This is a genomic window from Segatella copri (assembly GCF_026015465.1).
GTDB lineage: Bacteria > Bacteroidota > Bacteroidia > Bacteroidales > Bacteroidaceae > Prevotella > Prevotella copri_E.
On record NZ_JAPDUQ010000005.1, the window covers coordinates 115,343 to 173,013 of the forward strand.

The following is a 57,671-nucleotide window of genomic DNA, read 5'->3' on the forward strand; positions in this document are numbered from 1 at the left end:
GTGGCAGGCTTCTAAGGCTTCTACTGGGAAGTCCTGGTTAATACGTGTGGCACTGCAATGTACCACGATCAAATCGATTTTTCTTTGATTCTTCATTGGATTCTATGGATTTTAAAGGGTTAATGATTGTCTCCCACAGATTACACAGATATTCACAGATTTTAGACCAGTTCGGTCTTTTTGTTATGGCTTATGACAGATTATGATATTACATATAAGATTAGAGGTGCCATTTATAAGGTTTATAATTCCTTGGGACCAGGCCTCTTAGAGTCGGTCTATGAGGCTGCTCTTTGCTATCAGTTGCGAAAAGAGGGCTTAACTGTAGAAAACCAAGTCAAGTTAGATGTCGTATATGATGGTGTTGTCTTGCCAGTGGATTATAGGCTCGACATTATTGTAGAACGTTCTGTCATCATTGAGTTGAAATCTGTTGAGGAATTAAAGCCTGTACATCATAAGCAACTTATGACTTATCTGCGTATAGCCAAGAAACATACTGGTATTCTTGTCAATTTTAATACAGACGATATAGCTAGCCAAATATTCCGTAAGGTTAATGGCTATTAGCCGCATCTGTGTAAATCTGTGAGATCTGTGGGAGAACTAAAATATCACTTGCAGCTCTGCACACAGAAGGAGCTGAGGACGGCAGTGAGGACGGTGATGACGAAGTTGATGACTTTCTGGATTGTTTCCTTTTTCATTGTTGTTAGTGATTAATGTTTAATTTTCCCACAGATTACACAGATTTTCACAGATTATAGACTCCTTCGGAGTTTTTTGCAGTGAGACCTGATGAGTATAAGACCGTTGCTTGCAACAAAGAATTATCTGTGTAAATCTGTGAGATCTGTGGGAGACCAAGAAGGAAGCGGGCAGGATGAGCAAGTATCCGTTCAGGGCGATGATTTGACAATGTTGAATGGTGAGTGATGAACTCATTCCTGATGGGGCCCTCGGATTACTCCGGACTGCATCCTGCCGATGCGCTTTCTCTTGTTTCAGATGCGAGGCGGGTAGGACTACTCTAAGCCGTCGCCTCCTCCTTCTCCAGTGGTTCCGCTACCGCCCTGGTCGGTGTTTTCACCACCAGGGGTATCCTTTCCGGTATCCGGGGTGGTATCCGGGGTGGTGCCATCACCTAACAGAGCAGAGGCCTTCTTCAGCGTAGCTTCGAGGTTGATGGTCTTGGCGCTGAACTCACCGGTGCCACGAGCACGGAGACGGAAACCTTCGATGTTCTTGGCGATGGTGAACTCCTTCTCTGAGGCGGCTCCCTCCTTGTTGCGGATGCCGATGGAGAAGATGGCGAGGTCGTCAATCTTCACAGCGAAACCTTGCAAGGTGAGTTCCTTGATGCACGATACCATATCGGTAATCATGCCCTTGATGGCTCCCTTAGAGAAAGGAGTGTTGTGGCTAGCCATGTGTTCGGCCAGGCCGTCGATGTCTACCGTCTGAGTGATGACTGGATAGGCGTAATACTTGCCGTATGCCTCTGGCATCTTGGCGTTCTGATTTAGTTTTAGTACGTAAAGCAACATAAGTTTTAAGTGTTTAAATGGTTAATGGTTAATGTTGAGTGGGCGCTGCGCAGTGCCTGATTTTTGAACACGAATCTCTCGAATCTCACGAATTTTTCTCCTCGTGGAGGTTTTGTTTTCCCACAGATTACACAGATTTTCACAGATTTTTGACTCCTCGCGGAGTCTTTGCTGTGAGCCTTAGTGAGTACCGTTGCTTGCAACGAAGAGAATCTGTGCAAATCTGTGAGATCTGTGGGAGACTCTTTCTGAATCACATTGCAAAGATACAACATTTCATTTTCCCAACTCACCGATGCTCACTGTTGCTCACCGATACTCACCGATTATCACTGATAAATATCAGGGTTCTCCCAAATGGAAGAAAATATAGGATACTTGCAGGGGATTGAACTCCTTGCAGCTCTTGTTGTATCCACTCTTCTGCAACTGCTCGTAGAGCTGGGTGCATCTTACTATCCATCTCATCAGATGGGCTCTTGCCACGTCCGGGTCGGAATCCGGAAAATAGAGCAGGGCTAACTCCTGCTTGGTGTAACTTCGTAAATCCATTTTCTTATAATATTGAATTTTCCCACAGATCTCACAGATTTTCACAGATTTCGACTCCTTCGGAGTTATTTGCTATGAGGCATAGTGAGTACCTGTTGCTTGCAACAAGATTATCTGTGTAAATCTGTGAGATCTGTGGGAGACTAAAAAATAATATTGAATGTTGAATTTTTCCCACAGATTACACAGATTATCACAGATCTGCTTTACTGTGAGAGTTGATGTGTATAAGACCGTTGCTTGCAACGAGAGTATCTGTGTAAATCTGTGAGATCTGTGGGAGACTAAGATACCACCCGTAAGTATGATACTTAGCCATCGTAAATATGATACTTAGCGGTCGTAACCAAGATACTTAATCCTCCACGGTATCGTTAGGATCGATGAAGGCATCGTTGTTGATTTCGCTACCTTCCTTCTCTATCACAGCCCAGCCGTTGCCGTTCTTCTTGTGAATCTTCTTGAATCCAAGACGCTTCATCACGTTACCGATGTTCTGGTTGTTCAGGTTCTGGCGAAGGGCAGGGTTCACACCTATCCTCTCCAGTATCTCAGCACTGTAGCGGAACTTGATAAACTGTATCGGCGTATCTGGCTCCGGCACCCGGTAGTAACGGAGTATCTGCTCCTCGGCATAGTTGGCAACCATGAAGAGGCGGTTGTGACTGCGCATCAGTTCGATGTCATCCCTCGTCAACCAGTATGTCCACTCCAGGGGCTCGCCCTTAGGATGGCTCATCACCTCCTGGCCCAGTGCCACTGCCTCGGCAAACACGTGGTCGTAGTCTATCGGGTGCTCTATCGGACTCTCGATGCTCTTTACCAGCCACGGACAGTAGCGGCGGTTCTCCTCGTCGGTGATGAACTGCTGGTTGTTGGTGGTGCCGCAGAGCGATCCACGGTGGGGCATCTCCGAACGGTACTTGTCGTAAGGTCGGCGTATGGAGAATGTCACCTTGGTCATGTTGCTCTTGAAGGCGCTCAGGTTCTTGCCGAATACCATCTCAAACTCGTCGAGACAGAGCAGAGCCTTGCTGCTGAAAGCCTCCATGAAGTCCTTGTCGGTATAGGCGCCCGTCGAGTCGTTGAGGAAGTACTGGCGCAACTGTGGGGGCAACAGCATATGGAAGAAAGTGGTCTTGAAGATGCCGCCCTTGCCCACGAAGATGAGTATCATCTGGTTCACCACCTTCAGCGTTACCCACGCCACCACCATCGCTACCAGCCACTTCTTGAAGAAATAGCGGAAGAGGCTCTGCGTATGCTCGTTGTCGGGCAGGTTCTCTACCTCGATGCGGTCGGCAAGCTGGTCGATGTAGTCGGGATCCTCTCCCTTCTTCCATTTCGACAGACTGCGCAGGTAATCGTCCAAGGGGTCGAAGGGCTCGCTGAAGTCGCTGTTGATGATGTTGTGCAAGGTCTTCTCTGAGAGATGCAGTCCCGACTCGTCCATTTCGCTCCAGATGGAGTTCTCGATATTGTCGTCGATGCGTACCCAGTCAGGATACTTGCCGTCTAAAACGAAGCGGCTCTCCACCTCGTAAAATCCCGTCAGCACGTTTCGGCGGAACAGATAGTGGGTGAGTAGCCACTGCTTGATGCCCCTTACCGATGGCTTGGCGCTGCGCCCCTCGCCATGGCGATAGAAATGCCAGATACCAAACTTGTTCAGATGCTTGTAGCGAGACTTGATGACAGAAGCCGTATCTTCGTAGCTGGTGCCAAACTCACGGTCGGCGTAGGTAAGAACTTCTTCCTGCGGGATGCCATAGTAGATGCAGATGTCGGCAAAGTGCCATACGTACTCGTTGTGATGCTCAGGCTCGAACCGATAGCCCCACAGGTCGAGCAGTTCCTTGATATGGGAAGCCGCCTCTTCGATGGTAGGCGCACCCTTGTCGCTTGACTTTGCCTCCTCTTTCACCTTGCTGCTTCGCTTTCCTCCCTTGGCGTTTCGCCTGGCAGAATACTTCGCCTGCAGTGCCTTCTTCGTGTAGAGGGGGTTCAGGTCCTTCGGTCCCAAGGCAAAAGGCTCAGCATCCCAACGGAAATAGGCATCCGGGTCGTAGGCAAGACCGGCGCATCGGGTGATGTCTACACACTGCTTGTCGGGAGCGATACCCAGGAGCTGGGTGTAGTAAGCCATCGCCTTCTGCAGCACGGCATCGAAGAGTTCGAGCACGCTGATGTCGTCGTCATCCACAGGACGGTAGGCACAGAATACTCTGAATCCCCTGCCGCTTACGGTGATATACTCTACCATCGTATGACTGTCGCCTCTCACCAGTTGGATAAGCTGCTCCATATCCTCCTTCTTCACATGGTCGAAGTCGAGCTGTAACATGTAGGTAGGTTTGAGGAAGTCGGCAAGTTGTCTGCCGTAGCCGTTCATGAGTGCCGAAACCGTGATGGCAGGCATCTCAGGCTTGTACTGGTCGGCAAACTGCTTGCTGATGGCGAGGCGCTTGCGGTAAGTCTCAGTCATCATTCGTAACTCAGGGCTAGAGGTAATCACGCTCTTGAGATACAACCAGTCGGCGAGTGGATGGCTCTCCGAAGATTTGATACAAGGGAAGTACGATGGCATCGTAGCTGCCTCATACATACAGTTGGTGTTTGATTCTTTTTCCATATCGTTTTAAAATTGTTGTTGTTATATACTATTCAGTCGTTTCCAACGTTCTCTAAGTAAGAGTGTGGGTGAACACTTGGCGATGAAGTCGGTGAAGGGTGAACCCTGATGCCAACCTTTAGCGTTAATAATGTGTTAAAAACACTATATAACCCATTATAATAGAGAGTAAGCGTCCAAAAACGGATTTGGTGATTTGAGAAAGATGATGTAACTTTGTCGCCAGTAATTTTAAACGTAAGTATAATGTACAGCGACAAAGACTTTCAGACATTCTGGTTCCGCTACAAGACGGAAGGGGAGCCACATGGAATTTCAATTAATTCCTTTTGTATTAACCAAGGTGTTCCATACAAGCAATTCTATGCGTGGTTCAAGAAGCATGCCAAGGATACTGTTATCCCTGTTGAAATAGAGGGAGCACCTACAGATGAAGAGACAGATGATGTTGAAGTCCCACCTCAGCCAGCATCCAAGCCAAAAGCAAAGAAGTCGAAGGGTGGCATACTCATTACCATCCAAACGACGGATGGTTTGTTTGTCAAGAAGGGTGGGCTTGACTATGCCGGCATGAAGGACTTAGTGTCTAGATTGGAGGGATTATGCTAAGGCTCTCAGGTCTTGACAACTTCTACTACTTACCCATGCTTCATGATATGAGGTACAAGGGGCCTCGTCTCTCTGAGATCATACGTAATATATATCATCGTGACCCTCTCAATGGTGACATCTATATCTATATGTCTCGTGATCGACGAACGATAAGGTTGTTTCAATATAAGCATCATGTCTATGCCCTTCACGAACGTACTTTCAGCAATGAATATCGATTTAAGAAAGTTGTACTTCGAGAAGGAGTTCCTACCTATAAGATGGATTGGAAAACCGTGATGATAGTATTGGAATCGCCTGTTATAAAGCAGATTAGAGTGTAATTCGTATTTAAGTATAATTAACTAATAATCAGATGGTTATGTGTTTTATAAATTTGCATAATTCAAATATTTTTTGTATCTTTGTACTGAAATACAAAGGTTATGGAATTAGACGAATTAGGCATAGATATAGAGGCACAAAACTGTCTCAATCAAATTCAGCAGGAGTCTTGGACTTCTGCTGACTATGACCCGTCCCAAGGTATGACAGGAGAAGAACTACATAACTTTTGTAAATTCTTGTATTCGCAGATTCAGTCCAAGGATGAAGAGATAAGCCGCCTTACTGCCAATATTAAAGAGTTGACGGATGAGGTTCGATTGTCTCGTCTTCAACAGCAAACATACAATGATGAAAACAAGGCGGTAAGTGCCAGCCATTCTCAAAAGTTGGATGTTGTGCTTCAGCAATTACAAGAAACCAGGCAAGAGCTTACTGATACAAAGAGAAAGCTGAAAACTGCTGAGACCCTGTTGGCAGATGCCAAAGAGAAGAATCGTCAGTTGGAAGCTGAACGAGAGAAGGATGCCAAGGAGCGTAAGGACTTGGAGAATGACATCGCTCTCCTTCGTTCTGATCTTTACAGTGGAACAAAGAGCCAGCAGTCAGGTCGTTCTGCGGAAGAGGTAGGAGCTAATGATGGCAGGGATGATTTCGATGGTACGGATGCATCTTTACCAGAGGCGAATCGTAAGGATGAAGTGTCCTCAGAGGCAAACTCTGATGGCGAGAAATCAGAGAAATCTCAATCCGGAGAGCCTAATAACTCTTCGGAAGACAGAGACTCTAGTAAAGGAACTCCGGGAACACCAACTCCTAAGACAATATATCATGGTCCTTCTCGTAAGGGTCGTACTTATAATAAGTATACAGTTGGTACGCCGATTATCCATAAGTGCGATTTGAGTCACTTGCCTGAAGGCGTAACTTATCATATCAAGAAGAATCCGAAGAAGGTACTTCATACAATAACTAAAGTAGAGGAACATTGGTTCGAGGAAGTTGTCTTGACTTATCCTGATGGTCATAAGGAAACGTATTTTATGCCTCAGGAGAATGATAAGAATGGCTACCTCTATGACGAGATTGTGCCTGGTACTCATGTAACATCAGACTTCTTGACGGAAGAAACATCGAATATGTATGACATGGCCTGTCCTGCTTATCGTGAGGTGAAAAACAGACTGTCCGAGATGGGATTGAAGACTCATCGCCAGAATCTGGCCAACTATGCGGATAAGGGCTATGAGATATTGAAGCTAGTGCTTCCGGCATTGAAGGACCGAGCCTTGGCTCCTGGTTCCAACGTAAACGTAGATGAGACATGGGAGCGATTCCAGACCCACTTCGGTCATCGTAAGACCTATATGTGGTGTTTGGTAAATCGCAAGGCCAACATCGTGATATTCTTCTATGAGGATACGGTAGACAAGTATGGCAATCAGAAGAGTGGTGGCCGTAACCGTGCTGTTTTGAAGGACTTCTTGGGTGACGCCAAGTTGAAGTCTCTTCAGAGTGATGGTTATATCTGCTACATGTATCTCGACGATGACTTGATAGACATAGAGCATCTATGTTGTCTTGCCCACGTTCGTGCCAAGCTAGAACGTGCGGAACGTATGGGTTGCAAAGAAGCTTCTTCACCTATGAGTAAGATTCGCAAACTTTATAAGCGTGAGGACTTGTATGTAGAAAAAGGTTATGATGCCGAAAAAATCAAGGAGATGCGCAATGATGAGTATACTCGAGGTATCGTAGATGAACTTCAGAATGAGATGTTCGACTTGATGGCGAACAAGATGGATAAGTTGCCTAAACTGATGCAGCAAGCACTTAACTATCTCCATAAGTTTTGGAAGCAAGTCTTTGCCTATCGAAATGATGGTGAATATTCCATAGATAACCTGGCAGCAGAACGAGCGATACGTCCCCAGACCATACAGCGCAAGGGCTCGTTGTTCTTTGGTAGTGTTCAGGGTGCATTGAGATCGGCAATGTACAATACCTTTATCCAGACTTGCAAGCAAGTTGGAGTCTCGTTCAGGCAATATTTCAAGGCTTTGCTCAAGGCCGTGAAATCTGGTAGAACGGACTACGAGAACCTGCTTCCAATGACAATCTGCTTGGATTAATGAATTTTTTAGTGAAAGAAAATTAAAAATGAGATTTGCGGACTTTGCAAAAAGCCCGCAAATAGGGGCGTTGTGACATTTTTGGACGCTTACTAATAGAGACTCTTATATTTCTAGCATGCGCTGTATATACAAAGTTCTTTTTACTAGGGTTCACCCCTGAGCCGAAAAGGTGAATGCTTGGGGCAAGTGTTCACCCCGCTGTTCACCAATCGGTAACTTAAGATTGCTTCAGCCCTCGTTCTTGAAAGCTGCTGCGAATTTAAGAAAAAAGGTTGAGACCGCCAAGAATCCTGTACCTACATATATAGGTACAAAAAGGCGATGATTTTATATTAGCTTAACAAAAGATATTCAAATTTTTTAAATATATTAAGAAATGACACGATTTACAAAAACCAAAAAGGCACTGCGCGCTTTGACGGATACCATTCTCGGCGGCAGTAGCAATGTGGTACGCACCTTAAAGGTGGCTGGCCACATGAATGAGAATTCAGTCAAGCATGTCTAAGAGGGTTATGCCAGTCATACCCAGTCCTACTGTCTGCTTCGTTCTTCGCTGAAGAAGCATCACTGCACCAAAGACCAGGTGATGCAGATAATGGACTATCTTGACAACATGGAAGAGGAATATCACAAGTCCTATCCCGACGATCCCTGCCCGATGGACGGCGGCTATAAGGCGAGCTTCGAAAGGTTTGTGATAGAATCCTTGAGAGCAGAGTGAGGAATGTTGAATTTTCCCACACTGATCTCACTGATCTCACGGATTTTTACTCCTTCGGAGTTTTTACTGAGAGACAAAATGAGAATCCCTCGTTGCTTGCAACGAAGAAGAATCCGTGAGATCCGTGAGATCCGTGTGCGACTTAAAACATAATGTTGGTAAATCACCATTAGCCCGTATGGCGGTACCTATATAATATATTACCTTTGCATCCGTAATCAAAACAGTTTGATAATGGAAACAAGGGAATATTTCGAAAAAGTGATGCAGGATTACAACCAAAATCGTAAAGGTCGTAGCTTGCGCAAGTATTGTAAGGATGAGGCAGTGGATTATGACTGGCTCATTGAGTTTAAGAAATCATATCGTTCAAATAAGCTTCAACCAGATGAAAACAAGAAGCTAGGCGAAGGTGAGTTTATCGCTTTGACAGTTGAGGAGAATTTTGTTCCCGAGCAACAAACTCCTGCAGGTTGGCAAGTTGAGAGACTGATATTGAAGTCTCCGACAGGTGATGAGATGGAAATCAAGTGTACTAACCTGTTTGCAGTTGCAGAACTGCTGCGTAAAATGTCATAGCCATGCTGAACTTCACTTCTCGAACAACTTATTATTTGAGTTCCACGCCAACTGATATGCGCAATGGTCGTGAGGGCTTGGCAGGAATCATCCGTGAAAAAATGCAGCATGATCCTTATAGTTATGATGAAGCCTTCATCTTCTATTCCAAGGATTACCGCAAGGTTAAAATATTACATTATGATATCAATGGTTTTGTCTTATACCAGAAGTGGTTTGATGATGGTAAGTTTCTCAAGCCTCGTTTCTTGGAGGCAGCTCGCTGTCATAAGATAAGCCGTGAGACATTGATACTGTTGCTATCAACATCCGTACAAACGGAAATCATATTATGAATACTGATATTAAGAGTTTGATACCATCCATGCATGCAGAACTGAAGCGTATGCAGTCTCGTGTTGCAGAGCTTCAAGTCTCATTACAGCAAGGTTCATCTGATGAAAAGGCGATTCGAGAGGAAATTTCTCGAATGAATCTGCGTCAGGTTGAAATCATGGATGTGATGGTAGAGATACAAGAGTATATTTTGGGCAAGCAGGAAGCTCTGCTTGCTCTATTGAGAGAGCGCAAATCTCTTCTGACAGCAAAAGAAACTTTGGAAAAGAAAAACAAGGAATACGAGGAAAAGTTGTTTCTGAAATCTTATAAGCTTCTGAAAAACAAGTAGTTGTATAACTTTTCTTAACAAGAAATAGTTGTATATGTCGCAGAAATTTAGTACCTTTGTAAACATGATAAATAACAAGAGTAATATAGAGATGCAGCTTGCTACGTATAAGTCAATGTTGACTAAAGCTAGCAATGACCTTGCCAAGTCCAAACAGCTTGTTGGCTTGCTCAAACAGCAGATTGAGCAAGGTAATACAGAGTTGTCGGAGGAACTTGACAAGGCAAACGAGCGTATCTCTATGTTAAGCGAAGATTTATCAGATGCAAATGCTCGTATCTATGTGTTGGAGGTGGCTTTGACCCAAGCGGAATCTGATAACTCGGAATTACGAGCAGAGGTATCTCGACTTCATTCCAAGGCAGATGATTATGAAAAGGCAAATGCCTTGTTGGATATAGCAGACAAGGCTCAGGTTGATTATAAAACTATCATCGAGGTTCTCCTTCATAGAAAGTTTGCTCATAACTCAGATATGACCAATCTCTTGAATGGTGTGTTGGATACATCCGACGCAGAGGTCAATGAGTTGGGACTTGATGGATTGAAAAAGAAAATCAGTGATGCTGCTGACGAGGCGTTGGATGAAAAGCATAAGGATGAAGAGTCTAAGGCATCTTCAGCCCCAGAGCAACCAGCTGTAAAACTGCCTAAGAAAACAGAAAAAGAAAAGCAGAAATCAGATAGTCAACTCCCTCGCAAGCGTTATACTACAACAGCTAGAGTTTTGAAGTCCTTCGGCATAGATAAATCTGATCTTCCTGAGAATGCAAAGGTTATCATACGTAAGGGTAAGAAGGACATGTGGGTAGTCCGTCTGTTCTTCTATCAGAAACAAGAGGTTTATTGTAAGGAATACAAGATAGCGCGCTTTAATGTACCTGGCTCTGATCCTCAGAGCAGCAAGTATCCTCAGAGTATCATCAAGGGTAATCCTTTGATGCCATCCTTCTGTAGGTTCTATCTGGAGTCGAAGTTTGCCTATCATCTCTCCGAAAACCGCTTGTTGGATATGTTGTCACAGATGGGTATGAAGGTAGCTCAGTCAACCTTGAACGGTTGGATGCAGCAAATCATGACTTATCTTCGTGAACGCTTGGGGCCTGTGATGCTTGAGCGTATCCGTCAGTGTGTCTATACCCAGAATGACGAGTCAAGAATCGTGGTTCGCAGTCGTGAGAGTAAGGAAGATAAGTTTAAGTACAATGTGGAGTACATCCATGCTGCCCTCTCCATGGAAGCCAAGCTTTGTGTGATGGAATATAAGGAGGGTAGCCGTAGTCACAGTGTGCAGGAAGATGCCATCTTCAAGGACTCTTGCATAAGGGTGTTTACTGCAGACAGAGCAGTCTTGTATGAGACAATTGAGAAGGATTTGGAGGAAATGGGACTGGTGCGTACAGCTTGCTGGTTCCATGCCCGCCATCGCTTCGTGGATGCTTATATCTCTGACCATCGTGTGCGTGTAATCATCTTGATGATGAACTACCTCTTCCAGATAGAGCGAGAGTCGAAGATACGCAAGCATACTGCAAAGCAGCGACGCCGATTTAGACTTAAGTACAGTGCATCGATCGTTGGCAAGTTGATGAAGTTGTTGAAGAAGATGAAGCTTGATTCTTCTTATGGTGCAATGGTTCAGCGAGCAGTCAACTATGTACTTGATGACGAGAAGGCCTTCAAGGTGTTCTTGCAGGATGGCCGTGTCGAGATGCATAACAATGCGGTCGAACGAATGTTCCGCCACTTGGCTATGGGTAGGCGAAACTGGATGCATACCGGTAGCCATTTAGGTGCGGAAAACATAGCTTTTATGTTCTCACTTTTTGAGAGCTGCAAGTTGAATGACATTAATTTTGGCGATTATATAGAAGATATACTCACCCGACTGATGGAGGGGGAGCAAGACTTCATGTCCCTAATCCCATGTAATTATAACTCGAACAAAAAGGTGAATGTTAAGGCTGCCTAATAGGTAGCTTTGGCAATACCAATTAATAATATGCTTTTTTTGAAAAATGTTGGATGTGCTAACTGCTGAAAATCAGTAGTTACGTTCTAACGGTTATTTACATAATGTTGAGTGTTGAATTTTCCCACACAGATCTCACAGATCTCACAGATCTTTTACTCCTTCGGATTTTTTACAGAGAGGCAAAATGAGAATCCCCGTTGCCTGCAACGAAGAAGAATCCGTGTTAATCTGTGAGATCTGTGGGAGCTTAAGAAAATATTCAAAAAATCGCTTGGCGTTTTCGAAAGAAAGTCGTATATTTGCAGGCGTAAAGATATAAGTTATCGTTATGAGTCGTGTTAAGTTAAACATAGATAAATCCATTCTTGCTTGGGCTATAGAACGCTCAGGTAAGGATTGCTGTGCGTATCTGGAGCAGCATCCTAAGGTAAAAGAGTGGGTGGATGGTTTGGATAGACCGACTCTTAAGCAGTTAGAGCGGTTTGCCAAGGAACTTTTTGTGCCAATGGGATATCTGTTCTTGCCAACTCCTCCTGTCGAGACGATGCCTATACCTTTGTTCCGCCGAATCAATGACAAGCTCGACATCAATGTCTATGATACGGTCAATGAGTTGCAGGAACGTCAGGAGTGGTTGAGTGGTTATCTTCATCAACGTGATTTTTCCAAAGTTCCTTTTGTGGGAATTCATCGTGTGGAAGATGGCATAGATAAGGTATGTTCTTCTATGCGCCGAATTCTAGGCTTGCCTGTCAACTGGATGATGGAATATAGCAAGGTGGATGATGCTTTGAGATTCCTGACAGAGACGATAGAAAACCTGGGTGTAGTCATAAGCTATAATAGCGTAGTCGGTTTTAATAATAAGCGACCTATAGCTGTAGAAGAGTGTCGTGGCTTCGCTTTGGTAGATGATTATGCTCCGTTTATCTTTGTCAATAGTAGGGATGCCAAGTATGCCCAGATGTTTACTTTGGTACATGAATTTGCGCATATATTGACAGGATATAGTGCCGGATTAGGTAATAGCGACATTTCCAGCACGGATATTACGGAACAATTCTGCGATGCAGTGGCTGCTGCATACCTTGTGCCGGAAAACTTGCTGAAAGAAGTCTGGACAGAGGTGGGTGAAAACTATGAGATCTTGTCAAAGAAACTCAAGGTGAGTCGCTTTGTTATAGCTCGATGTGCAAAGGATTATGGCTTGATTACGAAAGAGCATTTCTTTGCTTTATATAAGAAATGGATGGCAGAGCCTCTTGTCCGCAAAGAAATAAAAGGTAGCGGCGGTGATTTCCGTCGTACAGCCATCAAGAGAGTGAGCCGTTTGTTCCTGATACATGTAAGCAATGCAGTAGAGAACAATGCGCTGCTCTATATGGATGCATTCCGTTTGACGGGACTAAAGGGTGATACTTTCCGTAAAGTTGTTGGTAAGCAGTCACTTTAGGCCGTCTTGCGTACGTTAATAAAAATATATACCTTTGCCCCGAATTTTAAATTTGGGACAAAATGAATATAAACGAAGAAGGCAAGTACTATGCCTCAATGGTTCGTAAGTTTCGAACCGAGTACAAGAGCAAGAACTTCATGGGTTCTGTAAAGAGCAAATTGATAGACTTACTCGCTCAGTAAGCATCCAACCCCTATTTTGGCGGTTTGACAGATAAGTGTTACCTTTGCGCCATGTTTCATTTAAAACTTGAATAATATGGCAGTAAGTAGCAAAGATCTTGAGAGCTTGTGGCAGCGCTACACAGTTGAAGCTGTACCAGCAGGTATCTCGGTAAATCAGTTTTTTGAGTCCAATGGAGTACCTTACCATGTATTTGAGAAGTGGTACAAGAAAAAGTACCAGTCTCCCAATGTTGTTGAGTGTGTGGTCAAGGGGGCACCTGAGGCACCCAACGTGAATCAGGCAAATGCTAAACAAGTTACATCAACTGCAAGTGTATCTCCAGTCGAGGATGCGGTTGTCGTCAAGTATGTCAATATTGGACTTAGCAATGGTATGAAGATAGAGCATCATAATTTGAGTTATTCTAGTCTTCAAAGTTTCATCTCCAAACTTCAAGCCTTATGTTTAGCTTAAATGGTGCCGTAAAATATAAGTATATTCCCAACTATCAGGATATGCGTGGAGGTTATGACAAGTTATGTGGTGTTGTTCGCTCACTGGGAGAGGATCCTGATGATGGTACAGCCTACGTCTTTACGTCCAAAAATCAGAAGATAGTCAAGATAATCCGACATGAGCACAATGAGTGCCAAATGTATTTTCAGAAGTTCGACAAGAACATGAGCTTTGTTCGCTTGGAGTTTGAGGGCGTTGCTCCTATATATGTGCTGGAGTGGAAATATCTTGTGGCTATGCTGTCGTGCCCAGTCATCAAGAAGATTGGTCCGATAGAAATGAAATGTTATCAAGAAGTAGCATGACATACATCTTACAGTTAAATATACTAAATTTAGTGTATGGGATTTTAACTGTTTGTTTTATTTAATTTGTTGTGTATCAGTTATTTATAAGGTATTACAAGATGCGTTTTAGCATTGATGTGGCAGCCTGTGCAGGACTTAAAAAAGACTCACATAGGGTGGTATTACTAATCATGCCAAATGCGGTTTAATACTCTAAATTACTGAATATCAGATTGTTAAATTAGATTTATGAATTTTGTTATGTCTTATAATATGGGTACTTTTGCATCAGCAAATCGTTTCATATTATGGCAGAAATACATACAGACATAGATCGCATGATAATGCAAGCTCAGTATCTGTTGGCGATGAACCAATCGCCAGTGGATACTGACATGACAGATATGGAACGTAAGCAATATCAAGACCAGATAAAGGAACTCATTCAGACAGTCAAGACGCTTTTGGATGCCAATGTTACCTTGGGTGAAAAGCAAAAGGAGGCAGAGGCGAAAGCCCAGAAGTCTGATGCGAGAATTGCAGAGTTGCAAGCCCAAGTGGATAAACTCAACGGCGAGCTACAGGCTCGCCGCCGCAAGATACATGGCAAGAACAGCGAGAAGAAGTCTGGCGCAAAGTCTGGGGACAAAGGTAAAACCAAGGATGAGGCTGAGGATGACTATATAAATAATGGGTGTCAGCAGTCTAAGGAGTCTGAGGAATCTTCGGACGAAGAGTCTGATGAATCCTCGGAGGCAACCAATCCCAAGGGAGATTTGAGTAAGCGCCCAGACCACTATAACACCATGCAAGCTGAGACTTGTGTGGTTCATGAGTGTGACTTGGAAAAGGTCAAGGCAATGGGTTTGACCTTCTTGCGCTATACTCGCCCTGTGGACCAGTTTGACCGTATCAGCATGATTCGCCAAGACCGTTACCGCTATGTGTGGGTTCGTGATAAGGAGGGTAAGGAGTTCGCTTTCTTTATCCCTATGGATAAGGATGTAGAGCAACGCTCCTGCAAGTTTGTCGATGAGTCGAAGTATGACATGCCTACAGTCGTCCCTCATACGAGTGGTACAAGTTCCATGGTATCCGACTTGGTTGTCAATCGCTTTCAGTATGCGATAACGAGCGGACGTGAGATGTACCGCATGATTAATGAGAAGATGAAGATGTCAAAGATGTCTATCTTCAATTGGTTGCGTCATGGTGCAGAGTTTTTGGAGAATTGCTTGGAAACAATAAAAACATGGCTTCTAAAACCTGGTACCACAATCTATTGTGATGAGTCTTGGGTTGACACCAAGGTGACGGAAGCCAATGGCGAGGTTCATTACAGACGACGGTATATGTGGGTCATAGTCAATTTGACCACGAAGGTTTGTTATTATTTGTATGGTAGCAGGCGACAAGAGGTTATCAAAGAGTTTCTTGGCGACTTCAAGGGTACATTGATGACCGATGCCTATGCGGCTTACCTTTACTTCAATAAGTTGAAGGACTGCACTCATGTATGTTGCTGGTCGCACGTTAGAAGACTGTTTGTCTCAGCGAGTCGTGACTACAAGGATACCTTGGCACAGGCATTCATAGATTTGATCGGTATATTATATAAGGTCGAAGTTGAGAATCAAGTATTGGGTCGCACAGAAAAAGAGATAGTCAAGCATCGAGGTGAGGAATCCCTACCAGTGTTACACGACATCTATCAGCAAGCGACGGCACTGTTGAAACAGTTTGAGAAAAACGAGATTAAGCTCTCCGCTAAGTTGCAACAAGCCTTGATATATATGACCAAGCATTGGGAAGAGCTGATGGCATATACGAAGATAGGCAGCGTCTTGATAGATAACAACTGCTGTGAACGCGCAGTCCGCCCATTCACAAATCTCCGAAAGAACTTCGGTGGATTTAGTAGTGAGCAGGGAGCCAGGGTCACTGCGACCTACCTTAGTTTCGTAGAAACCTGCAAGCTAATGGCAATGGCTCCACTGGATTTCTTCAGGAGATTCTTCGACATGATAGTAGCTGGCAGAAGGGATTATGCCTTGATGACAGAGGCACTTTTAGTTAAACCTGTTTAAAAATCAGAAAAGTCCAATTTCTTAAAATACCCTGTATCCCCAGTAAACACTGGGGATGGAGTTGTATTGTCATAGGGGTTGGATGCTTACCTCGCTCATAGATGGCAGCTGGCTATTGTTACTGCTGGGCATAAATTCAAATGATTTATTTTTAAAAGATAATAAAAAAGCATTCATTTTAGGGCTTAACGTACCTAAAGTGACCGCTTACAATCTTTCGAGACTAAGCAACTTATTCGTGTAATTCGTGCAATTCGTGTTCCGAAAAAAATACGTAATTCGCGTGCAGAGAAATATCTATTGCTGTGAGGCATAGTGACTACCGTTGCTTGCAACGAAGAAATCTGTGTAAATCTGTGAGATCTGTGGAACTTTAGAATAACCTCCTCATTTGAGTGACGACAAGTGCAGAGCGATACTGCAATGAGGAACAAAAAAGTATATAATCATGAAATCCTTTTTATCAATCAAACCAGGAGCAACCTTTTTCTTAGGTAGCTCCCAGACTCTCGTCTATCATAAAGATAGCATCGAGATTATTTACCGTTACCAGTCTGGTAAGAAAAGCTTCTACACTCATGTTTACATGTACATTGTAGATGATACCAAAGTAACCCTTTATGCCGATTGGGGTGATTACTTCCTCCATTTGGATTCAATAACCCAAATCGACCATTTCGACGGTATCATGAAGCGCCCATGTCCTACATTCGTAGAAATCCTGACCAACGATGATTTCGAGAAAGCAGGCATCATGTCGATGAATGGTAAGGAGACGATGGGCTTGGGCATGGATGTAAAGGTAGATTGGAATGGCAAAATCAAGCCAGCCGCTCTCCCATATCATCCATCGGTATCCGATGGCATTGTCAAGTTAACAGAGAAGAGCCTCAAGCTCTATACCGAGATCTCCAAGAACTGTCCTCTGAAACTCTGGAAAGACCGCCTGGTAGCCGTTTGGGGTGAAGAAACAAAATAGAAAGCGGATTTCAGAAAATGAAGTACATTCTTCGTACGAAAATTCAGTATGTAAGGAGCTCCTTACATACTGTCGCTAATATACGTTGATTTTAGAAAATAACACTATTATGGCAGATAAAGAATTTTTAGAGCGAATGCTCTCGATGCTCCCAGAAGAGTTTCAAGACATTTACGATGATACGATTCCAGAGGCAAAGGAGATTCGCAAGAAGATGGGGAAGAAGGTTTCTTCCATAAAGTCCTATTCCTGCGCTATGCCGATGTTTGAAGACATTCGTAAGCTCAACTACAAAGGTCAAGCCCAGGTCTGCAAGACCTTTCATCAGTACTTAAAGAAGCATCCCAATGTGGTATCCTTCTTTCTCGACCGTTTCGAGGAAACCTATTCCCGAATCAATATGAAAGACCTTGAAAAGTCCATTGAATGGATAGGCTATGCCGTTAATGATATGGACAACACCATTTCGGAGATAGATTACAACGACCCCATGACCTTCTTCGATATAGAGAAGGTCATGGGAAAGGTAATCAGTAAAGAGCTGAAGAGTAATTCTCTTAAATAAGCTATGCTTCCATGTTACTATGTTGAAAAAACTGATGAGGTGAAGGAGTGCGCTTAGCAATCCTTCACCCTATAAACGATACAAGAATAACTTTTTTCAAAAAACTGATAGGTGTAACTACTTGTAATATAGTGGGGACGCCGTATTGGTGATATACTATCTACCGTCGTGACTAATTAAAAAGAGTAATAGATCTTTTAGAATATAATCATATGAAATTAAAAATGCATATTAGTAAGATAAAATGTGTAAAGGATCTTACTATTGAACTTCCTATAGAAAGAGGGTTGTACGCAATAACAGGTCAAAATGGTTCTGGTAAAAGTACTATTGTGGCATGTGCTTCAAGTGTATTCTTTAATTTGCCAATGAAAGACTATTTTGGCGATACTGCTAATGATGCTAGAATAGAATTTGAATTAGATGGCAATAAACGTTCTTGGCATAAAGAAGGTAAATCTTGGAAACAAGAACAAAATGGTAATATGAATATTAGAGGCTTTTATGAGGGTAGTCTTATCTATGGTTATCGTTTTAGAGATACAACATATGATAAACTTAAAAAGTCAGAAAGTATTAATAGAGCTAAACTACGACCTTCACATGAGTTTATTAGAAAAAATCTAGGTCAAATTTTACAAGGTGATGTAGATTACTATGATAAGCTCTATGAAGTTCCTCATGAATATGCTAAATTTGATTCTTCTGTATTCTTTTATGAAAAAGATGGAATTCAAGTTAGTCAATTTCATATGTCTACAGGAGAAAATCTATTGTTAAGTATTCTCAATTCATTATATATAAAGAACAAGGAAAGAAAAAATGCAAGTAAGCAATGTATAATATTTTTGGATGAGATAGAATTGGCATTGCATCCTTCTTCTCTTAAAAGATTAGTTGCTTTTCTTGAAGATATGGCTAAACAATATGACTATGCTATATATTTTTCTACTCATTCTATTGAATTGATTAGTGGTATAAAGCCTGATAATATCTTTTATATTGAGAGATATACTGATGGGACAATTGGGGTTAATAATCCATGTTATCCAGCTTATGCTACTAAATTTTTATATGATCAGTCTGGATACGACAATGTTCTTCTAGTTGAGGATGATTTGGCTAAACTTATAATAGCAAAACTTCTACGTAAGGAAAAACTTTTGAATAGCCGCCTGGTACATGTTTTACCTTGTGGTGGCTTTAGAAATGTCATAAAGTTAGCTGATGATGTTACTAAAAATCTTTTATTGGGCAAACGGGCATCTATTAGTATTATCCTAGACAAAGATGTAAAGCAGGAAGCTATTTCTTATAAACAAAAAAATGGATTAGCAAGTAGCTGTAATATGAATTTTCTTCCGATAGAAAGTTTAGAGAAGTATTTAAGATCTTCTTTGGTTATTGAGGTTGATCATAAATTGTTTAAGAGATTAAGTGATTATATATTTCAACAGAGGAGTTTGCATGATATTGTAGCTGAATATCGTAAACTAAATGAGTTTAAATCAGACAAATCGGGAAAAGTTTTCTATTCTTTATTAGATACGGAATTAAGAAATAGAAGAACTGATAGAAATGAACTTATTGAAATAATAATAGATTATATGTTTGAGGAGAATTTGAAGTCTATACAAGATATAGTCTCATTTCTTCATAAAGAATTGTCTTAATATAGAATGACATACAATATAAACATTAATGAATCATCTCAAAAGAAGATTATTGTTGAGGCTTTGAAAACAATGATTCGTAATAATAATCCTGAGCCTCAAGCAACATATCTTTGTAATCAACTGGATGATGCGAGCTGTATGGCTGATTGTTTGGAGGAAATCTTCAAGCAGTTAAGGTCGAATTACGATAACGGATTATAATAAGGCGGTCCCATCCCGCACAATATGGCGTAGACCTTTGATGGTCCGCCAACCTTAGAGCGTAGCGGTTCCGAGCACCGAGTAGGGCGGTTTACATCCTTCCTTCAGAGGAGGAAGGCTTGGTTAGAGGTGGATCTCCCTTTGGAAAGGGAGACGGAGGGATTCGAAAAATCTTATTATAACAACAAAAATTAAAACAAAAACAATGAATATAGTAAAAACAGAAATAGAAGGCGTTCTCATTATAGAGCCACGCCTCTTCCGTGATGCTCGTGGCTACTTCTTCGAGAGTTTTAGCGAGCGAGAGTTTGAAGAGAAGGTAACCCCAATTCTGGGACACAGTGTTCACTTCTGCCAAGACAACGAGTCTATGAGTAGCTATGGCGTGATGCGAGGCCTGCACTTCCAGCGCCCACCTTACACCCAGAGCAAGCTGGTACGCTGCATAAAAGGTAGAGTCCTCGATGTAGCTGTAGATATTCGTAAAGGTTCCCCTACTTATGGCAAGCATGTAGCTATAGAACTGACAGAAGACAATCATCGCCAGTTCTTTATCCCTAAGGGGTTTGCTCATGGCTTCGCAGTACTCTCAGAAACAGCCGTCTTCCAATATAAGTGCGATAACTTCTATCATCCAGAGGCTGATGGTGGAATCAGTATCCTCGATGATACCCTCGGTATTGATTGGAAAATCCCAACCGATCATGCAAATCTCTCAGAGAAAGATACGAAACATGTGATGCTGAAGGACTTTGATAGTCCGTTCGATATCAATGAGGATTTATAAGTGTAACTGCTTGGAAAAGTTAGGGACATTGTATTTAGTGATTTACATTAATTTAAAATAATATATGAATATTGCACTATTAACAGCTGCCGGTTCTGGTACTAGAATGGGGCAGGACATACCAAAACAGTTCATGAATATAGATGACTGTCCAGTAATCATATATACTATGCAGGCATTTCAAAATCATCCACAAATTGATGCTATAGCAGTGGTTTGTCTTGAAGGATGGGAAATGGTACTGAAGGCTTATGCTAGCCAATATGGTATTACAAAATTAAAGTGGATATTTCCTGGAGGTGATAGCGGCTTTCAGTCTATACGCAATGGTTTGCTTGGTCTCAGAGAAAAGGGGGGTGGAGATGACGAAATCGTTATAATTCATGATGGTGTACGTCCTCTAGTTTCAGATGATATAATCTCTAATAACATAAAGGTATGCCAGAAGTATGGGTATGCCGTTACAGGCCTTCTTTGTAAGGAGGTGATTATGGAGTATCATGCAGATGATGAGACGCTTAGCTATATTGATACTCCTCGTGAGAGATTGTGTAGAACTCAAACTCCTCATACCTATCATTTGGGCTCAATTTTAGCAGCACAAGAAGATGCTCTTCGCCAAGGATTGGGAGGAAGCAAAACTGCAGCAATGTGTCAAATGATTGGACAAATAGGAATAAATGATCAACACTTAGTATTAGGTTCTGAAAAGAATGGACTTAAGTTGACTAACGTGGAAGATATTGAGTTGTTTAAGGCATTACGCCATGTGTCTAAAGCCCCTTGGCTAAAATAATATTATAAGTGCAATGGAAAAAATCAAAAAACATATCCTTTATCAAGAGGACATTCAAAATATTTTATCTGCGATTGAAATTGAAAAAATTAAAGGTAAGTCATTCTTGATAACTGGAGCAACAGGCATGGTGGGTGTACTGCTCATTGATGCATTGATGAACATAAAAGATGCTAAAGTATATGCTGTTGGACGCAGTAGAGAAAAAGCTAAAACCCGATTAGGTGAATATTATAACAATCCTAACTTTATATTTTTAGAGCAGGATGTGCAAACGTCCTTTCCTAAAGATCTAAAGGTTGATTATATCATTCCTTTGGCAAGCAATACTCATCCATTGGCTTACTCACAATTTCCAGTAGAGACGATGCTGATAAATATTGAGGGTGCTCGAAATGCTTTGGAATTGGCAGCTTCTTGCGATGCAACAGTAGTCTATCCTTCAAGTGTAGAGATCTATGGCAATTCGCAAGATGGAAATTCTTTTGTGGAAGATGGCAATGGCTTATTGAATCTGTCTAACTCAAGAGCATGTTATACGGAATCCAAACGTTCATGTGAAGCTTTATGCCAATCTTATAAAGCTGAACGAAATGTGAATGTGAAAATCGTTAGATTGTGCCGTATCTTCGGACCTACAATGCTAATGTCTGATACTAAAGCATCTTCTCAATTTATTATCAAGGCAATAAATAAAGAAGATATTGTCTTGAAGAGTGAAGGCAATCAGTATTTTTCCTATACTTATGTCGCAGACGCAGTACGAGGTATGCTAACTGTGCTGTTGCATGGAGAGATAGGCGTACCCTACAATGTAAGCAGTGAGAAAACAAATGTTCATTTAAGAGATTTTGCAAGATTTTGTGCAGAGACTGTTGGCAAAGAGGTTGTTTTTGATTTACCTTCTGAAACGGAGAAAAAGGGCTATAGTATTGCAACTAAAGCTATTCTCGATAATGCACGAATTAAGTCGATAGGTTTTGAACCTATTTACGAAATGAGTGATGCTGTGAGCAGAACAATTGAAATTCTGAAGAGCTAAGATAAAAACTATTGGCAGGCGAAGTGCATGGGGGCACATTTTTATAAGCTACTTTTCTGCTCTTTGCATGTAGCCTGCCTTTCCAAAAATAGTGACTATGAATATTGTACAATTGATTTTTAGATGGCTTCCTGATTTTTTATATTTTAGGGAGTTGAATCTTACCAAACAACAGTGGTTCTTCTATAAGTGGGTAAAAAGACATTTGAAGTGGGCTTATATGTCCATAGAATGTGAAAAAGTGATACCTCCACATGATGTAGTAGAAAACCAATCTATTTTTATGTATTGGAAACAAGGTTGGGAGAATGCACCAGAATTGGTGAAACGATGTTTGGTCAGTGTGAGAGCTAATGCAGGTGAACATCCACTTGTCTTATTGGATGAGAATAATTTGGCTCAATATGTTAAGATGCCCGCATTCATAGAGAAAATGCATGCTGAGGGTATTATTCCCGAAGCAAATTATTCTGATATGCTGCGTACTTGTCTTTTACTTCAATATGGTGGATATTGGTTAGATGCAACTTGTCTCTTGACATCTTCATTTCCAGAAGTAATTGATAAGAGTGAGTATTTTATGTTTCAGCGCCATCTTTTTCCTGATTGGGCTTCTCCGGTAAAGTGTTCTAGCTGGTTTATTCATAGCAAAAAGGAATCTCCAATATTGCGTGGAATAAAGAACTGGATGTTTAATTATTGGCAAAGAAAGAACTATATTATTAATTACTATATGTTCCATTTTGCTTTATCTGCTTTGGTTGAAGAGGATAAGCAATGTAAGGAACTTTGGCAAAATATGCCGTATGTTTGTAATATGAATCCTCATGTTCTTCTGTTTAGCTTTTCTCGTAAATATACTCCAGAGTATTATCAATTCATAAAGGATTCTTGTTTTATACATAAGTTGAGTTATAAGTTTGATAAAAAGTTATTAGAATCAGAAGAGAATAATATACTTAAACATTTCCTCGAAAAATAACATTTTAATGCAATATAGAAAAATAACTTTACATAGGATTCTTCACGGAATAAAGTGGAGATGGGAGCATAGAAGATGGGATGTTCTTTATCCAATATGCTGTAAGATGTTTCCTGTTTCTTCAAATAAGGTTTGTTTTATAAGTTGGAATGGAGCTCATTTTAACTGCAATCCGAAGGCTATTGCTACTTATGTAGCAGAGCACAACTATGATGGCAAGTTACAGTTAATTGCTGTAGTAAACCATCCAAAACTTTATAGAAATCAATATAGTGGTATAAAGTTTATCCGTACGTTTTCTCTAAAGCATATATATATGCTGGCAACTTGCAAGATGTTGGTCGCAAATATCAGAATGAGTTCGTTTAACAAACGTAAGGGACAGTTATATATCCAAACTTGGCATGGAACAGGACCCAAAAAGTCTGAGAAAGACAGTGTTGCTGTATTGGACAAAGTTTACATAGATAGTGCTATCAAGGATTGTCGTCAAACAGATTTAATGCTGAGCGGAAGTATCTATTTCTCAAAATGGATACGTCATTCTACTTGGTATACAACTGGTAAAATTCTTGAAGCAGGAACTCCTAGATATGATGATTTCTTTAATCAGAAGATATATGATTCATTGAGAAAACGAGTTCTTGCTAAGTATCATATTGAAGAACATATCAAGCTGGTGATATATGCACCAACATTTCGATCTCTTACAGAAATCGATAATTATGGCTTTGATTCTGAAAGGCTCATAAAATCATTTGAAGAAAAGTTTGGGGGTGAATGGAAGTTACTTTTGAGATTTCATCCGAATGTAGCAAACTTTCCTCTTCCCGACATCTTTGCTAAGCATTTGTCTCGTTATGTCATCAATGTAACTCAATATGATGATATGCAAGATTTGCTTTGTGCAGCAGATGTAATGATTACAGATTTTTCATCTGTTTCTACAGAATTTGCTGTGCAAAGAAAACCTTGTTTCTTGTATGCACCAGATTACGAATCGTATGATAGAGGTCTTTATTTAACCCCAGATCAAATGCCTTTTATGTTTGCAGAAACAGAAGAGAAGTTGTTATGCAATATCCGAACTTTTGATAAAAGTAAATACACTGCGGCTGTTGACAAATATTGGAAACTTTTGGGTATTAAAGAAAAAGGTACAGCTTGTCAAGCTGTTTTTAACGAAATGAATAAAATGTTATGGCATCATACACAGGAGTAAGTGCAGCTATTTGGAGCTTCTTCGAGAAACTATCCAGTCAAGCTGTAAGTTTTGTCATTGGCATCGTCTTGGCGCGATTGTTGACTCCTTATGACTATGGAGTTGTAGGATTGACTGCTATTTTCATAGCTGTATCAAATGTGTTTATCGAAGCAGGCTTTGCAAATGCACTGATACAAAATCAGCATCGCACAGAGAAAGACCTTTCTACAGCGTTTTATTTTAATGTGGTGATAGGTTTAGTCTGTTATGCTCTATTATGGATATTCACTCCAGGCATCGCTGCTTGGTTTAAGGAGCCTTTGTTGATACCTTTGCTTAAGATTGTTGGCATAAATGTCATCTTAAACTCTTTATGTATTGTCCAAACTGCAATCTTGACAGCTAAGTTAAATATACGCCTTCAGACAATCATCAATTTGTCGGCTCAACTCCCAGCAGGTATTATCGCTATTGTCATGGCGTATCATGGTATGGGTGTTTACGCTTTGGCTTTGCAGGCTGTTTTAGCATCGTTGATTCGTGTTATATTGCTTTGGATATTTGCCAAATGGATACCTAAGGAAAAGTTTGATAAACAATCATTAGCAAAGTTATGGAGCTTTGGAAGTAAATTGTTGGGTGCTAACTTGATTGGTACTTTGTTTAGTCAGGTTTATTCCATTGTTATCGGTAAGTTTATAGGCAAGAATGAACTGGGCTATTTTTCAAAAGCAAATGGCTTATGTACCAATGTAGATGGTGTAACATCTGGAATTGTGCAGAGAGTAGCTCTTCCTGTACTTGCAAAGTATCAAGATGACGAATTGATGCTAACTGAAAAATTCCGAGAAAGCATGCGTTTGTTAGTAATGTTGATCGCCCCATTAACTGCATTTTTGAGCTTTGCGTCAGATGATATTATCGTCTTGTTGTGGACGGAAAGATGGCTTTATTGTTCTTTACTTTTTAAAATACTTATAGTGGGCATCATGTTTGGACCAGTTGGGCAGATGAGTCTTAGTTTAATGCAAGCACTAGGAAGAACTGGAATGGTGTTAAAACTAGAATTTCCGAAGAAAATAGTATATTGTATATATCTATTTGTAGGTTTTCAATATGGAGTAGTTGGCTTGGCGATAGCAAACGTTTTTATTAATATCACAGGAACATTGATTAATGTGTGGGCAACTCGTAAACTCCTACCATATAGTTATGTAAAGCAGCTTATAGATGTTTCTGTTTATGTAATCATTGCATTTGTTGTGGGATGGTTATCTTCTCTGATGATAGATTTTAATAGTAATATTTTAAATATTCTATCCTATTTGTTGATAGTCATGGTAGGGTATGTTGCTGTATTATTTGCATTGAAAGATAAAATTTTCCAAAAGTACTTGTCTAAATTGGCGACCAATTTAAAACACGTATAGAAGAAATACTAATATCGTTGTTACTAGTAACAGGTTGTTTTATGAAATTATCAAAACTATATATTAAGGGTTTCCGAAATTTTAAGGAAGCGACTATAAATTTCAATAATCAGAGTTTGATTATTGGAGCTAATGATGTTGGCAAGACCAATCTTCTTTATGCACTTCGTATTTTGCTGGACCGAGGCTTTTCTGATTTAGATCTGGAATTAAAGGAGTCCGATTTTTATGCCTATGAAGAAACGAATGAAGTGATAATCACAGCTTTCTTCGATGATATTAAAGAAGATTGCATTTTATCTAAAATGAAAGGTGACATTAGTGGAGATGGAAATCTTGTAATTAAGTATCTGGCAACTAAGGGAGAAGATTATAAATTTTTCTGTGGTAAAAGTGATGCAGATGAAGACTTGCATGAATATGCCATTCCTTATTACCGCAAGGTTTTGAACATAAAGTATATCAATAGCAAGAGAGATTTTTGGGGGTACATCAACAAAACCAAGAATATTCTCCTTCAGCAAGCAAAAGAGGATCGTAGTGCTGAAACTATAGATATGGACGATGCCCTATACAAGCAAATTTCAGATAAGTTGAAAGAGGTAGATTCGCAGATACCAGAACTTTCATACGTAAAGAATGCTACAGAGCAAATAAATGAAGAGCTAAATAAACTTGCAATACACAATCAAGAACAGAAAGTAGTATTTGATACCGCATCTACTGATACAGATTCCGTTATCAATAAGATTTCCATCACTTCAAAGCATGGGGACAAGAAATTGTTGATAGGTGGTGAAGGAAGACTCAATCAAATCTATCTATCTTTATGGGCTTCACAAAACCGAATAAGTGAATACTCTAATGAGGTATCCATATTATGTGTGGAAGAGCCAGAGGCTTACCTGCATCCACATCAGCAGCGAGAATTGGCTCGTTACCTGTGTCAAGTTCTTAAAGGTCAGGTTATTCTGACAAGCCATTCGCCTTATATAGTATGTGAGTTCTCTCCAAATTCTATTATGAGACTCTATAAGGATGACCAAGAGACGAAGGTTGCTTCTGATGGTTGCTCTTCTGTTATAGAGGAAGGGTTTGATGGATTCGGGTATAGAATGAGTGTAATACCTGCTGAGGCGTTTTTTGCAGATTGTGTAATCTTGGTAGAGGGACAATCTGAACTCATTTTCTATAAGACGCTAGCCAAGCAGATTGGTATTGATTTAGACAGATTGAATATCTCTATACTTAGCGTGGAAGGTGTTGGGTTTAATACTTATGCGAAAATCTTAGGAGCATTAGGTATATACTGGGTAGCAAGGACAGACAATGATATCTTCAAGATTCAGCATCAAGATGCTTATAGATTTGCGGGCATAGAGCGAGGACTAGATTTGGCTAAGCAGAGTTGTGATTTGGAAGAAACTGACGAAAAAGTAATTGATGCTTATTCTTGTAAGATACATGGCTTTGTAGATAAGAATTCAATACCATCTAAAGTGCTAGAAGCTGCTGATAAACTTCGTGATGTACTTGCTAATTATGATATTTTCATAGCAGATGTTGATTTTGAAACGGATTTGTGTAATGGTCCGTTAAAAGATGCCTTGAAGGAATATTATGGAGATTTGCTTTCTGATAGTAGTCTTATCAAAAAGATGAAGTCTCATAAAGCAATTAACATATATGACTTCCTCAAGAATCATAAGGAACGTTTGGAGGCATTGGCTGATGATTATGTCGCAAAGCCGCTATTATCTGCAAAGAATTATATAGAAGATAAATATGGAACTTACTGATGCCCAAAAAATCATCGTTGAGCAAGATGGTAATTGTGTTGTTTTGGCAGCACCGGGAAGTGGAAAGACTTTTGTCATCTCTGAAAAGATCCGCAGGATTCTCCTTGGAGATGAATTGCGAGATTATCAAGGTGTAATAGCTATATCCTATACTCGTAAGGCTGCCAAGAACCTAAAGGATAGAGTCTTTGCAAATATTCCATTTAGCAGAAGTTCTTTCTTTGGTACCATAGATGGATTCTGCTTTTCCGAGGTGATTTATCCTTTCTTATCTCATATATGGGGTAGTAAAAAAATAGAAATATCTATTAAGTCATTGAATGATTGCGATAAAGATAATCAAGAGTTATTTTTATGGATAAAAGAGAAACGTGAAATATACTCCATAGCTGAAGAAGAATGGGCACAGTTGTGGGAACTTTATTATGAAGAAGGATTTGTTCTAGTTGAAGCTTTGGAGCTCTTGGCTTGTAAGATTATAAAGGAAAGTACTGCTTGTCGCAACTATCTGAAAGCAAGATACCGTTACATCTTTATCGATGAATACCAAGATGCTGATATTTACACCAGCATTTTGTTTGATGAATTGGTGAGCCTTGGGCTTGTAGGCATAGCTGTTGGAGATGCGAAACAGTCAATATTTGGCTATGACAAGAAGGATAGTAAATACCTACAAGCTTTGGTAGAAAGAGGTGATTTTCATTATTTCCCTTTGGATAAAAATTTCAGATGCTCTCCTTCCATTATTAATTATTCGAATAGATTGATGGATTCTGATTCTACTTTACTTCCTGCCTTGCAAATAGATGTCCATCTTGTAAGAATTGAAGGTGAAGAGAGTGCTGTCTCCAAATTTTTGTCTTCCAACATCAAGGATTGTTGTAAACGATATCATGTTGAGAAACTTAGTGATGTGGCAGTACTAGCAAAAACCAATAAATATTTGGATTTGATAGCTTCTCATCTGTCTCTGCCTTATAGAATGTACAATACAACGGGATTGGATAACGATTCGAATGTGTGTTCGTCATTCTATGCAGCCTTATTGAGATTTTATTATGATAGTAACATGACTTTCTTGGAAACATTGGAGGATTTTGTGGATATAGAGATGCTTACTCGATATGACCACAAAAGAGTTCTGCAATTAAAGGTTCAATTGCGTTCTCTTAGCCTTCCTGATGATGTTGAACTATTTGTTGGATATTGTACCGAATTGGCTGATATTATTTTGCCCAATGCATCAAACGATGTATCATCTGCAATATTAAGAAAGGTTATAGGGGATAAAAAATCTTTAGAATCATATAGACCGCTCAATGATAACGAAGTGAACTTAATGACGCTCCACAAGTCAAAAGGTTTGGAGTTTGATTTGGTTTTTCATCTGAATTTGCATGAATGGATACTTCCAAACAAGAAGCCAATAAATGGAGACTTTTATAATTGTGAATACCCTTCGTGGCAACAAGATTTGGATTTGCATTATGTTGGTATAACGAGAGCCAAGAAAGCTTGCTATTTGGTCATAAATAATCAAAGGCTAGGTTTTAAGAATAAAATTGTTACAGGGCGTGATTCTGAATTCTTAACATTGAATGGAGTTGATAAATATAGAGAAATTTTAATATTTTGAAATATGAAGCATTGTATTTTAATGACGGTTTATAAAGATGTTGAACAAATAAACCGCATAATAGAGTTTGCACCAGAAAACTTTGACTTTTATGTCCATATCGATAAAAAATCAAAGATAACTCGTTCTGATATATCTAAACGAGCTAATGTCTTTAGTGAGTATCGAATATACTGGGGAGCTGTAGAACATTTAAAGGCTTTTCTTTTCTTGATGAATAAAGCATTTCATTCAGAAAAGCGATATGATTTTTACCATCTAATAACAGGACAGGATTTTTATGCGACTTCATTTGACAACTTTGAAAAACTTCTGGAAAAAGATAAAATATATATAAGTTATTTCAATTTGCCAAGAAAAAAATGGTGGCATGGAGGGTTTGCAATAGTTCGTTATAAAAGCTTCGCCTCGAAACTAGATTTGAGAAAACGTAGTTGTAAAGTTTTGAATTATTTATATTATATCTGTCAACGTCTTTTCACAAGAGGTTGTGATTTGCCTTCTTATAGACTTTATGGAGGTTTGGTATATTGCTCAATTTGTGGGGGGGCAATAAAATGGGTCTTAGATTCTGAAATTTCTAGAGATTTATTGAACCGCTTAGAAAACACTACTTGTGGCGAAGAATTGTTTTTTCAAACAGTGTTACTGAATTCTCCATTTTCAGAAAATATCATAAATAATAATCTTCGTATTATGGATTGGAATGTTAAAAGTCCTCCAAAGGTATTAAGAGAAGAGGATTTCCATAAGATTATAGATAGCAACTGTTTGTTTTGTCGAAAAGTGGATTCTAAAGCATCCAAGATGCTAATTAAATTATTGATGAACAAAATTTGTTTAGGATGAATATAATTATTGGTATATTATTTTTTTATTTGGCCATAAAAGCGTATGGGAATTTTGTAACAGTTTTTCCATTTATATTGGTGACCTATACTCTTCTTGGAAGTTTTGTTGTTGGCTCTATAAGCCCATATAACTTTTTGTCTGTGATAGTTGCAACTATATTTTTTACTCGTTATAATCGATTTTTTGTATATTATAGGTCATTTCCATTTAAATCGACTATGTTTTTGTTTGCTCTATCAATGATATGTACGAATTTTTTCGTATCAGCAAAATATCGACATACTCCTACATTGGTATTTAATATTTGTCAATCTGTAGGCTATATCTATATAATATGGTATTTGTTACAGAATAATGCTCAAAAGGCTATTCGTGCTTTGGTAAAAACTGCTCTGGTTTTTGGATGCTTAGTATCATTATATGCTTTATTCGAAACTATAACTAGAAGTAATCCTCTATTGAAAAGTTTAGTTTTGAGTGGGTGCTATATTGAGTCTCCTTTTATTACAGAAATTAGATTTGGACTAAAACGTGCGCAGGCTATATTTTCTATGCATACTACGTTAGGTGGAGTTATGTTGTTCAATTATGCTTTGCTTTTGGTTGCTTACAAAACTGCATATATAAAAAAAACGAGATTAAATATAATTGCAATTTGCTTATGTGCAATGTGTGTTTTTCTTACAGGTGCCCGAAGCTGCATTATAGGTTTATTAATGTGTACTGGAATGTCATTTTCAAAATTGAAGGTTAGCCATATATTGCTTTTATGTTTTATAATTCCTTTTGTATTTATCTTTGCAGGCGATTATTTGTCGCAAATCTTCGATTCTATATTTAATACAGAGAAAGTAAATGGAAGCAACTCTGATATGCGCTTAATTCAATTTATGATTTCATGGGATTATATGATGCGTTCTCCGATTATAGGTAATGGACTTGGTTTCCTATATAATGATGTAGTTTTAAACCATGTAGAAAAAGAGTTATTTGGTGCAGAATCGTTGTGGTTTGGAGTAATTGCAGATCAAGGAATTTTAGGATTGGTTTCGTATTTACTTCTTTTTATTTCACCAATTTTATACTCATGGCGTAAAGATAATAAGTTTATAATATTATTTGTTATAGGAATTTTGGTTATGCATTCTTTATCAACAATTCCAGGCGTAAATCCTGCAATGGTTTTAGTGTTTACGTTGATATTTAATTATATGCAGGATACTGCTAAATCCGGAAAAATTAGAAAAACATGATAATTTCAATTATAGTTCCTATATATGGAGTAGAGCCATATATAAAGAAGTGTTTGATATCAATAATGTCGCAATCATTAACATCGGGGGTAGAATGTATTCTTGTAAATGATTGTACTAAAGACGAGAGTATTAATATTGCTCAGAAATTAATAGATGAACATAGGGGAAACATCAAGTTCAGAATCATCAATCGAGAAGAGAATGGAGGACTTTCTGCGGCTCGTAATACTGGTATTCTAGAAGCTAAGGGTGATTACCTTTATTTTTTGGATAGTGATGACTATATAACTCCAGATTGCATTAAGGTACTTGCAGAAACGGCTCAAAAGTTTCCTAAGGCTCAAATTGTGCAAGCAGGTGCTGAGGCTACCACAAAAGGTTTTGAATATTTGAGTTTAAAATCAACGAAATTAAAAGAATATACTGAAGATAAAAGATACATCAAACGTGAAATGCTGATGGCTCATTACCCACCGACGGCATGGAATAAGCTGATAAAGCGTGATTGGTTGTTGAAACATAATCTTTTTTTCAAGGAAGGTTTGCTTCATGAGGATGATTATTGGAATTTCTTCGCCGCTAAACATGTTACAGCGTATGCCATTTGCAAGCAAGATACTTATCTCTATAATATTCGACCTGGCAGCATCACTCAGGCTCCAAATGAACGAAATATCAAGTCTCGCTTAATTTCAGCCTTCGACTTTATGAATAATATAGATGACTTTTGCAAAAAAGAACAATTGGCTGTGATTTACAAATTGTTAATTGCAGATTTCCGAAAAATATCATTATCCAATAGTATGGCTTATTTACCATTGTTCTACAGTTTAAGTTCTATGTGTGGTATCGTTGGTAAAATAGCGATCTGCCTTGACCTTCATTTGCCAAAGTGTATCTTGAATACTCGACTAATGCAATTGTTTAACGATAAAATAATACCTCGATTGTTATGAATAAACATAAAATTTCAGTAATTATTCCGATATATAACTGTGCGGAATGGATAGAGAAATGCGTGAATAGTATTCTTAATCAGAAATTACCAAATTTCTATGAATTGCAAGTTGTTCTTGTGGATGATGGAAGTAGTGATAATTCAGGAAAGATTTGTGATACATTAGCTCATGAAAATTCTGTTGTGATAGTGATTCATCAGTCCAACGCAGGTGTGAGTGAAGCCCGAAATAAAGGAATTGATGTTTCTGATGGCGATTGGATTTGTTTTGTTGATGGTGATGATGTGCTTAAAGATGATGCTTTTATGATATTATCAGATCAAGAGGTTGCAGAACATGATATTGTACGATTTGGTGCTTATGTCTTCAGTGATACTTTGCCTCAATCATCTTTTGAAAAAAAATATAGTAAAGATAAAGATGAATATATCCAACTTGTTGTTCGTAGATTTGCAATGTTGGGCGTGTGTGGGGCTTTCTATAAAAGGGAGTTGTTTTTAAATAATAATATTCGTTTTCAAAACGGCATACGTATGGGAGAAGATTGGATGGTTTTGTTTAAGCTTTTGGTTAAGGCTGAATCTTTCACCTATATAGACAAGGAACTTTATGGTTACCGTGTGAATGATAATAGCGTAACAAGGCGTTTGGTTTCATCTGTTCGCCCAGATGCTCTCATAGCTTTGAATCACATAATAGATTATGCAAAAGAAAATAAATATGTCATATCTTTAAAAGATATTGCTATTGCTCGATCGGACATTAGACGCAATATGATGAAAGAGGCTATACTAAATAAGAATAAGGAGTTTTTTATTAATACAGATAATGCTTTAAAAAAATATGCTCCTCAAAGTTTTTGGGCAGATGTATGGTATAGCCAGAAGTTTAAGCATAAGGTTGGCTTTGTTTTATATTTATGTATGGATAAATTGTATAGATTTCTTTTTTTGATAATTGGTTTAAGATTCGTAAATGGTCTTTTGTGAGTATTCTTTTACCTTTTCACCCATTAATCAACTTCCGGGTGCAAAGGTAAAAGAATACTTACGATATATTTAGATGCTCCTATTTACCTATGGAGAAGTACTCCTGCTTTTGCTTTGGGAATGCTTTACAGGTTTTACGAGGATACTGTTTTAAACTGTAAGAGACGCACGATGATTTTCAATATCATTATGGCCTTTGTGCTCTTTGTTATAGCTAACGTATTGGCACTAAAAGAATTAAATTTTCTCTTTATTTGTATAATGGTTTTCGGTGCATTTTCTTTATTTAGTATCAAAAACAACAGAGTAATTTTATTTTTTAACAGAATCTCTTTTGAAATCTATTTAGTACAATCGATAGCTATAGGCTTAGTGAGTTTACTGCCTTTAAGTAAAACATATTTGTTTTGTTTTTTAGTAGTAGTTGTAGATATTGGCTTAGCTGTAGCTTTAAATAGGTATTCTGTATATATGAAGAAGATAGTCTTGTAGTATTCTTTTTGTAAAGCTTACCAGGTTGTAGAGATAGAAGAAAGATAATCGATGGTTATGATCCTACTTGGTCTTACATCGGGCACTGTCTAGGTTGGTTGCATAAGTAATAATGCTATTATAGATTATGTACTGCTGGTAGTGGTGTCGTTGGTGAGTTAGATGTGGAGAGGAATATATAAAGGTGCAATGTTGATTTTCAAAAAATAATTTGATGCAATACAATTTCAAGACATTTAATGTTGGTGTAGGCGATTGTATTACCTTGTTGTTAAAAAATGGCGACAAGGAAATGCATATTATGGTGGATTGTGGTCTCTACACTCAAGAAGTTAATGACTACATTGTGAATGAATTTCATGGTTATATTGATTATCTGATCGTTACGCATATAGATAATGATCATATCAATGGATTGATAAGGATGCTGAAATCCAAACCGAACCTAACCATCAATCATATCTTTTATAATTGCTATCAGCGGACTTCTGAAAATCTGCAGGAATGGGATGAGAAGATGGTGGAGAATATGAAGCGAGTTTTCGACCATTTACCTGTTGTTGTCGATATGCTGGAACAGAAAATTAATGCAGAAACTTCAATGTCTCTTGCAAAATTGATATTAGAAAACGATAATTGGAAGAAGGCATGGCGTAGGGAGTATATCATAGACGAAAGTTCTATGGTTGATCTGGGGAATGATATGGGACGCATAATCTTCCTGTCTCCAAATAAGAAGGCATTGGATACTTTGGACAAGAAATACCGATTACTATTTTGGAAAACCTTATATAAGCCCAAAAAACTTGATTATGATAAGGAAGAAACCATATACGAATCATTGATGCGTATAATGGAGCAAGAAGATAACGAAGGGTTTGATGAGGAGCCTGTATCATCTAAAGTTCTTGATGAGAATGCCTTGAAGTTTTATGCGGCTGAAAAAATGAAGGATTTATCTCCGGAAAATGAAGCCTCAATTGCATTTATATGGGAGCATGAAGGACATAGAATCTTGTTTATGGGTGATGCTAATCCTAACCAGGTAGTGAAAAAAATAGGGGATGTTTATAATGATGCCCCAAAGCCTGTATTGTTTGATGCCATCAAAATATCGCATCATGGTAGTGCGCATAGTACATCTAAAGAATTGGTAAATGTTGCTGATAGCGAACGTTATTTTGTAACAGGAGGTGCAAGCGCCAGACCAAGTTACCAAGCCTTGGCTCGTATTATCATTGCTCCACTTCCTGAAGATTTATCTCATCGGGAAATCAGATACAATAGAGAAAATGATATATTGAAGTCGCTTGCCAGTAACGAATCTTTGAAAGATAAGCTACATTATTCAATAATAGCTAATGCAAATGAGTATGAAGTATCCTATTGATATACGAAAGGCTATTTATGCTTCTGTCGTGCCTGTAAAATGTGACACAGAAAGAGGAACAGCTTTCTTTATCGCTCCTGATACATTGGTTACGGCTCGACATATTGTTGCGCAAAATGCAGTAAATGGTGTCCCCGTCTTTATCTCTACTGATAAACAGGTGCTTTGTGATGTGGAGTATATTGCGGAAGAAGGGGTCAATGTGAATGTTGTGTTGCTAAGATGCAAGGATTATCAGCAAGAGGATTACTTAAAGTTGCTGGCTGCGGTGTTTAATGAGGACAGACAGCTTACCATAGTTGGTTATCCGAAGGAGTTTGGCAACTGTTCCGATATCATTAGCATGGAGGTGCAGGACAGACTCGGTAACAGAAAGGAAGACTATGATACAACTGTAGTAAGAACTGATTCTCTGGCTTTCACTTCTTATAAAGGATTCTCTGGGTCACCAGTGCTCAATGAAAAGGGCTCGGTGATAGGAATAACAGTCAACCAACTTGGCGGCAGTTTGGGGTATACTTCAATCAAAAGCCTTGCTACCCGATTTGAAAACCACAATGTGGTTGTTTCCAAGGATTGGCAAAGTGAAGACTTCTCACCTTGTGGCAGAGGTACAAGCCAAAGGCAAGTGGAAAAGGCTGTAGGGTATGCGGCGTTGAGGTATAATAGAGATTTGCATGTAAGTAATGCCACGTTGGATGGTGAGTTGGATTTGTTTGCACAGAGAAGGCAGAGTATTGATTTAGAAGAAAAGTTGAGGAAAATAGAGTCTGATGCCTTAGGCTACAATTTTGATTTTAGTGAAAGCTTAAATGAGTATCAAAAAGGAGATTATGACAATCTGCAGAAAATTCTATATAATTGGCATAATTCACATGAAGAAAAGGATTTCACCTCATTCACCTTAAAATTCTTTCAAGACAACTACATAAAATTTCCGGAACTCATAGAGGAGTGGCATAGAAGCCAAAAACAAATTGTGTTGTTCAAAGGCAAAGCTGGAATGGGTAAGACGCACTATGTTTGTGCAACAGCAGAAAGGCTTTGCAAAAAGATGAATGTTTATCTGTTGTTTGGCAGTAGATTTTCAGAAGAACAAGATTTTGAAACCCAATTATATAGCATGATGGGTATTGGTGAGAATGCTCTTCAAAAACTCAACGGCAAGATGATGGAAGAGAATTCCAATGCCCTTATCATTATAGATGCCTTGAATGAGGGAGCTACAGAAAACTTTTGGAACGTGGCGATGAAGAGAATGGAAACCTTGCTCAAACTGTATGACAGACTCAAACTACTGATTACCTATCGTGATGATGAAGAATTCGATTTGAGCATTCCATGCAGCATAATAGAACTCAGAGGGTTTGAAGATAATACGCAAGAAGCTATACAAAAGTATTTTGCTCATTATCAGATAGACGATACTGATGGTAATATTCAAAAGAGATATTTTGCGGAATTTAGCGAGCCTCTGTTTCTGACCATGTTTTGCATTGTTGCAAGTCATGATCTGCGATATATGATGGACGACTTTACTTATTCTGACCTTTTCCATCAATATATCAAATACCGTAATGACATTGTTTCAAAAGGCGTGGATGAGGATTCTCATCGCAATGTGACAGAAAATGCACTCATGAAATTTGCCAATTACTCGCTGTACTACAATCAATGTCGTGATATTTCCCGTCAGAAAGCAAGGCATTATGCTGATCAAATATGCAGAAACAGAACGTGGTCGAACAATCTGTTGAACTGGATATTGAAGGAGAATTTGATGTTATCTACGGGGCAACAGGGTGAACGGCTTATGTTTGGATACCAGAAAATGGGTGATTTTCTGATGGCAGATATATTTGCGCATAATAAAATGACTGATGCAGCCAAAGTAGATTTTATACTTGAGAAAGGTACGCATAGGGAGTATGCAAGCTATCGTCGTTTCATTATAGCCTTGTTGTCTGAATGGGAACTTACATCTCAATTGCTTGAACGGAAGATTGCGACAAAAATGCATCATTTGATACTTGCCAGTTTGCGCCATCACGGAAAGAACGATCAAGTGATTTTTGAATGGATGCAAACCAACAATATCTATAGCGTAAGAATACTACATGACTTCCTTAAAGACATAACTATAGACGTTTTTATGTCTGCCCATCAAAAACTTAAAAGTATAGATATAGCTCATCGAGATAAAGTTTGGTCAACAATGGTAAATCAGGAGTATTCGCATCGGTTGGATGCACAAAGGTTTGCAGACTTCATTGCCATAATTCCACGTGAAGATACAGATGAAGGATGGAGTAAGGTTGTTCTTTTGCTTTGTTGGATGTGTACCTCTCCTCATCCATATGTAAGAGGGGCTGTTATGAGAAAGTTGGTCGAGATATTCTGTAACAAGACTCAAATGGCTCTTTTCGCACTAAACGAATTCTTTGATTGCAATGATCCATACGTTGTACAAGTCATCACATGTGCCATCTATGGATACTTGCTTAGAAAACGTGATGCAACCGAAGCTGCTAAGATTGCAGATTTGATATTGCAGTTCTTTTACCAAAACCATAAAGCGCCTGAAGATATATTGGTGCGCCAATGGACAATGTTGACTTTGGCTTTAGCCGATGAACTGAATGGAATAAATACTCACTTTAGTGCTATAAGACCACCTTTCGTTTCTAAGAATCCTTATGATTTGGTTGTTGACAAGGCTGAAGAAATATCTAAGGATTATTTTGGTTTAAGTAACGGTTCTTGGAAGATGTATAAAACACTTTATGGATTTTCTGATTTCCGAAGGTATATTATAGGAACAAATAGCCGTGCAAACAGTGATGTTTTTTTGAAAAAAGAAGGTACTCACGTTAAGGCTCTGCTACTTGCAGATATCATATTGATGGTTGCCAATATTGCCAAGCATGATTTCCACTGGAATGATGACTTAGGCAAATTGGATGACAATGTTTATTCTGAAGGAAGGTACAACAACCTGACTGAGCGTTTTGGGAAAAAATATCTTTGGTTGGCTTTGTACAAGGCTGATACATTATTGAGCGACCATTTCAAGGTTGCAGATGGTTGTAATTATTTGTATTCTCCGACAGAAAAAGACATAGAGCCAACTCCTTATCCATGGCATACAAGAGAATATTCAAGGATAGATCCTACTATTTTGAATGCTTCTGATGCGCAGGCTTACACTTCGTTTCAAGCTGACGAGTTGGAGGATATACAGTCAGAAACGAATGAGCAATGGATGTCGAAAGAACATCAAATTCCAAAACCGAGATTAATGTTGAAAGATACTGATGGCTCAGAGTGGATAGTGTTGACGTGTTATGATGGTTATAGGCTTGATGCAGAAGAAGGCACTGTAAAGGATTTGTTTTTGTTCTCTAATGCCGCTTTTATCAAGTATAAGGAACTTGAGATTTTTTGGAGATGGGCTGCTATGCAGAATTTCTATGGACGATGGATGCCTGAACGCAGGAATGGTAGCATAGATTATCTTTGGAACGAATACCCTTGGGCTGAAACTTATAAGCGAACTCTTCGTGATGTTGATGATTGGGAAAATTCTGGTAAAGGAGCAACCTTTAAAATCAATCTTTCATACGAAGCCCAATTACAGGAAGAATGGATTGGGTTGGATGAAACGGAAATGTATTTGAAAGAAGTAAGTATGCCGAATCACCTTGTAATGGAAGCATTAAACTTATATACCGCAGAGCGTGGTGTTATCAGAGCTAAAAGTGATAATACAATTGTGGCAAGAAACTTTTCTATCGGCAAAATGAATGGATTAGTCATGAGAAAGGAGTATTTGGATCAATATCTTTCAGAACATAACCTTGCTTTAGTCTTCTATTCGCTTGGTGAGAAATATATCATTCAGAAAGGAACTTATCAAAGCATGGGACAAAGATATGATTTATCAGGAGCGTACTGCTACCATGATAACTCTTTTGATGAGATACAGCCTATGCATATCAGTAATACGTTATAAAAAATGAAAGTACTATTAATCGACGTATATAATTATAATAAAGGTGGTGCGGAAACGGTTTGCTTCAATACTGGTAAACTGTTAGAGGAGCATGGCCACCAAGTGGTTTACTTTACCTTGAAGTGGGAAGAGAATAATCCTTCGCCTTATAGCAAGTATTTCCCTGAATCGAAGGAAACCCGTAAGGGACCTTTGAAACAGGTGAAGAATATGGTTAACTATTTCTATCACTTTGAAGCTGCAAAGAAGATGGAACAGTTGATTAAGGACGAACGTCCTGATATCGCCCATATTCATCTGATGTGGGGACAGATTACTCCTTCCATCTTTCCGGTTCTGAGGAAATATCATATTCCAATCTTATTCACCGTGCATGACTATCGTATCGTGTGTCCTGCCTATACTTTCAGGGATGGCAGTGGTCGGATTTGTGAGGATTGTAAGGGTAAGTACTTCTATAAATGCTTTACCCACACCTGTTGTAAAGGTAGTAAGGTGATGAGTGCGGTGATGACAGCAGAGCAGTATTTCCGCAATGCCTTCTTCAATCCAGCCAAGTATGTCGATGGTTTCCTGTATGTGAGCAACTTTGCGAGGGATATACAGGAGAAGTATATGCCGGCAGTGAAGAATATACCGAACATTACGCTCTATAATTTCTCTACTTCTATAGCAGAAACACCCAAGACAATGTCTAAAGAGAAATACTTCCTGTATTTTGGAAGATTGTCGTATGAAAAAGGTGTTAGAACGTTGCTGGAAGCTTTCAAGGATTTACCAGAGTGTAAACTGAAGGTGGTCGGTACAGGACCGAAAGAAGATGGACTCAAAGAGTTTGTTCGTACTTATGGGATGAAGAATGTGGAGTTCCTGGGATACAAGCGAGGTAAGGAATTAAAAGACTTGGTTGCTAATGCTTACTTTGTAATTGTACCATCTGAATGGTATGAGAACAATCCGATGACGATAATTGAGGCTTATTCTGCTGGTACTCCTGTTATTGGCGCCAGGATAGGTGGTATTCCGGAAATCGTCGTGAAAGGTGAAACGGGTTATCAGTTTGAAAGTGGAAATAGCAAAGAGTTGAGAGAAGTTGTTGTAAAGGCAAATTCTTTATCAGCTGAAAATTATATGAATTATAGTGCAGGGGCAATCAAATTTGCTCATGATAAATTAAGTTTGGATAATTATTATCCAAGATTAAGCGCTTTCTATGAAAGCTTCTTGAAAAAATAATCAAATAAAATGAAAATAGTTGTAACAGGTACTCGTGGTATCCCGAATATCATGGGTGGCGTGGAGACGCATTGTGAGGAATTGTTCCCTAGAATGGTGGAGCGTGGGTATGACGTAACGCTGATCCGTCGCTCGAACTATGTGAAGGATGACTTGCATGAATGGAAGGGGGTGAAACTGGTAACGATTCCTTCTCCTAAGAAGAAGAGTTTCGAGGCCATCATCCATACTTTCCGTGCCATCAATGAGGCGAAGAAGTTGGGCGCAGATGTATTGCATATCCATGCCATCGGTCCTGCGCTGCTGGTTCCATACGCCAAACTGCTGGGCATGAAGGTGGTGTTTACACATCATGGTCCTGACTATGACAGGGACAAGTGGGGATTTGCTGCCAAGACAATCCTGAAGATGGGTGAACGTATGGGCTGCATGTTTGCCGATGATGTCATCGTCATCTCGAATGTCATCAAGAACCTCATTGCCCGTAAATATGGAAGGACGAAGAATGTACACCTTATATATAATGGTGTTTCTGAGCCTGAAATCTGCGACTATCCTGAATATTTCAAGGAACTGGGGATAGAGAAAGGCAAGTATATCCTGGGAATGTGCAGATTTGTGCCTGAGAAGAACCTGCATCATCTGGTGGAAGCGATGATTAAAGTGAAGAATGAAGAACGAAGAGTGAAGAATTCTAATGCCGATGAGATAAAGTTAGTGCTGGCTGGTGATACGGACTTCGAGGATGAGTATTCGTTGGGATTGAAGCAGATGGCAAGGGAGAATGGTGTGGTGCTTACTGGCTTTATCAAGGGCAGAAAGCTTCATTCGCTGTTAACGAATTGCCGTTGCTATTGTCTTCCGTCTTCGCACGAAGGTTTGCCGATTGCCCTGTTGGAGGCGATGAGCTATGGTGTAAAGGTAGTAGTGAGCGATATTCCTGCGAATCTGGAGGTTGGCTTACCAAAGGATGATTACTTCCATTGTGGCAACGTGGATGAACTTTCTGAAAAGCTCGGAAAGATTATCGAGACTCCATTGCAGCATGTGAATTACGACATGAGCAAGTATGATTGGGACCGGATTGCTGATGAAGTAGGAGGAGTGTATCAAGGGTTGAAGGAATGATGATAGTATCAAAGCAACATCAGATATTCTTTGATTTCCTAAGGTTCAGCATCGGCCCAAAGTCAGAGATTCCTTCTTCCTTGAAGGAGGCGGATTGGAAGGCACTATATGCTATCGCCCAGAAGCAATGTCTGGTGGGTATTCTCTTTGATGGTATCAAGAAGTTGCCTGCTGAATATGTAGGGATGAAGAAGGAGTTGCTGCTCCAATGGATGGCAGAAAGCCAGATGTTGGAGAAGGCGAATGTTCGGCTGAACGATGCTGCCATTCAGGTTTCTGAGTGGTTCCGAAAGAAGGGATTCAGAACCTGTATCTTGAAAGGGCAGGGAAATGCATTGATGTATCCGAATCCTTATTCCCGTACGCCTGGTGATATTGATATCTGGGTGGAAGGTGGAGATAAACGGGTTATCTCCTTTGTCCGCTCTATCTCGCCTCATGAAAAGGCGTGCTATCACCACATCGAGTTCCCATCGTATAAGGGTGTGGAGGTGGAAGTGCATTATCGACCTAGCTTCCTGCTGTGCTTCTGGAATAACAGAAAACTTCAGAAATATTATGAGAGGGTGAAGGAGGAGCAGTTCTCGCATCGGGTGATGTTGGGAGAGCAAGGGGAGGTTGCGATTCCGACAACGGAGTTTAATCTCATCTTCCAGTTAACGCATATCTTCTCGCATCTGATGAATGAGGGGATTGGGTTAAGGCAGCTGGTGGATTATTACTATGTTCTTTGCGACTTTTATAAAGTCTATCAAAATTTTTCGAATCCCTCCGTCTCCCTTTCCAAAGGGAGCTCCACTTTTTCCCCAAGCCCCTCTTCCTCAGGAAGCGGGGATGTAACCGCACCTTCTCGGTGCTCGGAACCGCTACGCTCTAAGGATGGCGGACCATCAAAGGTCTCGCCAAATTGTGCGGGATGGGACCGCCGGGATGCTATTGGGGATATGACTTCTGCAACTGCTTCTACTGACTCTTCTGCAACTGCTGCTCGCTCTTCTTCTACTGCTATTGATAGGGTGCAGAAGGAATTGAAGGAGTTGGGGTTGTGGAAGTTTGCCGGGGGTATCATGTATATCATGCAGGAGGTGTTCGGCATGCCTGCCTCTCGCCTTATTGTTCCTCCGAATGAGAAGTATGGTAAGTTTGTGCTGAACGAGGTGCTGGAAGCCGGGAACTTCGGAAGGCATGATGCCCGGAATCGGTTTGGTAGGTCACAACTTGGACATAATCTCCAAAGGGTGTATAGGGATATAAGACTCGTGAAGTATTTTCCTGCTGAGGCTATGAGTGAGCCTTTGTTTAGAACTTGGCACTTCTTCTGGAGGGTAAAGAATAAGAAATAACGATATATCGGGCGAATGGCTCCTTATCTCCTTTTTAATGAAGCGACTTTTTGGTGAAAGAATTTAGTAGCCGATTCTTAGAAAAAGAAACTTTAAAATAATATACGTATGACAGCATTAGTATCAGTAATGAATAAGCACGCTGTTGTAATAGCGGCAGATAGTGCAATAACTGTAACAACTCCCTATGGGCATAAGGTTATAAATAGTGCAAACAAAGTTTTTGCTCTATCTAAGTATCACCCTGTTGGAATCATGTTTTGTGGTAATGCTAATTTTATGAGTACTCCTATAGAGGTTATTGTAAAATTGTATAGAAAGCAATTGAAAGATAGATGTTTTGCAACGATTTCTGAATATTTATCTGATTTTCTAGGGTTTATTAAGAATAACCATTATTTTTGTTCTGCAGAAATGCAAAATGCAAATATGGAGAACGAGATAGAAAATTTCTATACGTTGGTCTTTAAGATAGCAGCAAATACTGCAAATGAAAAGAAAAGTTTATTTCTAAACGAATTTATTCTGCAGCTAAATAGTATTGTTGTTAATTCTTGTGAGAATTGTACTTCATTTCAGAATTTTCTAGAAAAAGACTTCGTTCAATCCATCAAGGGACATTGCGCAAAAATAATAGCTAAACATGAAGATGTATTTGGAGATAATGCTCCTCTGAAAAGACTCTTTATTAAGGCTTTTGCTAAATTTGTAGCTCATGGAAATAGTAATTTCGCTAATGAAACGCAGATTGTAGTTGTAGGGTATGGGGATAAAGAAATATTTCCTTCTCTTCGTTCTGTATGTTTATATTGGGGATTTTATGAATATTTTCGTTATAACAGTTATATTTCAGCTGGTATTACAGAAGATAATTCTGCATCAATTTGTAGATTTGGGCAAACTGATATAATCAATACTTTCATAAATGGAATCAATGACAATCTGAAAAAAGCTTTATATGATATTTTTGGAAATTTTACTTCTCAATTGAAAAATCTGATGATAAATAATGTTGATACTCAATACTCCAAAGATATTATAAATTCGGCAATTGATGAAGGTAAACTGGTTGCTACATTGGGTGCAACATTGGATAATATCATTAGAGAAACGTCAATAGCGCCTTTGATGAGTTCTTTAGGCATATTAGACAAAGAAGATATGGCAGAACTTGTTGAAAGTTTAATTTCTATAACTCACTTGAATCGGCGTATTACTATGTCTGAAGAGGGAGTCGGTGGTCCTATTGATGTTGCCATTATATCTAAAGGGGATGGTTTTGTATGGAAAAAACGTAAGCACTATTTCAAACCAGAGTTAAATCAGATGTTTTTTGATAATTATTTTAGGAGTTAAAGGTATGGTTAATATTTTGAATCTTGCTGAAGTTCAAGAACAGAAGCAAATTGATGAGATAACAAAATGTATTGTTGATTCTTTAATCAATGAAGTGGAAAAAAGTCTTTCTAAAACAAAGATAGAAAGATGATCTGCTTAAAACTGTTTCATTAAATAAGTAATAACTATGTATATTGAAATTTGGGTATTTGCATTATCACTATTGGCAGCTTTGTTGGTAGATGGATTGATAGGTTATTTGTTTCGTTCAAGATTCAATAAACATCTTGGTTCTGATGTGACTTGCTAAATTTGCTAACGATGCTTCATCAATGGTTCACTTGCGTTCATCTCCTTGACACATACCTTGCCAACCTTACGGAAGACTTTCAATTGTCGTTCACTACCCATCAGTTTCCATCAGAGCAGCACAAAGTAGTTTGCAATCAGCACCTGCATGCCGAATGCGGTGGGTCTGCCTCCATCTCTTTAGAAGTTAAGGCAATAGACGAATTGATAGAAGATACCGTATTGCATTCTCACTTGGCGCAAGCTGGCTATGAGAGGGTAAAAAAACTCTTTGTGTTGCCGAAGGAAATTGAGGCTTGTAGGGAGTGTTATGGGAGATTATAGGTGGTAAGGATGGTATTTATGAAAAACATAAGAGGGTGTGTCATAAGTCTGTGACGCACCCTTTTTTTGTGTGTGTTTCTATATATTCTAGTTGAATCGTAGTCTTTCTTCACAAAGGGAATCTTATTATATTGTATAGAAACTTTACTTTTCTTGTTTTATCGATAACAAAACAGCCCCAAAGCCCACAAAAGGGCATAGTTATCCCTGACGATAAAACAACCAAAATTGAGTTTTATCGTTTTATACCCAAATATTTCTTCAAATTGAATCCCATTCCGAACAATCCTAGATCCATGTAAACCTTGTCCATTCCAAAATGCCTGAATCGCTTATAATGCATATCTGCCTTCATCTGCCCAAATACAGCTTCCGGCTCTATCGGTCGCTGGCTTCTGTGTTTCAAGCCCTCTTCAGACGTTAGTAGCAGGAAGGCTTCCTTTTTATATGCATTCAGTTTATGGTTGACATATATGGTTCTGTTGCCTTTGGATTTCTTGCAGAGACTTCCAAGCGGACATCCATCACATCGTTGTGCTCTATATAATGTAATGACAGACACATAGCCGGAGTCACTTTTCGTTTGCCGTTGTCCACAAGGTTCCATGTGTTGTCCCATGGGGCAGACATAATAGTCATCATCCCTGTTGTAGTAGAAGTTCGCTTGGTTGAAGGCATCCTCCTTGAAAGGCTTATGCTGTTCCTTGTGAAACCAGTTGTACTTTACATAACCCATCATTTCTTCCATCTCTAGGTACTCGTAGTTCTCCTCCGAGCCATACCCTGAGTCTGCGGTGACGCTCTTGGATTGCTTTCCATATCTTTTCTTGTACTTATCCAAAAAAGGCTTGAAGGTCAGGGTGTCTGTTGGATTGGGATAAAGGGCGAAATTCGTCCAATATTGATTCTCTGTCGCAATTTGAAGGTTATAGGCAGGCTTTGTCTGCCCATTGTTCATGGCATCTTCCTTGAGGCGCATGAAGGTCGCATCGGGATCAGTCTTGGAGTAACTGTTTCTCTCGCCCAGTATATCCAGTGATTTTTCATACTCGCACAGTTTGTCCGAGGCTTTGAACAAGTGATCTATCTGAGTATTTAGCTTTTGCTTCTCTCTTCCTGTAAGCTTTGCCTTAGGAAGGTTCTTAGCTTGCCTCTCACACAAACGTGCACTTCTCTCTACATCCTTGGCGGAAGTGGCTGGCTCGCTGTCTTCTTCCTTAATGTCACTCCCGCCATTCAGGCGAATTTGTTCTTTTATCTGAGCCAATGCAGCAGAGGTCTTTTCCAAGAGCTTAGCCCTGTTCTTTTCCACAGTCTTCTTCCATACAAACGTGTACTTGTTTGCTTTCGACTCTATCTTAGTGCCATCAACATATTGTTCCTCCAGACTAATCACGCCCTTTTCAACCAATATGGAGACGACTGCATCAAAATAAAAGTCGATGCATTTAATCATATGATTGGATCTAAAGCGGTTGATTGTTGCGAAAGATAATTGCTTACCTCCACAAATCCACATATAGCGAACATCGTATTTAAGTGCGTCCGCTATGCCACGACAGGAATAAACGCCATTGATATAGGCAAAAACAACTAAACTTAGAAGCATCTTCGGACTGTAAGGAGGAGCACCAATCCCATCATAGGTATCCATGAGAGGGTTGATGTCCATACTGCGAACAATACGATCCACCATACGAACTTTGCTGTCTTTTGGCACATAATCATCGAAAGAGTTAGGAAAAAAGCTCAATTCGTGCCGAGTTTCAGATTTTATTTGTATCTTTGCCATACTTAAAGAAGTTTTCTGCAAAGATACAAATCTTTTGCGGAAAGGCAAAGCCCGAGCTTGTGAAAGTTTGGGCTTTGTTGTAAATAAAAATGTTTTTTAAAGATTTCGTATCTGTGAAAAGGCAAAAAATAAAAAGGGGTGCGTCACAGACTTATGACACACCCTCAAAGTTAGATGAGTCATTTTTTTGTTTTCTTTTCTCTTTGAGACAAAGCACTAGCTGCAATACTTTTAGTTCTTGAGCTAGAACGGCCATCTCTTAAGGCTGCTGATGCTTTTGAGGCAACAGCTTTTGAAGTTACTTTTTTAGCCATAATAATCTTTTTAACCAACAGGTTTCTGTTGATGTTGTTACTCTGTGAACACTTAGCCAGTTCACCTTGGCTTTTTGCTAAAGATTGCTTGGTACAGGAACTAAATCCCAACATACGTAAAATTCGTCTGTACGGGTGTTGCAAGATCTACATATTGGTGTAATGTAGTAATGCTTGTCTGTAGAATTGACTTTCATTACATGTCCTCCTACCAAATCAGAATCGGAACAGCCTCTAACTCCGCAGATAGAAACGGTTTTGCCAGTTTGTTTCTCCCAGTAGTCTAGCCAAGAATCATAACCAGAAGGGACAGAAAATCTACTTGTGCCATTGACATTCTTTACTTTAGTCATTTTCTTTGAATTTAAAATTAATAATTCTATTATTGGATAGTTCCACTTGTTTTCAAAAGTGTTTCTCGAATTAATGAAAACAAGAAAGTTTATTCGCATAGTGCATTTGCAAGTAATGTGCCATTTAGATTTAATATTTGAAAAACTGACAATGTGCATATTTCGTGTTGTCTTTCTTTCTGCCAATATGTCTTGAGACATTCTAGGGAAGTGTTAGTATGGTGAAACAGGTATAGATGTATCTTAAGGGGATGATGAAGCATATGCTAAGGCGATAGATATCTTGTTGGGGGATAAGGAGCTTAGCAGGCGTTATGCAGAGAATGGCATGAAGCGAGTGAGAGACCTCTTCACTATCCCGAAGATGATAGGTGAAATGGAAAAATGTTATGAGGAGCAAGATGTTGAATGCCATCTATCTCCACGCTCGTGAATGGTAGATGATGCGCTATGCCTAGCGCATCAAGCATCTGGGCTGTCTTTATCTCGCACCCTTCCTTGATATATATGTTATATTCTTGCTGTTTCATGGGTGCAAAGGTAATGAGAATATTCTAAAACACTCCAATATCGTTGCATTTTTGCATTTTTTAGGTATAAAAAGGTGAAATTATTATGTTTTTTGATGAAATGGTAGTATCTTTGCAAACTAAAAAATGGTTATAGGCTTCTGGTCTATTATATTTAACAATCATGGATGAGGAATTTTACATAGCTGAGAGTCTAAAGGTAGACAAGGAAGGTATCCTTTTTCTTGCTGATTTATGGGAAAAGATCGAAAGCTTTTCGGGTGGTAAGGTCTTGCTCCATTTTGATGAAGTAAAGGATATTGATGCGAATTTGTCTGCTGCTTTAGGAGCTATATTAGATTCTGCAACTAAAAAGGGAACTTCTATGTTCTTAAATGCTCCGAGAGAAAAAACTGTGAAAAGAGCTTTAGCGCGCATAGGGTTTCTTGGTGCTTTTTCTGTACAAACTAATGTGAAGGAAAGAGAGAACTTTATTATGTATAAATGTTTTTCGGTATTGGAATCTTCTGAATTTAAGGAATATATTCACACTGGATTGATTCAGAAACAACGTTTTCCACAGTGTACCCAAAAAGCAGAAGAAAAAATAATAGAGAGTATCTATGAGGTTTTTGCTAATGCGGTAAGCCATGGTGGGTGTGAAAATGTATATAGCTGTGGTGAATGTCATGAGTTGGATAAGCGTCCAATGTTGGATATGACCATTACTAATTTGGGAAGGTCTATACAGGAGAATGTAAATAATTTCCTTTGCAAAAGAGGAAAAAGTCCTTTGTCTGCTGAGGATACTCTGAAATGGGCCTTTAAAGAGGGTAATACAACCAAAGACGTTCCTGGCGGATTGGGTCTTGCTATATTGAAAGATTTTATGGATTTGAATGAAGGTGAGATACAGATGGCTTCTGGGAATGCTTTGTTGGAATATAAAAAAGGATGTTTTGATACTGCTTTTTTAGAAAAGCCATTTCCAGGTACAATTGTAAACCTTAAGTTTAATTGTGCTGATCAAAAGGCTTACTCTCTAAAAAATGAAATAACTAATTCACAAGATTTATTGTAAGATTATGAATACGATTCGAATTGTAGATCACGTTACTTTTAATCAAGGAGTAACTTCAGAAGAGGGACAACCTATATATGAGTTGATTGTAAACTCTTTTAAAAAAGGTGAGAGTGTAGAGTTGGACTTTGCTAATGTGAAGTTCATGACTACAGCTTTTTTGAATGTGGTTATTGGAGCATTATATCGAGATTATACTAGCGAACAGTTGAAGACGATATTGCATTTGAAAAATTTTACACCAGAAACAGCTTCTCGTATAAAAAAAGTTACAGATAATGCAAAGGCATATTATGCAAATATTGTGGATTTTGATAAAAATGTAGAAGAAGTTCTGTATGAAAGCAAGTAAGATAAAATATGGACAGGTCGGAGAACAGGATAAATACTTCTTTGATACTAATGTATGGATGTTCCTTTTCGCTCCTTTGGCTAGTTCGAAATTTTATAAGCAGAAGACTTATAGTTCTTTATTAAAGGAAATTATGTCTCGTAACGCTACTATTTGGATAAATTCACTTGTTGTTGCAGAATACGTCAATGCTGTATTGAAATTGGAATTTAAACAATGGATGAAAAGAAATAAATTAACAAATGCTGATTTCAAACATGATTTTAGACCTACTAATGAATATTTACTAGCTTTGAGTGAAGTCAAAAATCAAGTCAGCGATATTTTAAGCATTGCCACAAGGCGTCCAGATGATTTCCATGTGGTAGATGTTGATAAGTTGATTTCTTCGATGGGTACTTCTGTGGATTATGGAGATTCGGTAATAATTGATGCTTGTAAAAGAGCAAATATAAAATTGGTAACAGATGATAGGGATATCATAGAAATGGATTTGCCTTTTGCTGTGTTTACAGCATAAAATGATTGTCTAGCTTTTGCTGCAATTGATAGTGTGATGAGTTTTATCACCCTGAGGCTGATGGTGGCATCTCTATTCTTGATGATAGCCTGGGTATTGATTGGCGTATTCCTACAGAGCATGCTAATCTGAGCGAGAAGGATACGAAGCATCAGATGCTGAAGGACTTTGATAGTCCTTTCGAATACTAAAAAGAGCTCACACGGATTTCACAGATCTCACGGATGGGACGGACGTTCGTAGCCCGCTGGCTCTTCTGCCACCAACTTTATCTTCCCGAAGATGGTGGAGAGGATGGAAGAGTACTATTCCTGTTTGGGCTACTCTTAATCATAACTCCTTTGTCATATCAATATTCATCGTTTGTGCTTCAAGTTGTGAACTCTACTGGTACTTCTTATGGGAAGCTGAGTAAATGTGTGGAGTATTTGATAAATGTGACCAAGATAGTGTAATGATACCAAGTATTTATAAAAAGAAAGAGACCGTTCAAAATCGAACGAACTCGAAATGATTTATGTGTTCTGCTGTGTGACAGAACACAAATTCGCTAGCGAAAAACGTGGGATGCCGAAGCTGCGATGAATTAAAGGGATTCTCAGCAAGCCGTTGAAGTTCCTCTTCCCCGTCTATTAGTGGGGCATCCTCTACGCTAAGACTCCATTCAAGATATAAATCAGATTGACCTCCCGCAGGAGTGCACTCTGAACATCGCTTATTTTAAGTCGCTACCCCCATAGTCCGAGAGGGCACCTTTTTCAGTGCCCTCCCTCAGGGGAGAGGGAGGAAACCGCCCTACTCGGTGCTCGGAACCGCTACGCTCTAAGGATGGCGGGGCATCAAAGCCCTCGCCAGGTTGTGCGGGATGGGACCGCCAGGGGATAGCAGTTTATAGTTTACAGTTAATAGTTTATAGTTTACGGTTGATTTTGCGGTAATTTGCTGATAACTTGCAGATTTCTTTCGATTTTCTTGGTGGTTTCGAGGAAAAAGTGTACTTTTGCGGTTAGATATTAATAAAAAGAATTATTATGGCACAGGTAGCAACAATGAATCAAGCTCAATTGCAAATCCTCGATATGCTGTCATTTATCAAGACTCCTGAGGCTTTGCGAGATTTGAATAAGGTAATCTCCGATTATTTTGTTCAGATGGCTGATGCTGAATTAGATAGGATGTGGAATGAAGGAACCCTGAATGAAGAACGTATCGAGAGTTTCCGGCATCTCCATGAACGTACTCCATACAATAAACCAATATTATAATCTTTAGGTTATGAATATTGTATTGGATACAAATAGTTTGATTATGTCAATCGCCCCTAGAAGTCCGTATCGTAAGGTGTGGAATGCTTTTCTTAGAGGCGATTATAACCTTTGTGTGTCCAATGAAATAATAGAGGAGTATTCAGAGGTTTTATCTCGTAATATATCCCCTCAAGTTTCTGAGGCCATAGTTTATGCTATATTGACTAGACCCAATATAATTCGCAAAGATCCTCATTATACTTTTGCTTTAATTGAGGCAGATAAAGATGACAATAAGTTTGTAGATTGTGCCATTGCTGCAAATGCAAAGTGTATTGTTACAGAAGACAAGCACTTTAAGGTCCTGGAAAATATTCCTTTTCCTAAAGTGGAGGTTATAGGTATAGAGGATTTTAAATGTTATTTGGATAAGTGGATATAGGTTTATGTACTGGTTTTGGTATATCACCATTACATGTAAGGTGCTAGATAAAAATCCTGAGCGTTGGCTTTGTTATGTGTTCCGCAGGATCAAGAAAACGGCAAAGGACAAATTGGTAGACTTACTAGCCCATAGATGGCAGCTGGCTACTGTTACTGCTTGGGCACAAAATCAAATGATTTTTTCTTAAAAGATAATAAAAAAGCATTCATTTTATGGCTTAACGTACCTAAAGTGACCGCTTACTGTGGAGTAAGTAATATTGTAATAAAATTATGGGAAGAGTAAAAGGTAAGTATTCTTTTACCTTTGCACCCGGAATCACGAAAGCTAAAGTTGGTTAATAGGTGTTAAGATGTACTAGTAAGTATCCTAGATATTCTCTATTCACCGATTCAGTCCTTCGCCTACCCAACATTCTTTCTTGATTCCATTAAATTCTAAAATGTTAATAATATGGATAAAGAACTGTATTTTGGCGTAGATGTCTCCAAGAAGACTCTCGACCTTGCTTATTATGATGGTGAAACCATCGATTGGAAGAATGCTCATATTAAGGTGAGCAATGATGATGCTGGGTTCAAAAAGATTGGCTCCTGGGTCGCAAAGGTAGGAAAAGACTTTGATACCTTTTTGTTCTGTCTGGAATATACCGGACTCTATAACCAAAACTTTAGATTATGGTTAGAATCCAAAGAATATATCTATAGTATGGTGGAACCTCGCAAAATGCATCGCTTTGAGCCAGACTTGGATGATGACCAGCGCTCTCTAGACCGTATCAAGACTGATGAACTGGATGCTTTCAGAATAGCAATCTATTGTGAGCAGAACCACAAGAAGATTCTTCGCAATCCCTCCAAGCTTCCCTCACCTGTCTATTTCAAGTTGAAGAGACTGCTGGCTGAGCGTAAGCAGAACACCAAGCAGTCTGTTCTTTACAAGCAACAGCTTCATGATATCTGCGCATACGACACAGACTTATCCGTTGAACGCAAGAAACTCCTGCTGAAGAACATGAAGGAAAACCAGAAAGCAATAGACAAGGAGATTGACAGCTACATGAATGAAGATGCAAGCATCAGCAAAAATTTCAATCTGCTGTCCTCCATTCCTGGCATTGGTCGCATCATAGCGTTGGAAACTATTGTATTGACGGAAAATTTCACTGCCATCAACAATCCTCGCAAATATGCCTGTTACATAGGAATAGCCCCTTTTAAAAAGGAATCTGGTACCTCAGTAAGAAAGAAAACAGGTGTTTCCAAGAAAGGCTTTTCTGAAGCCAAGGCAGACTTATCCATAGCTGTCCTTTCCGCCATAAGGAACAATCCTTCAATAAGAGACTATTGGATACGTAAGAGAAAGGAAAAATGCGGTGGCATCGTACTCAATGCCATCAAGTTCAAGCTAGTCCTTCGTATGTTTGCCGTGATAAAGCGTGGAACACCATATGTGGAGACAGATGCATACAAGAACTAAAATGCAGCAAAAGTGAACTATCGCACTTCTTAGAGCATAACTATTCCCCGATTAAGTCCTTTGTCTGCGTTTTTTTCACTACCTTTGCCGGAGCATCTGAAAAGGAAGGAACTCCGGACGGGGGTAGTGAACTATTTTGCCGTAGGCAAAGACCTTTCCCTGATATAGTCTCCCCTGCCTGAAATGCCAGGTCAAGTGCCGTTTAGGGATTTAGCTGTGCGCCAGCTTGTAAAAGATGTGGCTTACCCTGACATAGAGAGTTCCTTCCTGCAAAATGCGGTACAAAGGTATGAAAAATAAATCATTTATCGGCATCGACATCTCAAAAAATGTCATTGACGTATCAATTTTCTGTGAAGGAACCCCAATTAAGGACTTTCCTCACGATGTATTCAACAATTCCCGCAAGGGATTTGGCGAAATGTGCACATGGCTCAAGAAGAAACATGTGGTTCTCTCGAACTGTCTCTTTGGAATGGAGTTCACCGGCAGCTACTCCATGGAACTGGAGAAGTTTCTTAATGCCAGGAAGTATCAGTTCTGCATGCTCTCCACCCATGTGATAAAGCATTATCCCATGGGACCCAAGGACAAGAGCGACAAGATTGACTCTGCCAAGATTGCAGACTTTCTCTATCGCTATAATGGTACAGAATGTGTCAAGCCTTATAAAATGCCGGACAAGATCATGCAGAGACTCAAGGCACTGATGAATGAGCGTAAGTTCCTGGTAGAACAACGTACATGCTTCATGAACAGAAGACAGCTGTGCACCACAAAGGAAGACGCCCAGCTATATGATAGCTACATCAAGAAACTCAGCCATGACATTGAAAACATCGAGTTGGAAGAACAGAAGTTGCTGGCTACAGACGAAAGTCTCTTCACGACTTACTGGAATCTTCTGACAATACCAGGAATTGGTTTCGTCAATGCCATAAATGTCATTGTCATTACTCGAAACTTTACCGCTTTTGAAACAGCAAGGCAATATGCCAGTTATGTCGGCGTGGCACCGCACTTCCGCACTTCAGGCACCAGTGTGAGATGGCGTCCCCGACCTTCAGCACGCTGTGATGGTCAGGCGAAAGCGGATCTATCCATGGCGGCCACAGTTGCAGTACAATATGATGCAGAGTTACAATCATTCTATAACCGTAAATTAGGAGGTAAGCAAGATTCAGACACAAAACGCAAGGCATTGAATGCCGTTAAGTTCAAACTTGTTCTAAGAATGTTCGCCATAGGCAAACAGAACAGAAAATGGGAACCGTTAGATTCAAAGAGCAGCAATGAGAAACTTGCAATATCATAAGTCCGAAACAAGTGAACTATAGCAGTCTGTGCTACTGCCATTTAGAGTCTTGTAAAGACACAAACACGGATAACTAATTAGGAATCTAGCCATACGCTATTAAAAGAACGAGTTCCGTGTCGATTTGTAACAGAAAAATCATTTTTGACCATTTCTGTTACCGATATTTTAGTGCCTGCATGTTCCAAAATACCTCTTTTGTATTTATTAACACAAAAAGTTGCTCAAAAATTTGGCTATGTCTTAGGAATCGGTGAATGCCGTATTGTGTGCCTAGATAAAGTTTCGTACCTTTGCACCGTGATTTTAAATTATTCAAATTATGGTACAAGGCAAGAAACAATTAAACAGCAAGCCAAAGTTCGCCGAGGTTGTAATCGGTGACAATGAGGCGAGGGAGATGCGTGAGTCTGCAAATGCTCGCAACCGTCGCAATCCTTATTTAAAATTAAGCTATCCCAATGGTGTGACACTAATTCTCCCTGCTGACATCAGTATCGAACAGCTTCGAGCCTACATTAGTATAACTGTGTAGGCTTATGGCTAGAGTTTGTCAGTTGACGGATGCCCTGAAGTACTACTTGTGCATGGAGCCAGTCGATATGCGCAAGCAGTTTCAGGGACTCCAAGGAATCGTGAATGAGGAGTTCGGCCGTTACCTCACCCAAGATGAAGCCTTTATATTTATAGGTAAGACTCGCAAGACTGCTAAGGTCTTGCATCGTGAGAGCGATGGACTGACTCTTTATGTAAGAAAGTTGAGCGAGGGGCGTTTTCAAATGCCTCATTTTAATAATGATAATCGTACGACAACATTGACTCCGGATGAATTTACCCTTTTGATTCTGGGTGAAAAATGGTATGAAGAAACACCATCGGAGAACTAGTTTTTATTAACGTAAATAGCTGATATTTAGGCGTAAATATCAATCAAAACATTCGTTTTTCTCAATAATTTTTAGTACCTTTGTATGGTAAATAATAAGGTAAACGATATGTTTGAACAGCAACAAAATACAGGGAAAAGTGCGTCTTTGGCAGAGAAATATGCCAATGTGCGAGGTCAGGTTGCCACTGCTGTGGAAAGAGCAGATCTCGCAGAACACGCATTGGATGCCGAGCGTGCTTCTCGTCAACAGTTGATTGACGAAGAAGTGGCTCGACAGGTTGCTGCTGCAAAAGAACGTATCAGGCTAGAGGTGGAAGCAGAACTTGCAGAGCAAAAGAAAGCTTTGGAATCTCGTAAGCAGGAACTTGATTCCCGTGAGAAGGAGATAGTTAAGAAGGCAGACACCATAGTACAGAATATAGAGGAGCGTGCAAACAAGCGCATAGCTGAACTTCGAGCAAAAACAGAGAAAACAGCATTGACAAGATTGGCTGACATGTTTGAGACCTTCCTTCAAGCTTTTATAGCTGTGATGGACAAGGATTCGGCAAAAGGTCAGGAATTGCTTGCTAAGTATCGGCAGGCTGCCGAGGAAACGCAAACGCTTCTAAAGGAAGAAATTAAGGAAAAACTTGCAAAGGCAGAAGCCAAGAACAAGGCTAAGACAGATCAGGTAGCCTCGCTTGTGCGGATGTTGTTTACTCAAAAACGTGAGCGTATTGTCTTTACCCCAGAGCAACGTGAAAGTTTGTATGAGCGAGCAATGCAATCTTTGAATCTCACTCCAGAAACCAAGAAGGAGTTTGAGAGATGTCGTGACTATTGCCGTGATTACAGGCAAAAGCAGGAAACCCTTAAACTGTTGAAGAGCGATGGTCAGAAGAAAGGGCATGGTAGAAATAAACTTCCGGCCAGCTTGCCTCGCTTAGTGGAACAAGTGATTTGGCCTGATTGTTATGAAGGACATGAGGATGAATATGACGTGGTGGGCAAAGATGTACAGGAGTTTGTTCTGCCTGCTCCTGCACCATATGTTGTCCAACCAGTCGTTCGTCCGGTTGTGAGGAGAAAGGATGATCCGGATGGTCCGACAGAACAGGCGGATTGCTATGAAGGTCTCTTTTGGAAGAGTTATGCTACTCCAGAGTTGATTGCTAAGATAGAAACAGGAAAGTTTGTGCTACATCAGCCGTTCAATCGACAGATAAAGAAGATGAAACAGGATGGTCTTCCGATGGCTCCAGCCACTGTGGATGATTGGCATCAGGCAACATGTGAGATGCTGGAACCTTTGTATGAACTACAAAAGGAAAGGGTCTTTTCTAGCTCTTTGCTGGCTGGTGACGGAAGTCCTTTCCCGATTATCAATTGCGAAAAGCATAAGACGGTGGGGCATTACATGATTCAGTATCGCTCAGTGATAACAGGAATACCAATTTTCCTCGTCAACACCAAGAACAAGTGTGGTCGAGGTCAGGCTGATATCATGGACAATCTGAAGGATTGGACTGGCAATGTCTTTATGTGTGATGCTTACGCAGGATATGATTGGATGAAGAAGATAGAAGGTCTTATCCTATGTAGATGTGTGGCTCATGCTCGTCGAACGGCAGAACGGGCTTTGAAGGAAAATCCAACGTTGGCTCAGATAGCATTACTCTTCTACCAAGATGCCTATCTGGTAGAAGAGATAATAAAGAAGAAAGGATTGACAGGAGCAGAAAAGACTAAGTTTAGACAAGAGCAAGCTGGTCCTTTATGGGAAACTTTCAAACTCTGGGCGGCTAATGCGATTCTTGAAGTGCCAAGGGATAGTCTTATCTTCAAGGCGTTGAATTACTTGATTAGCAATTATGACGAATTGACCCATTACTTGGATATCCCGGAGATGCCGATAGACAACACGGATACAGAGAGGTTGATTCGTGATATGGTGATGGGCAAGAAGGCTTATTTGTTCTGCCGTGATTTGGATGCCTGCAAGAGAGCTGCAATGATGTACTCATTGTTTGGAGCTTGCAAGGTGTTGGGTAAAAATCCTGAGCGTTGGCTCTGTTATGTATTGACAAACATAAAGACAACGCCAAAGGACAAACTTTATACTCTTCTTCCTGAGTTTTGGGAAGATGAAGAACAATAAAAATGAAATTAAAATTTAGTCAAATCAAGGTATAGCCTCCACTGGTATTAGCTGGTGGAGGGCTAAACCTCATATGCTTATCGGTAATGTGAGGTAATACCGATTCCTAAGACATAGCCAAATTTTTGAGCAACTTTTTGTGTTAATAAATACAAAAGAGGTATTTTGGAACATGCAGGCACTAAAATATCGGTAACAGAAATGGTCAAAAATGATTTTTCTGTTACAAATCGACACGGAACTCGTTCTTTT

At 39.6% G+C, this 57,671-nt stretch carries 53 protein-coding genes and 1 pseudogene (1 of these 54 cut by a window edge); 47 read left to right on the forward strand and 7 right to left on the reverse strand.

Annotated elements, in window-relative coordinates:
• Positions 1–96 carry the 5' portion of an N-acetylmuramoyl-L-alanine amidase gene (locus ONT08_RS15240; protein WP_006847758.1) on the reverse strand. Its footprint begins 339 nt before the window's first position, so only the first 96 of its 435 coding nucleotides appear in the window; it begins with the start codon at positions 94–96; the stop codon falls past the left edge of the window.
• 96 nt (positions 97–192) lie between these two features.
• On the opposite strand from ONT08_RS15240, the gene ONT08_RS15245 reads away from it, so the two are divergent.
• Positions 193–570, forward strand: a complete 378-nt coding sequence (locus ONT08_RS15245) for a GxxExxY protein (protein WP_117587498.1) — start codon at positions 193–195, stop codon at positions 568–570.
• 44 nt (positions 571–614) lie between these two features.
• Here the strand turns inward: ONT08_RS15245 and ONT08_RS15250 are convergent, their stop codons facing one another.
• The 4 genes from ONT08_RS15250 to ONT08_RS15265 all read right to left on the reverse strand — a co-directional run bounded on the left by ONT08_RS15250 (position 615) and on the right by ONT08_RS15265 (position 4,731).
• Positions 615–707, reverse strand: coding sequence for a smalltalk protein (locus ONT08_RS15250; protein ID WP_153073602.1), 93 nt, complete (start codon positions 705–707; stop codon positions 615–617).
• 318 nt (positions 708–1,025) lie between these two features.
• On the reverse strand, positions 1,026–1,547 hold the full coding sequence (locus ONT08_RS15255; RefSeq protein ID WP_117587497.1) for a DNA-binding protein: 522 nt from the start codon (positions 1,545–1,547) through the stop codon (positions 1,026–1,028).
• A gap of 342 nt (positions 1,548–1,889) precedes the next feature.
• Positions 1,890–2,099: a DUF4248 domain-containing protein gene (locus ONT08_RS15260; RefSeq protein ID WP_117727236.1), complete on the reverse strand. Its 210-nt coding sequence runs from the start codon at positions 2,097–2,099 to the stop codon at positions 1,890–1,892.
• 355 nt (positions 2,100–2,454) lie between these two features.
• A complete protein-coding gene (locus tag ONT08_RS15265; protein ID WP_264960372.1) occupies positions 2,455–4,731 on the reverse strand; it encodes a VapE domain-containing protein in 2,277 nt (758 codons plus the stop codon).
• A gap of 246 nt (positions 4,732–4,977) precedes the next feature.
• Between ONT08_RS15265 and tnpA the strand changes: the two genes are divergently transcribed.
• From tnpA to ONT08_RS15445, 36 genes are all read left to right on the forward strand, one after another.
• Positions 4,978–5,340 carry an IS66 family insertion sequence element accessory protein TnpA gene (gene tnpA, locus ONT08_RS15270; protein WP_144155227.1) on the forward strand — a complete coding sequence of 121 codons (363 nt, stop codon included), beginning with the start codon at positions 4,978–4,980 and terminating at the stop codon, positions 5,338–5,340.
• A complete protein-coding gene (tnpB, locus tag ONT08_RS15275) occupies positions 5,334–5,666 on the forward strand; it encodes an IS66 family insertion sequence element accessory protein TnpB (RefSeq protein ID WP_264960326.1) in 333 nt (110 codons plus the stop codon). Before tnpA ends, tnpB (ONT08_RS15275) begins: the two co-directional genes overlap by 7 nt.
• A 102-nt stretch (positions 5,667–5,768) precedes the next feature.
• On the forward strand, positions 5,769–7,799 hold the full coding sequence (locus ONT08_RS15280) for an IS66 family transposase (protein ID WP_264960327.1): 2,031 nt from the start codon (positions 5,769–5,771) through the stop codon (positions 7,797–7,799).
• A 379-nt stretch (positions 7,800–8,178) separates the two neighbouring features.
• Positions 8,179–8,310 carry a hypothetical protein gene (locus ONT08_RS15285; protein WP_256615098.1) on the forward strand — a complete coding sequence of 44 codons (132 nt, stop codon included), beginning with the start codon at positions 8,179–8,181 and terminating at the stop codon, positions 8,308–8,310.
• 78 nt (positions 8,311–8,388) lie between these two features.
• Positions 8,389–8,526 (forward strand): hypothetical protein, encoded by a 138-nt coding sequence (locus tag ONT08_RS15290; protein WP_153073599.1) that lies wholly within the window; start codon positions 8,389–8,391, stop codon positions 8,524–8,526.
• Positions 8,527–8,760: 234 nt separating this feature from the next.
• Positions 8,761–9,105, forward strand: a complete 345-nt coding sequence (locus ONT08_RS15295) for a hypothetical protein (protein WP_117587496.1) — start codon at positions 8,761–8,763, stop codon at positions 9,103–9,105.
• A 2-nt stretch (positions 9,106–9,107) separates the two neighbouring features.
• Complete coding sequence (gene tnpB, locus ONT08_RS15300; protein ID WP_118201877.1) at positions 9,108–9,440, forward strand: IS66 family insertion sequence element accessory protein TnpB; 333 nt, start codon at positions 9,108–9,110, stop codon at positions 9,438–9,440.
• Positions 9,437–9,772, forward strand: a complete 336-nt coding sequence (locus ONT08_RS15305; RefSeq protein ID WP_118155416.1) for a hypothetical protein — start codon at positions 9,437–9,439, stop codon at positions 9,770–9,772. The genes tnpB (ONT08_RS15300) and ONT08_RS15305 overlap by 4 nt, the downstream gene beginning before the upstream one ends.
• Positions 9,773–9,806: 34 nt before the next feature.
• A complete protein-coding gene (gene tnpC, locus ONT08_RS15310) occupies positions 9,807–11,744 on the forward strand; it encodes an IS66 family transposase (protein ID WP_264960373.1) in 1,938 nt (645 codons plus the stop codon).
• Positions 11,745–12,075: 331 nt separating this feature from the next.
• The gene (locus ONT08_RS15315; protein WP_264960374.1) at positions 12,076–13,200 is read left to right on the forward strand and encodes an ImmA/IrrE family metallo-endopeptidase; all 1,125 of its coding nucleotides are present in this window, start codon (positions 12,076–12,078) and stop codon (positions 13,198–13,200) included.
• 62 nt (positions 13,201–13,262) lie between these two features.
• A complete protein-coding gene (locus tag ONT08_RS15320) occupies positions 13,263–13,385 on the forward strand; it encodes a hypothetical protein (protein ID WP_264960375.1) in 123 nt (40 codons plus the stop codon).
• A 76-nt stretch (positions 13,386–13,461) separates the two neighbouring features.
• On the forward strand, positions 13,462–13,842 hold the full coding sequence (locus ONT08_RS15325) for a hypothetical protein (protein ID WP_119236500.1): 381 nt from the start codon (positions 13,462–13,464) through the stop codon (positions 13,840–13,842).
• Positions 13,830–14,189 (forward strand): IS66 family insertion sequence element accessory protein TnpB, encoded by a 360-nt coding sequence (gene tnpB, locus ONT08_RS15330; RefSeq protein ID WP_119236501.1) that lies wholly within the window; start codon positions 13,830–13,832, stop codon positions 14,187–14,189. The genes ONT08_RS15325 and tnpB (ONT08_RS15330) overlap by 13 nt, the downstream gene beginning before the upstream one ends.
• Before the next feature lie 290 nt (positions 14,190–14,479).
• Complete coding sequence (gene tnpC, locus ONT08_RS15335; protein ID WP_264960376.1) at positions 14,480–16,258, forward strand: IS66 family transposase; 1,779 nt, start codon at positions 14,480–14,482, stop codon at positions 16,256–16,258.
• Between the two features lie 448 nt (positions 16,259–16,706).
• Positions 16,707–17,237 carry a hypothetical protein gene (locus tag ONT08_RS15340; protein WP_264960377.1) on the forward strand — a complete coding sequence of 177 codons (531 nt, stop codon included), beginning with the start codon at positions 16,707–16,709 and terminating at the stop codon, positions 17,235–17,237.
• A 109-nt stretch (positions 17,238–17,346) separates the two neighbouring features.
• Complete coding sequence (locus ONT08_RS15345) at positions 17,347–17,802, forward strand: hypothetical protein (RefSeq protein WP_264960378.1); 456 nt, start codon at positions 17,347–17,349, stop codon at positions 17,800–17,802.
• A gap of 212 nt (positions 17,803–18,014) precedes the next feature.
• On the forward strand, positions 18,015–19,475 hold the full coding sequence (locus ONT08_RS15350) for an ATP-dependent nuclease (RefSeq protein ID WP_235304831.1): 1,461 nt from the start codon (positions 18,015–18,017) through the stop codon (positions 19,473–19,475).
• A 409-nt stretch (positions 19,476–19,884) separates the two neighbouring features.
• Positions 19,885–20,466, forward strand: coding sequence for a dTDP-4-dehydrorhamnose 3,5-epimerase (gene rfbC / locus ONT08_RS15355; RefSeq protein WP_264960379.1), 582 nt, complete (start codon positions 19,885–19,887; stop codon positions 20,464–20,466).
• A 64-nt stretch (positions 20,467–20,530) separates the two neighbouring features.
• On the forward strand, positions 20,531–21,262 hold the full coding sequence (locus ONT08_RS15360) for an IspD/TarI family cytidylyltransferase (RefSeq protein ID WP_264960380.1): 732 nt from the start codon (positions 20,531–20,533) through the stop codon (positions 21,260–21,262).
• A gap of 13 nt (positions 21,263–21,275) precedes the next feature.
• Complete coding sequence (locus ONT08_RS15365) at positions 21,276–22,304, forward strand: NAD-dependent epimerase/dehydratase family protein (protein ID WP_118140637.1); 1,029 nt, start codon at positions 21,276–21,278, stop codon at positions 22,302–22,304.
• A 97-nt stretch (positions 22,305–22,401) separates the two neighbouring features.
• Positions 22,402–23,286, forward strand: a complete 885-nt coding sequence (locus tag ONT08_RS15370) for a capsular polysaccharide synthesis protein (RefSeq protein WP_264960381.1) — start codon at positions 22,402–22,404, stop codon at positions 23,284–23,286.
• A 7-nt stretch (positions 23,287–23,293) separates the two neighbouring features.
• Entirely contained in the window at positions 23,294–24,508 is a 1,215-nt protein-coding gene (locus ONT08_RS15375; protein ID WP_264960382.1) for a CDP-glycerol glycerophosphotransferase family protein, read from the forward strand.
• A complete protein-coding gene (locus ONT08_RS15380) occupies positions 24,487–25,920 on the forward strand; it encodes a lipopolysaccharide biosynthesis protein (protein WP_264960383.1) in 1,434 nt (477 codons plus the stop codon). The genes ONT08_RS15375 and ONT08_RS15380 overlap by 22 nt, the downstream gene beginning before the upstream one ends.
• A gap of 41 nt (positions 25,921–25,961) precedes the next feature.
• Positions 25,962–27,719, forward strand: coding sequence for an ATP-dependent nuclease (locus ONT08_RS15385; RefSeq protein ID WP_264960384.1), 1,758 nt, complete (start codon positions 25,962–25,964; stop codon positions 27,717–27,719).
• The gene (locus ONT08_RS15390; RefSeq protein WP_264960385.1) at positions 27,706–29,355 is read left to right on the forward strand and encodes a UvrD-helicase domain-containing protein; all 1,650 of its coding nucleotides are present in this window, start codon (positions 27,706–27,708) and stop codon (positions 29,353–29,355) included. The genes ONT08_RS15385 and ONT08_RS15390 overlap by 14 nt, the downstream gene beginning before the upstream one ends.
• Before the next feature lie 3 nt (positions 29,356–29,358).
• Positions 29,359–30,204 (forward strand): beta-1,6-N-acetylglucosaminyltransferase, encoded by an 846-nt coding sequence (locus ONT08_RS15395; RefSeq protein WP_264960386.1) that lies wholly within the window; start codon positions 29,359–29,361, stop codon positions 30,202–30,204.
• Positions 30,201–31,460 carry an O-antigen ligase family protein gene (locus ONT08_RS15400; RefSeq protein WP_264960387.1) on the forward strand — a complete coding sequence of 420 codons (1,260 nt, stop codon included), beginning with the start codon at positions 30,201–30,203 and terminating at the stop codon, positions 31,458–31,460. The genes ONT08_RS15395 and ONT08_RS15400 overlap by 4 nt, the downstream gene beginning before the upstream one ends.
• Positions 31,457–32,419, forward strand: coding sequence for a glycosyltransferase family 2 protein (locus ONT08_RS15405; protein ID WP_264960388.1), 963 nt, complete (start codon positions 31,457–31,459; stop codon positions 32,417–32,419). Before ONT08_RS15400 ends, ONT08_RS15405 begins: the two co-directional genes overlap by 4 nt.
• Positions 32,416–33,411 (forward strand): glycosyltransferase, encoded by a 996-nt coding sequence (locus tag ONT08_RS15410; protein WP_264960389.1) that lies wholly within the window; start codon positions 32,416–32,418, stop codon positions 33,409–33,411. Before ONT08_RS15405 ends, ONT08_RS15410 begins: the two co-directional genes overlap by 4 nt.
• Before the next feature lie 706 nt (positions 33,412–34,117).
• On the forward strand, positions 34,118–35,293 hold the full coding sequence (locus ONT08_RS15415; protein ID WP_264960401.1) for an MBL fold metallo-hydrolase: 1,176 nt from the start codon (positions 34,118–34,120) through the stop codon (positions 35,291–35,293).
• The gene (locus ONT08_RS15420; RefSeq protein ID WP_264960390.1) at positions 35,277–39,305 is read left to right on the forward strand and encodes a trypsin-like peptidase domain-containing protein; all 4,029 of its coding nucleotides are present in this window, start codon (positions 35,277–35,279) and stop codon (positions 39,303–39,305) included. Before ONT08_RS15415 ends, ONT08_RS15420 begins: the two co-directional genes overlap by 17 nt.
• Before the next feature lie 3 nt (positions 39,306–39,308).
• Entirely contained in the window at positions 39,309–40,541 is a 1,233-nt protein-coding gene (locus ONT08_RS15425; RefSeq protein ID WP_264960391.1) for a glycosyltransferase family 4 protein, read from the forward strand.
• Between the two features lie 9 nt (positions 40,542–40,550).
• On the forward strand, positions 40,551–41,669 hold the full coding sequence (locus tag ONT08_RS15430; RefSeq protein WP_264960392.1) for a glycosyltransferase family 4 protein: 1,119 nt from the start codon (positions 40,551–40,553) through the stop codon (positions 41,667–41,669).
• Positions 41,666–43,012 carry a nucleotidyltransferase domain-containing protein gene (locus tag ONT08_RS15435; protein ID WP_264960393.1) on the forward strand — a complete coding sequence of 449 codons (1,347 nt, stop codon included), beginning with the start codon at positions 41,666–41,668 and terminating at the stop codon, positions 43,010–43,012. Before ONT08_RS15430 ends, ONT08_RS15435 begins: the two co-directional genes overlap by 4 nt.
• A gap of 108 nt (positions 43,013–43,120) precedes the next feature.
• On the forward strand, positions 43,121–44,368 hold the full coding sequence (locus tag ONT08_RS15440; protein WP_264960394.1) for a hypothetical protein: 1,248 nt from the start codon (positions 43,121–43,123) through the stop codon (positions 44,366–44,368).
• Between the two features lie 4 nt (positions 44,369–44,372).
• Complete coding sequence (locus ONT08_RS15445; RefSeq protein WP_254954737.1) at positions 44,373–44,501, forward strand: hypothetical protein; 129 nt, start codon at positions 44,373–44,375, stop codon at positions 44,499–44,501.
• A 717-nt stretch (positions 44,502–45,218) separates the two neighbouring features.
• Here the strand turns inward: ONT08_RS15445 and ONT08_RS15450 are convergent.
• Positions 45,219–46,775 (reverse strand): IS1182 family transposase, encoded by a 1,557-nt coding sequence (locus tag ONT08_RS15450; RefSeq protein ID WP_118200255.1) that lies wholly within the window; start codon positions 46,773–46,775, stop codon positions 45,219–45,221.
• 179 nt (positions 46,776–46,954) lie between these two features.
• Positions 46,955–47,089, reverse strand: coding sequence for a hypothetical protein (locus ONT08_RS15455; RefSeq protein WP_254954738.1), 135 nt, complete (start codon positions 47,087–47,089; stop codon positions 46,955–46,957).
• 1,046 nt (positions 47,090–48,135) lie between these two features.
• On the opposite strand from ONT08_RS15455, the gene ONT08_RS15460 reads away from it, so the two are divergent.
• From ONT08_RS15460 to tnpC (ONT08_RS15505), 10 genes and pseudogenes are all read left to right on the forward strand, one after another.
• Positions 48,136–49,032, forward strand: a complete 897-nt coding sequence (locus tag ONT08_RS15460; RefSeq protein WP_264960395.1) for a hypothetical protein — start codon at positions 48,136–48,138, stop codon at positions 49,030–49,032.
• Between the two features lie 4 nt (positions 49,033–49,036).
• On the forward strand, positions 49,037–49,384 hold the full coding sequence (locus ONT08_RS15465; protein ID WP_233339443.1) for an STAS-like domain-containing protein: 348 nt from the start codon (positions 49,037–49,039) through the stop codon (positions 49,382–49,384).
• Positions 49,371–49,904, forward strand: a complete 534-nt coding sequence (locus ONT08_RS15470; RefSeq protein WP_233339444.1) for a PIN domain-containing protein — start codon at positions 49,371–49,373, stop codon at positions 49,902–49,904. Before ONT08_RS15465 ends, ONT08_RS15470 begins: the two co-directional genes overlap by 14 nt.
• A 32-nt stretch (positions 49,905–49,936) precedes the next feature.
• Positions 49,937–50,095 (forward strand): annotated as a pseudogene (locus ONT08_RS15475) (dTDP-4-dehydrorhamnose 3,5-epimerase family protein); the annotation flags it as partial.
• 840 nt (positions 50,096–50,935) lie between these two features.
• Positions 50,936–51,169, forward strand: a complete 234-nt coding sequence (locus tag ONT08_RS15480) for a hypothetical protein (RefSeq protein ID WP_006848704.1) — start codon at positions 50,936–50,938, stop codon at positions 51,167–51,169.
• Between the two features lie 10 nt (positions 51,170–51,179).
• Positions 51,180–51,593, forward strand: coding sequence for a putative toxin-antitoxin system toxin component, PIN family (locus ONT08_RS15485; RefSeq protein WP_264960396.1), 414 nt, complete (start codon positions 51,180–51,182; stop codon positions 51,591–51,593).
• Between the two features lie 456 nt (positions 51,594–52,049).
• Positions 52,050–53,075 carry an IS110 family transposase gene (locus ONT08_RS15490; protein WP_264960315.1) on the forward strand — a complete coding sequence of 342 codons (1,026 nt, stop codon included), beginning with the start codon at positions 52,050–52,052 and terminating at the stop codon, positions 53,073–53,075.
• Positions 53,076–53,364: 289 nt separating this feature from the next.
• Positions 53,365–54,390, forward strand: coding sequence for an IS110 family transposase (locus tag ONT08_RS15495; protein WP_264960397.1), 1,026 nt, complete (start codon positions 53,365–53,367; stop codon positions 54,388–54,390).
• A 539-nt stretch (positions 54,391–54,929) separates the two neighbouring features.
• The gene (tnpB, locus tag ONT08_RS15500) at positions 54,930–55,277 is read left to right on the forward strand and encodes an IS66 family insertion sequence element accessory protein TnpB (protein ID WP_264960398.1); all 348 of its coding nucleotides are present in this window, start codon (positions 54,930–54,932) and stop codon (positions 55,275–55,277) included.
• Between the two features lie 84 nt (positions 55,278–55,361).
• A complete protein-coding gene (gene tnpC / locus ONT08_RS15505; protein WP_254993056.1) occupies positions 55,362–57,419 on the forward strand; it encodes an IS66 family transposase in 2,058 nt (685 codons plus the stop codon).
• Positions 57,420–57,671: the final 252 nt, after the last annotated feature.

Bases quoted from the DNA above. Each gene is read 5' to 3' on its own strand.
- ONT08_RS15245 (WP_117587498.1), top strand. From the start codon at position 193: ATGACAGATTATGATATTACATATAAGATTAGAGGTGCCATTTATAAG.
- ONT08_RS15250 (WP_153073602.1), bottom strand. From the start codon at position 707: ATGAAAAAGGAAACAATCCAGAAAGTCATCAACTTCGTCATCACCGTC.
- ONT08_RS15255 (WP_117587497.1), bottom strand. From the start codon at position 1,547: ATGTTGCTTTACGTACTAAAACTAAATCAGAACGCCAAGATGCCAGAG.
- ONT08_RS15260 (WP_117727236.1), bottom strand. From the start codon at position 2,099: ATGGATTTACGAAGTTACACCAAGCAGGAGTTAGCCCTGCTCTATTTT.
- ONT08_RS15265 (WP_264960372.1), bottom strand. From the start codon at position 4,731: ATGGAAAAAGAATCAAACACCAACTGTATGTATGAGGCAGCTACGATG.
- tnpA (WP_144155227.1), top strand. From the start codon at position 4,978: ATGTACAGCGACAAAGACTTTCAGACATTCTGGTTCCGCTACAAGACG.
- tnpB (WP_264960326.1), top strand. From the start codon at position 5,334: ATGCTAAGGCTCTCAGGTCTTGACAACTTCTACTACTTACCCATGCTT.
- ONT08_RS15280 (WP_264960327.1), top strand. From the start codon at position 5,769: ATGGAATTAGACGAATTAGGCATAGATATAGAGGCACAAAACTGTCTC.
- ONT08_RS15285 (WP_256615098.1), top strand. From the start codon at position 8,179: ATGACACGATTTACAAAAACCAAAAAGGCACTGCGCGCTTTGACGGAT.
- ONT08_RS15295 (WP_117587496.1), top strand. From the start codon at position 8,761: ATGGAAACAAGGGAATATTTCGAAAAAGTGATGCAGGATTACAACCAA.
- tnpB (WP_118201877.1), top strand. From the start codon at position 9,108: ATGCTGAACTTCACTTCTCGAACAACTTATTATTTGAGTTCCACGCCA.
- ONT08_RS15305 (WP_118155416.1), top strand. From the start codon at position 9,437: ATGAATACTGATATTAAGAGTTTGATACCATCCATGCATGCAGAACTG.
- tnpC (WP_264960373.1), top strand. From the start codon at position 9,807: ATGTCGCAGAAATTTAGTACCTTTGTAAACATGATAAATAACAAGAGT.
- ONT08_RS15315 (WP_264960374.1), top strand. From the start codon at position 12,076: ATGAGTCGTGTTAAGTTAAACATAGATAAATCCATTCTTGCTTGGGCT.
- ONT08_RS15320 (WP_264960375.1), top strand. From the start codon at position 13,263: ATGAATATAAACGAAGAAGGCAAGTACTATGCCTCAATGGTTCGTAAG.
- ONT08_RS15325 (WP_119236500.1), top strand. From the start codon at position 13,462: ATGGCAGTAAGTAGCAAAGATCTTGAGAGCTTGTGGCAGCGCTACACA.
- tnpB (WP_119236501.1), top strand. From the start codon at position 13,830: ATGTTTAGCTTAAATGGTGCCGTAAAATATAAGTATATTCCCAACTAT.
- tnpC (WP_264960376.1), top strand. From the start codon at position 14,480: ATGGCAGAAATACATACAGACATAGATCGCATGATAATGCAAGCTCAG.
- ONT08_RS15340 (WP_264960377.1), top strand. From the start codon at position 16,707: ATGAAATCCTTTTTATCAATCAAACCAGGAGCAACCTTTTTCTTAGGT.
- ONT08_RS15345 (WP_264960378.1), top strand. From the start codon at position 17,347: ATGGCAGATAAAGAATTTTTAGAGCGAATGCTCTCGATGCTCCCAGAA.
- ONT08_RS15350 (WP_235304831.1), top strand. From the start codon at position 18,015: ATGAAATTAAAAATGCATATTAGTAAGATAAAATGTGTAAAGGATCTT.
- rfbC (WP_264960379.1), top strand. From the start codon at position 19,885: ATGAATATAGTAAAAACAGAAATAGAAGGCGTTCTCATTATAGAGCCA.
- ONT08_RS15360 (WP_264960380.1), top strand. From the start codon at position 20,531: ATGAATATTGCACTATTAACAGCTGCCGGTTCTGGTACTAGAATGGGG.
- ONT08_RS15365 (WP_118140637.1), top strand. From the start codon at position 21,276: ATGGAAAAAATCAAAAAACATATCCTTTATCAAGAGGACATTCAAAAT.
- ONT08_RS15370 (WP_264960381.1), top strand. From the start codon at position 22,402: ATGAATATTGTACAATTGATTTTTAGATGGCTTCCTGATTTTTTATAT.
- ONT08_RS15375 (WP_264960382.1), top strand. From the start codon at position 23,294: ATGCAATATAGAAAAATAACTTTACATAGGATTCTTCACGGAATAAAG.
- ONT08_RS15380 (WP_264960383.1), top strand. From the start codon at position 24,487: ATGGCATCATACACAGGAGTAAGTGCAGCTATTTGGAGCTTCTTCGAG.
- ONT08_RS15385 (WP_264960384.1), top strand. From the start codon at position 25,962: ATGAAATTATCAAAACTATATATTAAGGGTTTCCGAAATTTTAAGGAA.
- ONT08_RS15390 (WP_264960385.1), top strand. From the start codon at position 27,706: ATGGAACTTACTGATGCCCAAAAAATCATCGTTGAGCAAGATGGTAAT.
- ONT08_RS15395 (WP_264960386.1), top strand. From the start codon at position 29,359: ATGAAGCATTGTATTTTAATGACGGTTTATAAAGATGTTGAACAAATA.
- ONT08_RS15400 (WP_264960387.1), top strand. From the start codon at position 30,201: ATGAATATAATTATTGGTATATTATTTTTTTATTTGGCCATAAAAGCG.
- ONT08_RS15405 (WP_264960388.1), top strand. From the start codon at position 31,457: ATGATAATTTCAATTATAGTTCCTATATATGGAGTAGAGCCATATATA.
- ONT08_RS15410 (WP_264960389.1), top strand. From the start codon at position 32,416: ATGAATAAACATAAAATTTCAGTAATTATTCCGATATATAACTGTGCG.
- ONT08_RS15415 (WP_264960401.1), top strand. From the start codon at position 34,118: ATGCAATACAATTTCAAGACATTTAATGTTGGTGTAGGCGATTGTATT.
- ONT08_RS15420 (WP_264960390.1), top strand. From the start codon at position 35,277: ATGAAGTATCCTATTGATATACGAAAGGCTATTTATGCTTCTGTCGTG.
- ONT08_RS15425 (WP_264960391.1), top strand. From the start codon at position 39,309: ATGAAAGTACTATTAATCGACGTATATAATTATAATAAAGGTGGTGCG.
- ONT08_RS15430 (WP_264960392.1), top strand. From the start codon at position 40,551: ATGAAAATAGTTGTAACAGGTACTCGTGGTATCCCGAATATCATGGGT.
- ONT08_RS15435 (WP_264960393.1), top strand. From the start codon at position 41,666: ATGATGATAGTATCAAAGCAACATCAGATATTCTTTGATTTCCTAAGG.
- ONT08_RS15440 (WP_264960394.1), top strand. From the start codon at position 43,121: ATGACAGCATTAGTATCAGTAATGAATAAGCACGCTGTTGTAATAGCG.
- ONT08_RS15445 (WP_254954737.1), top strand. From the start codon at position 44,373: ATGGTTAATATTTTGAATCTTGCTGAAGTTCAAGAACAGAAGCAAATT.
- ONT08_RS15450 (WP_118200255.1), bottom strand. From the start codon at position 46,775: ATGGCAAAGATACAAATAAAATCTGAAACTCGGCACGAATTGAGCTTT.
- ONT08_RS15455 (WP_254954738.1), bottom strand. From the start codon at position 47,089: ATGGCTAAAAAAGTAACTTCAAAAGCTGTTGCCTCAAAAGCATCAGCA.
- ONT08_RS15460 (WP_264960395.1), top strand. From the start codon at position 48,136: ATGGATGAGGAATTTTACATAGCTGAGAGTCTAAAGGTAGACAAGGAA.
- ONT08_RS15465 (WP_233339443.1), top strand. From the start codon at position 49,037: ATGAATACGATTCGAATTGTAGATCACGTTACTTTTAATCAAGGAGTA.
- ONT08_RS15470 (WP_233339444.1), top strand. From the start codon at position 49,371: ATGAAAGCAAGTAAGATAAAATATGGACAGGTCGGAGAACAGGATAAA.
- ONT08_RS15480 (WP_006848704.1), top strand. From the start codon at position 50,936: ATGGCACAGGTAGCAACAATGAATCAAGCTCAATTGCAAATCCTCGAT.
- ONT08_RS15485 (WP_264960396.1), top strand. From the start codon at position 51,180: ATGAATATTGTATTGGATACAAATAGTTTGATTATGTCAATCGCCCCT.
- ONT08_RS15490 (WP_264960315.1), top strand. From the start codon at position 52,050: ATGGATAAAGAACTGTATTTTGGCGTAGATGTCTCCAAGAAGACTCTC.
- ONT08_RS15495 (WP_264960397.1), top strand. From the start codon at position 53,365: ATGAAAAATAAATCATTTATCGGCATCGACATCTCAAAAAATGTCATT.
- tnpB (WP_264960398.1), top strand. From the start codon at position 54,930: ATGGCTAGAGTTTGTCAGTTGACGGATGCCCTGAAGTACTACTTGTGC.
- tnpC (WP_254993056.1), top strand. From the start codon at position 55,362: ATGGTAAATAATAAGGTAAACGATATGTTTGAACAGCAACAAAATACA.